The organism is Herminiimonas sp. (assembly GCF_030645555.1).
Taxonomy (GTDB): domain Bacteria; phylum Pseudomonadota; class Gammaproteobacteria; order Burkholderiales; family Burkholderiaceae_D; genus Oxalicibacterium.
Window position 1 is genome coordinate 1 of sequence record NZ_JAUSME010000026.1, and the last position, 42,152, is coordinate 42,152.

Here is a 42,152-nt window from a genome sequence, read left to right on the forward strand (position 1 = left end):
GCAAGTCATGACGACAGTTAATTACTGAAGATGATCTGCGCGATGATGCCGGTTGTGATGGCGATCAGGACGTAATCCGGTCCTGTCTGTACCCAATGATAACCGCGCGGTGGTGCGCTCAGGCGATGACCGCGCCAGTCATTGACGACATATTGGCGGTGGCGATATTCGCTGGAAATGCGCTCGCCCTTGTAGAAATTATGTTGCGGGCCGGCGCCGCGCCCGTTATGTCGCCCATTGTCATGGCCGCGCGCATGGTTGTCGCGTTGATTGTATCGCTTGCCATGGTCGTCATCGCGATCGGATCTGTCATGCTGGCCATGCGAATTGCGATCCCTGTCATTTCCATGGCCATGGCCTTGTGCGTAAGCCGAGCTACCTGCCGTCAGGCTGATAGCCATGATCGTTGCAATGATGATTTTTTTATTCATGTGTACTCCTGGGGGGGGAATTGCGCTGCGTGTTGCCATTCCTTGATGCATCCATTACATGCGGAATCGAGGTTCAAGGCCAGAGCGATTTGGTAAGGCCTGTTACCAGATGTATCCGGTACATAGCTTGCATGGTCTGACCGGGACGAGATGGAGGGAGGGTTTTTTGTTATCGCCTTTCAGGGGGCCTGGCTGGCGCCGCTGCTAATTCACATCTGTTAATTCACATCGATTTCTATCCGGTTGCGACCGCTTTCCTTGGCACGGTACAGCGCCATGTCGCTGCGTGACAGCGATGCATCGGTATTGTCATCTGCCGCATTCATGATGGCAATGCCTATGCTCACGGTGACAGCAATTGTGCTTGTGCCGAAAACGAATGGCGTTTCCGCGATTTGTTTGCGCACACGTTGTGCAAAGACACTGGCTTCGTCGAGGCCGGCATCGGATAGCACCACGGCAAACTCTTCACCACCGACCCGGCCCACAGTATCGTTCTTGCGCAACGCATTGCGCAGTATCACTGCAAAGTGTTTCAGCACAAGGTCGCCTATCGCATGGCCGTGACTGTCATTGATGAGCTTGAAGTGATCAAGATCGCACATCAGGACGGCTGCACGTGCACCGCCGATGCGCTGGATGCGCGCCAGCTCTTCTTCCATGCGTGTCATGAAATAGCGTCGATTGGGTAACTGCGTCAGGAAGTCGATGGTGGCAAATCCCTGCAATTCAATTTCTATCTGTTTGCGCTCGGTCACATCGGTGATGAAGCCATGCCACAGCGTACTGCCATCCGGCAGGCGCTGCGGTTTCGCATCGCCCTGGCGCCAGCGCAAACCTTGTTTGGGCAATATGACGCGGTACTCGAGATGCCATGGTGTCAGGCTGGCCGCAGACGCATCCAGTGAAGCGCAGTAATCTGCGTAGTCATCCGGATGGATGATCCGGTGTACCAGGGTAACGTCATCGGCGACCTGCTCTGGTGCGAGTTCGTAAATATCGCGGATGCCTTCGCTGGCATAAGAAAAACAGGCACTGCCATTAGGCCGGGAACGATACTGGTAAACGAGGCCGGGAACTTCATTCGTCAGCGAGGTGATCAAGTCCACGCTCTGCTGCAGCTTGTCGGACAAGGCCCGCATCGCCGTGATGTCGGTCGTCGTGCCTATCATGCGTAGCGGCTTGCCGGCCGCGTCGCGGCTGACTACCCTGCCGCGGCTTGAGATGTATTTATAGCTGCCATCCTTGCAGCGTATCCTGTGTTCGACTGCATAGCTTGCTGTCTTTTGATCGAAGTGCGCCTGCATCGTCGCCTGCACATGTGCAAGATCATCGGGATGAACCCGCGAATAGCTGTGTTCTATCTGATTGGTGATTTCGGTATCTACGTAGCCAAGCATGGCTTTCCAGCCGGATGAATAGTGGATTTCGCCGGTAGCGATATTCCTGTCCCAGATTCCGGTGCCGCTGCCTTCTATGGCCTGCGCCATGATGGTTTCATTCTGAAGCAGGGCGTTCTCAGCTTTCCTGATCCTGGCTTCGGCGTCGTGACCTTGCACGGCTATCGATGCCAGCACTGCCGCATCGGTCATCGTCTGTCGATACAGACTGCTGTCCTGCTCCGCTGTCCTGGTATGGACAATGAAAAATCCCGGCACGCTGTTGGTGCCGGAGTGTAGCGGCGTGATTGCGGATACATGCAAGCCATATCGCAGGGCGGTGTCGCGCAGGCCGGAAAGCAAGCGACTGTCTTCGATATTACCGGCGTCCATCTGCCCCATGTCGTCGGCAGCCATGCCATCGATTGCGCGACAGTAGTCTGGATGCAGACTGGGGGCGGCGCCTACGCGCAGGTGCTGGCCATCTTCCAGCAAGAGTATGGCGATTGCCAATTCCGGATTTTTTTCTTCGATCTCATGGGCTATGCAAGTTAGCGTCTCGGCCAGAGCTGCGCCTTGTGCAATATGTGTCAGCACGCTTGGAGAAAAATTAACATTCATGGCGGTTGCAGCAGAAGCTCAATGGTTGTGCGCGCATGTACGCATGTGCGGGAACGCAGGGCAATTATTTCCCGTGCTCTGTGCCTTGCAAAAATCCGGGAGGGTCGACAACATTTGTTTTTTCAGCGGAAAAAGCAGCAAGAAAATCATGGCTCCAAGTGTATGCTGATTATGCCTGCAAGACATATTTTAAATGTGTAATTTCAGATGCTGCATGGTCCTTGCCGATTAAATTGATGGAGTATCAAGCGCGGTGATTTTCCTTTGCATGAAAAATATTTTGCAAGGCGCTGCGCACATCAGGATAGGTAAATTCAAAACCGTTCGCTTGCAGTCGGGCCGGCGTCACGCGTTGCCCCTCCAGCAGCAGATCCGCCTGCTCGCCCAATAGCAGCCGCATCAGGATGGCAGGAGTCGGGAAAAAACATGGGCGATGCAGCAGCTGAGCCGCGGTCTTGCTGAAGACTGCCTGCGTGACGATCTCTGGCGCGGTGAAATTGTATGCCTCGATGGAGCCCTGCGCATCGCTTCGAGTATCGTTAGCCTGCGGTTCAGTTGGCATGGTCCACAGATGCGCGATGGCGCGCAGCAAATCGTCTACATGTATCCACGATAGCGCTTGCCGGCCATCACCCAGCGGGCCGCCCAACCCCAGTCTGATTGGCAACATCATCATCGGCAATGCGCCTTCCGTGCCGAGCACCAGTCCGAAGCGCATGCATTTCACCTGCACGCCATGCCGGCTGGCTGCATGCGCAGCCGCCTCCCATTCCTGGCAAAGTTCGGACATGAATATCGCTTGCGGCGCGTCTGCTTCAGTCAGCAAGGCAGTATCTGCCCGCGCCTGTATCCCGTAATAACCGATGGCCGATGCCGACAGCAAGAGCCGGGGTTTGTGGGCGGCCTGCGCGACCCAGCTCACCAGCTTTTGTGTCGTGCCTGTGCGGCTCAGTCGCAATACGCGTTTGCGCGCAGCGCTCCAGCGCCATCCCAGTATGCGTGCGCCGGCCAGGTTGATGATGACATCCACGCGTTGCGTTGCCGGCAACTCATCCAGGCTGGCGATGCAGGTAACGCTGTCATCAAACTGGTGCGCAGTTTTTTCCGGATGCCGGGTCAACACGATGACGTGTTGACCATCTTCCACCAGTGCCTTTACCAGCAGTGTGCCTATAAAGCCGCTGGCGCCTGTTACCAGCACATATTCCTGTAGGTTACTAAAGTGGATGCGGGATGTCATCTGAGTCTCCGTTTTCGCTTGATTATCGGTGTCATTGTGGATGAAACAGCTTGAAACGCGTAGCGGATGCTGGCTGGTGGAAAAACAAAATTAAATTAAAAAGTAACAATTAAAGACAAACAAGAGTATGTTGGGGCGAAAATGAAGCTTTGGTCTGCATCCGACAGAATCAAGCGATATTACAGGGTACGGTTAATTCCTATATGACAGACGCAAAGCAAGCTGAAGCTGTACCTTCGTCATCTGCGAAAAGCGATGATGACATATCGTTTCCCCATTCCAAGGAAGCCAATCAATTCCGCCAGACGATCGCTGATCTTTTACTGCGGATAGATAGCGAAGCAGAGCAACTTCGCAACAAGACTGCCGATCTTTTGACGCAGGTCGATGAACTTCATGAAGCAACGCAAAGCAAGCGCGTACTTGAGGCGCTGGTCGTGCAGTTGCGCGAAGCTAACGAGAATCTGGTATTGGCGGCGTTTGGTGCGCAAGAAAAGCAGGCGAAGGCCGAGTTCGCCAATCACCGACAGGAAGAATTTTTGTCGATGCTGGCGCATGAATTGCGCAATCCGCTCGCACCGATTGCAATGGCGGCAGATTTGCTGGGGAAAATTACAACGGCTCATCCACTGCTGCCCAAGCTGTATGGCATCATCAGTCGCCAGGTCGGTCACATGTCGCATCTGGTCGATGACTTGCTGGATGCCTCGCGCGTCAGCACCGGCAACATTACGCTGCAAAAGCGTTCGCTGCTGCTGTCGGAAATCATAGAAAGTGCGGTTGAAACCAGCCAGCCATTCATAGACAAGCGCAACCAGCAGTTAAGCATCAATCTTCCAGAAGAACCTGTCGTCCTTGGTGGCGATCTGGTCAGGCTGGCGCAGGCTTTTGCCAACCTGCTCATCAATGCGACCAAATTTACGCCGGAAGAAGAACATATTGATATCTCTGCACAAATACTTGCAGATACCGTCAAGATATCGATCAAGGATAACGGGGTCGGCATAGCACTGGATATCCAGCCTTTCATTTTCGATCTGTTTCGGCAAGGGACGCACTCACTGGATCGTTCGCAAGGCGGGCTGGGCATAGGGCTTTCGCTGGTGCGCACGGTAGTGGAAATGCATGGCGGTACGGTCAGCGTCTTTAGTGCCGGCGTTGGATGTGGCAGCGAATTCATTGTCGAGTTGCCGCTTTCCAACGGGCTCTTGCTCGACGATAGCGACGCACCATCAAGCACCGCCTCGGTTTATGGACGCCGCATATTGTTGATCGAAGACAATGTCAGCGCCAACGAGATCATGAGTGATTTGCTGACGATGGAAGGCCATACGGTAAGCTCTGCCTTTGACGGCACCTGCGGGCTGGCCATGGCGCGCGACAATATTTATGACATCATCGTTTGCGATATCGGCTTGCCTGGTATCGATGGCTATGAAGTATTAAAACAGTTGCGTCTGGATACCGCCAAACCTGTGCCCCTGTGCATAGCCATCAGTGGTTATAGCCAGAAGGAAAATCGTATCAACGCTGAACGCGTGGGTTTCGATCATTACCTGGTAAAGCCGGTAGCCATCGCCAATCTGGTGAGCCTCATTTCACCGAAACCTCTGCATTAGGGTTCTGTTTGCTCGTCTCCAATGCAAACCTGTGTTTGTGTCGGGTCGAGCCTGATGGATTAACGCCCCTTCATTATTGTCGTTGTAACGCGCTCACTTTCAATCTATGACAACAATCGGCCCACAACGGGATCAAATGATAAGAAATGCCGTCATGCGACGGCCCGAGGCAATCGCTGACGTTTCTGTCGACCTGTGGGAGAAGCTCGCTTGCGGGCTTATTTCCATCATAGGCGAGGGCGGTTTCCAATCTCTCTACAAAAGAAGTCTGCACCTCACCAGTGCGACTTTTCCATGGATGGAAAGCCATCCATCCTCACTGCAAAAAGATACCGGATTTGCAGATCTGAAAATTTGTCTTGCAGAACAAGACCCTACCGTAGCCGGCGAAGCCAGTACTGCTTTGCTGATTACTTTCATCGACATACTGGCCTTGTTAATCGGCGAGCTTTTGATGTCCAGCATTTTACGTTTGGCCTGGGGTGATGACGCTTTGGATACAGTTGTGAAGGAACTTCCATAATGAGTAACAAAGTAACCATACGCCGTTTGGCGACAGGCGTGCCTGGTCTGGACGATCTGCTGGGCGGCGGCCTGCCGGAATTTTCTTTCAATCTGCTGGCGGGTACGCCGGGCAGTGGCAAGACAACGCTGGCGCACCAGATCATGTTTTCGCTGGCCAATCCGGATTGCCGCGCGCTGTTCTTCACTGTGCTGGGTGAATCGCCATTGAAGATGCTGCGCTATCAGCAGCAATTTCCGTTCTTCGATATCAGCAAGATCAATCACTCGATCAAGTTCGTCAACCTGGCGGCAGATTTGCTCGATGGCGATTTTGAGCGCGTGCTGGAGCGCATCGCGCAGGAAGTGGCGGCATTTTCGCCCAGCCTGGTCTTTGTCGACTCCTTCCGCTCGGTCGTGCAATCGGCCAAGACCAAGACACCTGGCGTATCCGGTCTGGAGCATTTCGTGCAGCAGCTGGGCATGCAGATGACGAGCTGGCAGGCGACGACATTCCTGATCGGTGAATATCTGACGCCCGAGGCGGAATCCAGCCCGGTCTTTACTGTCGCCGACGGCATCATCTGGATGTCGCAACTCGTGCATCGTGACGCGATGGTGCGCAAGATACAGGTCGTCAAGATGCGCGGTCAGGCGCAGAGTCCGGGCGTACACACGTTCCGTATCAACGATGACGGCGTCGAGGTATTCCCGCGGGCGCTGATCACGGCCAGCGCAGCAGGAGCGGTACAGATTACCGGAGATACCCGTCTGTCCATGGGCGTGCCTGCACTCGATGAGATGATGGGCGGTGGTTTGCCGGCTGGATATTCATTGCTGCTGGTGGGGCCTTCAGGCTCGGGAAAAACCGTGCTGGCGACGCAATTCCTTGCAGAAGGCGTGCGCGCGGGCGAGCCTGGCGTCATCGCGGCATTTGAAAAGAGCCCTAACCAACTCCTCAGCCACAAGCTGACCAAGCTGGTGCAAGGCGGCCATGTCGGCGTAATCAATACGCGCACGCTGGATTTGTCTATCGATGAAATCCTGCACGATCTGATCGCGATGATTACCCGCATGAAGGCTAAGCGTGTGGTGATTGATTCCCTGTCCGGCTTCGAGCTCGCACTGGCATCGGTATTCCGTGAAGATTTCCGTGAAGCGTTGTACCGGATGGTTGCGGTATTGACCGGCATGGGCGTGACCGTATTGATGACGGCCGAACTGGAAGATCAATATACCGTTCTGCGATTCAGTTCGTATGGCAATGCCTTCCTCGCGGATGCGATCGTCATGCAACGCTATGTCGAAATTGACGGCCAGTTCAAACGCGTGATTTCGGTCGTGAAAATTCGTTCCAGCGCGCATAGCAAAGACATACGTTTCTTCGAGATTGCGGCCGACAAGCTCACAATTGGTGAGCCGCTGACGCACTACCAGGGGATGCTGTCCGGCCACCCGACCACGACATCGCAGTTTCCGGATGAATAAAACAGCAAGCGGGAAATGAATTTGCCGGTGCATCTGCCGGCGCGCAGTCAGCGCATCAGATAGTCGAGTACAACGCCGCCGAAGATGGCGGCGCCCAGCCAGTTGTTGTGGCGGAATGCGGCAAAGCAGCCTGCGCGTTCGCGCGTGCGGATCAGCGTGTAGTGATAGATCGCGCAGCCGGCAGCAATCAGCATCCCGATCGCAAACCAGGTACGCAAACCGTATTGCCAGCCGACGATGAAAATCAGGCTCAGGCTCACCGCATAGCAGAGCATGATGGCGGCCACATCGTAGCGGCCAAAGGTGATCGCTGAAGTGCGCATGCCTATCTTCAAATCATCTTCACGATCGACCATTGCATACGCGGTATCGTAGGCCACCGCCCAGAATACATTCGCGAGCAGCAGCCACCATGCCGCAGCTGGGACCGTATTTTGCACGGCGGCAAATCCCATCGGGATGCCGAAGCCGAAGGCGATGCCCAGATAGGCTTGCGGGATCGCAAAGAAGCGTTTGAAGTAAGGATAGCTGGCCGCGATGATGACGGCAGCGACAGACAATTGTTTGGTCAGCGTATTGAGCGGCCAGATCAGGGCAAACGCAATCAGCGTCAGCGTCAGCGCGACCAGCAAGGCCTCGCGTGGGCGGATTTTTCCGCTGGTGATGGGCCGGTCCACGGTGCGTTGCACATGCCTGTCGAAATCGCGATCGGCGTAATCATTGATTGCGCAACCGGCCGAGCGCATCAATACGGTACCCAGCGTAAAAATCGCCACCAGCATCCAGTCCGGCTTGCCGTCGGACGCCAGCCACAATGCCCACAGCGTAGGCCACAGCAGCAAGAGTATGCCTATCGGTTTGTCGAGGCGGACCAGTCGGAAATACAGTTGGAGGCGGTTCATCTGGCAGCGTTGATTCGGCGTAAGGTGCAAGGAAATTTCAGGGTTCAGGCTTGAATTTCAAGCTGAATGTCAGGTTTGAATTAAAGTTTCAATATCAGGCTTCAAACAAGGGCTCGTCAGGCAGCATCGTCACGCCCGACAAATCGCAGGACAGCAGCGCCTGCCGCACGGCCTCTATGGCTGCGCCACGCGTGAAGCTCTTGCGCCATGCAATGACGACGCGTCGCGAGGGTGCCGGCTGGGCAAACGGGATGTAACGCAACATGCCGTCGGTGGTGTGGATGTCCGGTACCGATGCTTGCGGCAAGACTGTGATGCCGATGCCGGAGGCGACCATGTGGCGTATCGTTTCCAGCGATGAACCTTCGAAGGTGCGGGCGATGCCGTCGCCGGTGGTGGAGAAGCGCGACATTTCAGGGCAGACTTCGAGCACCTGATCGCGGAAGCAATGGCCGTTGCCGAGCAAGAGCATGGTTTCCGATTTCAAGTCATCGGTCGTGACGCTGCTGCGCTCTGCCCATGCATGATGTTTGGGTACGGCGACCACGAACGGCTCATCGTAGACCGGTTGCACCAGCAAGCCCTGATCGGGGAAGGGCAGCGCGACGATGGCTGCGTCCAGTTCGCCCTGGCGCAGCAGTTCTAGCAGCTTGACGGTAAAATTTTCCTGCAACACCAGCGGCATTTGCGGCACTTGATCGATCATTGCCTTTACCAGCGATGGCAGCAGGTAAGGCGCGATCGTGTAGATGATGCCGAGGCGGAACGGGCCGACCAGCGGATCCTTGTTTTGCTTGGCGATTTCCTTGATGGCGGCAGTCTGCTCCAGCACGCGTTCAGCCTGCGCCACGATTTGCACGCCCAGCGGCGTCATCGACACTTCGTTGCCGCCGCGCTCGAACAATATGACGCCGAGTTCATCTTCGAGTTTCTTGATGGCGACGGACAAGGTCGGTTGCGCGACGAAGCAGGCTTCGGCCGCGTGACCAAAATGCTTTTCGCGCGCGACGGCGACTATGTATTTGAGTTCGGTAAGCGTCATGAGTGTGTCTTGGTTGATGCAGTGGGCTGGTGGAGAACTGCGAAGTTCTCATTCTATACCTTCAGAAAATCTTCACGTGCGCCCAGCCAGCGCGCCAGATGTGCCTCGACCGTAGCCGGATCGTCGCGCAACAAGGCTTGCGCCACATCGCGCGCGCGATCGACCAGCCACTGATCGGTTTCCAGGTCGGCAAAGCGCAGCATCGCCTGGCCGGACTGGCGTGCGCCGAGGAATTCGCCGGGCCCGCGTATCTCCAGGTCCTTGCGCGCAATTTCAAAACCGTCAGTCGATTCACGCATGATGCGCAGCCGCTGTTTGGCGACTTGTCCCAGCGGGCCCTGATAGAGCAGCAGGCACACGCTGGCAGTCACGCCACGGCCGACACGGCCGCGCAATTGATGCAGTTGCGACAGGCCGAAGCGTTCCGCATGCTCGATCACCATCAGCGAGGCATTCGGCACATCAACGCCGACTTCGATCACGGTGGTCGCCACCAGCACATGGATATCGCCACGCGTAAAGGCATCCATCACTTCCTGTTTCTCGGCCGGTTTCATGCGGCCGTGCACCAGGCCGACGTGCAAGTCCGGCAGCGCAGCCGCCAGCGTCAGATGGGTGTCGGTCGCGGTTTGCAGTTGCAGGGCTTCCGATTCCTCTATCAAGGGACAGACCCAGTACACTTGCCGTCCTTCGAGCGCGGCGGCATGCACGCGTTCTATCACTTCATCGCGGCGGTTCTGGTCGATCACGCGCGTGACGATAGGTGTGCGGCCCGGCGGCAATTCATCGATGACCGAGACTTCAAGGTCGGCGTAATACGTCATCGCCAGCGTACGCGGGATAGGCGTGGCCGACATCATCAATTGGTGCGGGATGGTTTGCTTGCTGGATGGCGCGTTGCTGTCCATGCCCTTGTTGCGCAAGACCAGACGCTGGCTGACGCCGAAGCGATGCTGCTCGTCGACGATGACCAGGCCCAGTCTGGAAAACTGCACGTCTTCCTGGATCAGTGCATGCGTGCCTATGACCAGTTGCGCTGCGCCGGATTCTATACGCGCCTTGGCTGCCAGTTTTTCCTTCTTCTTCAGGCTGCCGGTCAGCCATGCCACGTTGACGCCCAGCGGCTCCATCCAGCCGGCGATCTTGCGGAAATGCTGATCGGCCAGGATTTCGGTAGGGGCCATCAACACGGCCTGGAAGCCGCTGTCGATTGCCTGCGCGGCAGCGATGGCGGCCACCACCGTCTTGCCGCTGCCTACATCGCCTTGCAACAGGCGCTGCATCGGAAATGACTGTTTCAGGTCGGCGCGGATTTCCGTCAGTACGCGCTGCTGCGCATTGGTCAGTGAAAACGGCAATTGCTGGATGAAAGCCTGGGACAAGGCGCCGACTTTCGGCAAGACCGCCGCACCTTTTTCGCGTCGTGCGATTTGGGCGCGTTTCATCGACAATTGCTGCGCCAGCAATTCATCGAACTTCATCCTTACCCAGGCTGCATGCGAGCGATCGGCCAACGCGCTTTCGTCGATATCGGGCGGCGGATTGTGCAGCATCCTTACTGCCGGCTCGAACGGCATCAACTCCAGTGAGGTACGCAATTGTTCGGACAAGGTATCGCGCCATGCCATGCGGCCCATCGCATCGGCTATCGTCTTGCGCAACAGCGTCTGCGACAGGCCTTCGCCGGCTGGGTACACGGGCGTCAGCGCGGATGGCAGCGGTGCCCCCTCAATCACCATTTTGTACGCTGGATGCACCATCTCGGCGCCGAAAAATCCATGTCGCACTTCGCCGCGCGCACGCACGCGATTGCCTTCAGCCATCTGCTTGACCTGGCTGCCGTAAAAATTCAGGAAGCGCATCACCAGCTGGCCGGATTCGTCGGCAATCGTGACGACCAGCTGGCGGCGCGGACGGAAGGCGACTTCGCATGAAGTCACCACGCCTTCGACCTGTACCGGACGACCAAAGATGAAGCCGGCTTCGCTGATGTTCTTGATTTCGGTTTCATCTTCATAGCGCAGCGGCAGATGCAGCACCTTGTCGATGTCGGAGCGCAGCCCAAGTTTGATCAGCTTGTCATCGATTTTTGCCGCGCGCGTAGTCGTCGCAGATGTGGTCGCGCCTGCAGCGGATTTCGCAGTGGATTTGGTGGCGGCAGCAGGCTTTTTCTTTGGTGCGGGCATATCGGGCCGAAAATGGGGCGGCAGGGCGTAAAATAGCGGGTTTTGCATCGTCCGGATGCACAAATAATGTAGTGTTTGCGATGGCAACATGGTTTGCAGCGCGCATCGCATCTAGTGTGGCTTATCCGGCAAGCTTTGCAACCATAGCAGTTCTACCGCGCGTTTGCATGCAAACAACTATAAATTTGCATGCTATCGAGCGACAAAAATATCTTCAGACCACTGGCCGCATGTATACCCTTTCCGATTTCGATTTCGTACTACCGCAAGATTTGATTGCACAACTGCCGCTGGCGCAGCGCAGCGCATCGCGCCTGCTGCATGTGGCAGGCGACCAAATGATAGATCGCGCCTTTGCCGACATCGTCGATTTGTTGAACCCCGGCGATTTGCTGGTGTTCAATGACACGCGCGTACTGAAGGCGCGCTTCTTTGGCGTCAAGGAAACCGGCGGCAAGGTCGAAGTTCTGGTCGAGCGCGTGATCGATGCCCGCCATGTGCATGCGCAAATCCGCGCCTCGAAGTCGCCTGTGGCCGGCATGAAGATACGCCTGGCCGATGCCTTCGATGTGATAGTCGGTGAACGCGCTGGCGAATTCTACGAGCTGGAATTTCCGGATGATGTATTCGAATTGATAGAGGCGCACGGTCGCCTGCCGCTGCCGCCGTATATAGAACATGCAGCCGATGCCTTTGATGAAACGCGCTATCAAACCGTGTACGCGAAAACGCCAGGCGCAGTCGCCGCGCCGACCGCCGGCTTGCATTTCGATCAGGCGCTGCTGGATACCCTGAAGGCCAGGGGCGTGCAGTTTGCCTATGTGACGCTGCACGTAGGCGCCGGCACCTTCCAGCCGGTGCGTACTGAAAATCTGGCCGAGCATGCGATGCATAGCGAGTGGTACACGATTTCGCAGCAGGCGGTAGATGCTGTGCAAGCTACCCAGGCGGCCGGCGGCAACATCGTCGCCGTCGGCACCACCAGCATGCGGGCGCTGGAATCGGCGTCGCAAAGCGGCGTGCTGGAAGCCGGCAGCGCCGATACGCGGCTCTTTATCACTCCGGGGTATACCTTCAAGACTGTGACGCGCCTGATCACTAATTTCCATTTGCCGAAATCCACGCTCTTGATGCTGGTGTCGGCATTTGCCGGCTACGACGCGATACGCGCCGCCTACCAACACGCCATTACACAACGCTACCGTTTCTTCAGTTACGGCGATGCGATGTTTTTAACCAGAATGCCACCATGCTGAATTTCAAATTACTCAAAACTGATGGCCATGCACGTCGCGGCCAGCTGACGGTCAATCACGGCGTCATCGAAACGCCCATCTTCATGCCGGTCGGCACTTACGGTTCGGTCAAGGCGATGTCGCCGCTGGAACTGAAGGAAATCGATGCGCAAATCATCCTCGGCAATACCTTCCACCTGTGGCTGCGCCCGGGTAATGAGGTCATCGCCAAGTTCGGCGGTTTGCATGACTTCATGGGCTGGGACAAACCTATCCTGACTGATTCCGGCGGCTTCCAGGTATTTTCGCTGGGCGAGATGCGCAAGATCACCGAAGAAGGCGTACATTTTTCATCGCCGATCAATGGCGACAAGCTGTTCCTGTCGCCGGAAGTGTCGATGCAAATCCAGCGCGTGCTGAATTCCGACATCGTGATGCAGTTCGATGAATGCACGCCATATGAAATCGATGGCCGTCCGGCCACCGCCGACGAAGCCGCGAAGTCCATGCGCATGTCGCTGCGTTGGGCTAAACGCTCGCTCGATGAATTCAACCGCGAAGAAAATCCGAATGCGCTGTTCGGCATCGTGCAGGGCGGCATGTTCGAGCATTTGCGCGATGAATCGCTGGCCGGGCTGGAAGAAATCAATTTCCACGGCGTGGCGATCGGCGGTCTGTCGGTAGGTGAACCCAAGGAAGACATGCTGCGCGTGCTGCAGCACGTCGGTCCGCGCCTGCCTGCCAACAAGCCGCATTATTTGATGGGCGTCGGTACCCCGGAAGATTTGGTGCAAGGCGTGGCGAATGGCATCGATATGTTCGACTGCGTGATGCCGACGCGCAATGCGCGCAATGGCTGGCTATTTACGCGTTTTGGCGATATCAAGATCAAGAATGCACGTTACAAGGATGACAAGCAGCCGCTGGATGAAACCTGTGGCTGTTACGCCTGCCGCAATTTTTCGCGGGCTTATTTGCATCATTTGCACCGTACCGGCGAGATTCTGGGCGCCAGGCTCAATACGATCCACAATTTGCACTACTATCTGGACCTGATGCGCGAGATGCGGGAAGCGATCAGCGAAGGGCGTTTTCAGCTCTTTGTGCGGCAATTCCACGCCGATCGCGGACGCGGCGCCTAGCCGTTTTTTCATGAAAAATCATGGTGCACCGGAAACAAATTTTCCAGTGCTAAAATGACCGACCATTTCTTATAACAACCTGGAGTATTCCCGTGTTTATTTCCAACGCATATGCACAAGCAGCTGCCACAACCGGCGGCGGCATCATGGGCAGCCTGACCCAGTTCGCGCCTATCGTCCTGATGTTCATCGTGCTGTATTTCCTGATGATACGTCCACAGATGAAACGCCAGAAAGAGCACAAGGCCATGATAGAAGCGGTCACACGCGGCGATGAAGTCGTGACAGCCGGCGGCGTACTTGGCAAAATCACCAAGGTATCCGACGTCTATGTGTCGATCGAAGTACAGGACGGCACCGAACTGATCGTGCAAAAAAGTGCAGTCACGACTTTGCTGCCTAAAGGTACGATCAAGTCGCTGTAATGGGTTAAACGCCCCACCTCCGCTGGCCGGATGTGGGGTCGATTTTTGTCTGACGTTCCACCCGAACCCTGAATCAATATGAATCGCTATCCCCTCTGGAAGTACATTACGATCACCGTCGCCTTGTTGCTGGGCGTGCTGTACACCATACCGAATTTCTTTGGTGAGTCACCAGCGGTGCAAATCAGTAGCGCCAAGGCCACTGTCAAGGTGAGCAGCTCCCTGCTGACGCAGGTTGAGCAAGTGCTGCAAAAAGAGGGCATCCAGTCCGATGGCATGGCGTATGAAACGCTGGGCTCGCAAGGCACCGTGCGCGTCCGTTTCCCGAATACCGATGTCCAGTTCAAGGCCAAGGGTGTACTGGAAAAAGGCTTGAACCTCGATCCTGCCGATCCGACTTACCTGGTCGCATTCAACCTGTTACCAAACACGCCAGCCTGGCTGCAAAGTCTGCACGCAGCGCCCATGTACCTCGGCCTCGATTTGCGCGGCGGCGTGCATTTCCTGATGCAGGTCGATACCAAGGCAGTGATGAACAAGCGCGTGCTGGGTTTGCAAGCCAGTGCACGCAGCATCCTGCGCGACAAGAACGTGCGCCATGCCGGTATTGCGCGTAATGGCGACAATGTGGAAATCCTGTTTCGCGATGCGGAGACCCGTGCCAAGGCGCGCACCGTGCTGGGTGACGAATTGCGAGAACTGGCGCTGACCGATGCCGGCAATGGTGAAGAGTTGAAGCTGGTCGGCAGCCTGCAGCCGACTGCATTGAAGCAAACCGTGGAAGACGCGGTCCAGCAAAACATCACCACCCTGTCGAAGCGCGTCAATGAGCTGGGCGTTGCCGAGCCCCTGATCCAGCGTCAGGGTGCAGACCGCATCGTGGTGCAGTTGCCTGGCGTGCAGGACGTTTCGCGGGCAAAAGATATCATCGGTAAAACCGCCACACTGGAAGTACGCCTGGTCGATGAAACGGTGACTCGCGGCACTGAGGAATCGGCTGCGATCCCGTTTGGTTCCGAGCTGTTCAAGGTCGGCAAGAATGCGCCGGTCGTGCTGTACAAGGACCCCATCATCACTGGTGAATACATTTCCAGTGCCTCGGCCAGTTTTGATTCGAACCAGCAGCCTTCGGTCAGCATCGATCTGAATGGCGATGGCGGCCGCCGCATGCGCGAAGCGACCCGCTCGCGCGTTGGCAAGGCGATGGCTATCGTGCTGTTCGAGAAAAACAAGGGTGAAGTGCTGACGGTTGCAACGATACGCGACGAACTGGGTGCACGCTTCCAGATCACCGGCATGGGTTCATCTGAAGCCGCCAGCGATCTGGCCCTGCTGTTGCGCGCCGGTTCGCTGGCTGCGCCGATGGAAATCATAGAAGAACGCACGATCGGGCCGCAACTCGGCGCGGAAAACATCAGCAAGGGCTTCCACGCCACGCTGTACGGTTTCCTGGCGATTGCCGTCTTCATGGTGGTCTATTACCGGATGTTCGGCTTCTTCAGCGTGTTTGCGCTGGGCGTCAACGTGATGCTGCTGATCGCCTTGCTGTCGATGCTGCAGGCGACGCTGACCTTGCCGGGTATCGCCGCCATTGCGTTGACGCTCGGTATGGCGATTGATGCCAACGTGCTCATCAATGAACGCATACGCGAAGAGCTGCGTGCCGGCCATGCGCCGCACACGGCGATTGCGATGGGCTTCGAACGCGCATGGGCCACGATTCTCGATTCCAACGTGACGACGCTGATTGCCGGCCTGGCGCTGCTGATTTTCGGCTCCGGTGCGGTGCGCGGTTTTGCGGTGGTGCATTGCCTGGGCATCATCACCTCGATATTTTCTTCAGTGTTTGTCTCGCGCGGTTTCGTCAACCTCTGGTACGGACGCAAGAAAAAATTGACGACGGTATCGATAGGCCAGGTCTGGAAACCGGCCGACTGAGAACGTATCTGTGGTGCGCCTATGCTGGCGCACCATGCTGTACCCGATAGTTTGTATTTAGACAGGCCGCCGGCATGACGCGTTATCGCGACAACATGCAGCGGTCGCAATGAGAGGAAAGTGATGGAGTTTTTCCGCATCAAAAAAGATATCCCGTTCATGCGCCACGCGTTGATTTTCAACGTGATTTCGGCCCTGACCTTTGTCGCTGCCGTGTTCTTCCTGGTGCAAAAGGGTTTGCATCTGTCGATTGAATTTACCGGCGGTACGGTGATGGAAGTCGCATATCCAAAACCGGCCAACATCGAAGGCGTGCGCGAAAAAATTGCCGAGCTGGGTTACACCGACATGCAGGTACAGAGCTTCGGTACTGCGCAAGATGTGTTGATACGCCTGCCGGTGCAAAAGAATGTCGATTCGGCACAGTTGAGCGAGCGCGTGATCGGTGCGCTGAAGGCGCAAGACAATACGGTGGTCTTGAAACGGGTCGAATTCGTCGGCCCGCAAGTCGGCGAAGAGCTCACGCATGACGGCTTGATGGCGCTCGGCATGCTGGTGCTCGGCATCATGATTTACCTGGCCTTCCGTTTCGAGTGGAAATATGCAGTCTCGGCCATACTCGCCAACTTGCATGACGTCGTGATCATCCTGGGTTTCTTTGCCTTCTTCCAGTGGGAATTCTCGCTGACGGTACTGGCAGCAGTGCTGGCTGTGCTCGGTTATTCGGTCAATGAATCGGTGGTCGTGTTCGACCGCGTGCGCGAAACCTTCCGCGATCGCAAGCACGGCAAGATGGCGGTGGCCGATGTGATGAACCACGCGATCACCAGCACGATTTCACGCACGATGATCACGCACGGTTCGACCCAGTTGATGGTGTTGTCGATGCTCTTCCTCGGCGGCCCGACGCTGCATTACTTTGCGCTCGCGCTGACGATCGGTATCTGCTTCGGCATCTACTCTTCGGTATTCGTGGCGGCGGCTCTGGCGATGTGGCTGGGCGTCAAGCGTGAAGACTTGATCAAGCCAATCAAGGAAAAAGATGAGCATGACGGCGCGGTAGTCTGAGCCGGTTTCATCCAATAAAAAAGCCAGCATAAGCTGGCTTTTTTATTGACTGCATGGGATATGCGAACAATCGCTGCGCTATGCTTCCCGGCACTTGCTCAGATGCGCGTGCAGTTTTGCCAATTCCTTTTCCAGCGCTGCAAAATCGTCGTCGCCATATTCGACGAACGGGCGTTTGCAGAATTCTATGTGCGGCGCAAAGACGCGTGTGAATTCGCTTTCGCCCAGCGCCGTCAGCCGCACTACCGTGCTGCGCCTGTCTTCCAGCTGCGTGTTGCGGGTGACCAAACCCTTGGCTTCCAGCCGGTCGACCACGCCGGTCAGCGTGCCCTTGGTGATCAGCGTCTTTTCACCCAGTTCCTTGAAAGTCATGCCGGGCGTATTGCCGAGCGTTGCAATGATGTCGAACTGCGAAGGCGTCAGCCCGGCGCTGCGCGACTTGGTGCCTGCCATGTGCTCGAATGCCTGATAGCACTTGGCCAGCAGGCGGATGCTGCGTAGATATCGTTCAGCCATAAGAATGTTCAGTCTTCATAATAAAAAAGCCGACGTAGTATAACGTCGGCTTTCGTGACGCTGGATTTACTTAGTCTGCCTTGACTGCTTCGACCTGGATCGCCAGCTTGACCTCAGGCGAGAAGCCGTAGTTCATGCCATAGGTCAGACCGAAATCAGCGCGGTTGAATGTAGCCGATACGTCAGCGCCACACACTTCGCGTTTCAACATTGGATGTTGTATGCATTTGAATTTGTTGATCGCCAGAGTCACAGGTTTTGTGACGCCGAGCAAGGTCAATTCGCCATCAACTGAAACCGGTTTGTCGCCATCGAACTTGATCGATTTGCTTTTGTAAATGGAGGTCGGAAATTTCTCGACGTTGAACATGTCTTTACCTTTTGCATGTTCATTCATTTTGGTATGACCGAAATCGATCGAATTTGCATCGATGACGATATCCAGCGAGCCGGTTTTTGCTGCGCGATCCAACACCACGGTGCCGCTGGTTTTCTCAAACTTGCCGCGCCAGAAAGAGATGCCCATGTGATCAGCTTCAAAGCTTGGATAGGTGTGGCCAGGATCGATAGTGTAGGTTTGTGCAAACGCCGAAGTCGCGCTGGCAGCCAGCAAACAGATCAGTGCAATTTTTGATTTCATTTAATAACTCCTTGGTTGTTTATCGTAAATGGTGCTGCGTTGTGTTGCGGTTTTACTGCTATTGCGCCGTAACGACGCGGAACTTGATCGTGACTTCATCGGCCACCATGCTGGTGTCTTTCCATTCACCTTCACCGATGTTGTAGCTCAGGCGCTTGATGGGCAAGGCGCCTTCAAATATCTGATTTGCGCCTTCTTTCTTCACCGTCAAAGGAAAGCTGACATCGCTGGTCTTGCCCTTGATCGTCAGCTTGCCGGTGACATCCAGCTTGCCTGCAGCTCCGGCCTTGATCTGGCTGGAAACGAAGCTGGCTTTCGGGAACTGGGCTGCATTGAACCATTCCTTCTTCATTACTTCCTTGTTGTATTCAGGGTCGCCCAGATCGAAGCCGGCGATATCGATGTCTACAGTCGCCTTGGACGTTTCCGGCTTGGTTGCATCGTAATTAATCTGCGCATTGAATTTCCTGAATTTTGCATCGACCGGCACATTCAATTGCTTGAAGGTGATCGTGACACTGCTTTTTGCGGCATCGGTTTTCAATGCAGTGGCGGCGATGGCCGGCAGCGCGAGGCAAATAACAGCGGCAGCCAGCCAGCGACGGGTCTGGCCTGGAGTAGAACGTGAAAACATGGATGATCCTTTCAAAAAAGTGAATTCAAGGCAGCATGCGTTGCATGCTGCGATCGCGGTCTATGAATTGATGCTTGAGTGCGCCCAGCACATGCAGGACAAAAACGACCAGCAGGGTGACATTGCAGGCGTAATGGACTTGCTTGAGCAAGATCTTCAGTTCCTGGTCGGGCGCGATGAAGACAGGCAGGGGCAGGATACCGAGATACACGACAGGTACGCCGGCAGCCAGGCTGTAAAAATAGCCGGACAGCGGGACGGCAAAGATCAGCAGATACAGCAAGCCGTGCGCGATGTTCGCGGCTTTTTTCTGCCAGTCGGCCATGCTGCCAGGATACGGTGGTGCCGGATGCGTTAAGCGCCACAGCACGCGCAGGCAGGCGAGGCCGAACACGGTCACGCCTAGCCATTTATGCCAGGAAAAATACTTGAGCTTGGTCGGCGTCAGGCCGGGGATGTCGACCATCGTCAGCCCGAGCAGGAAGGTGGCGATGATCAGGATCGCCATCAGCCAGTGCAGCACAATGGCGATGATCGAATAGCGGCTGGCATTTTTTAACATGATTTCATTTTGGCAATAAGTTCAAACTAGGACTAATATACCAAAATAAATAGAAGTCTGCTGGCGGCCAGTTTTGGGCTGGCGCCAGCGCGCTTCTATCGGGTGCTGCCTGGATTTCTTTTTAGATTTCTTTGGCGAGCTTGGTCGCGTAGCCGATGTAGTTGGCCGGCGTCATCGCCAGCAACAGGTCCTTGGCTTCTTGCGGGATCGCCAGCGTGACGATGAATTCCTGCAGCGCGGCTTTCGAAATCCCTTTGCCGCGCGTCAAATCCTTCAACTGCTCATACGGATTTTCTATGCCGTAGCGGCGCATCACGGTTTGTACCGGTTCGGCCAGTACTTCCCAGGTTTCATCCAGATCCTGCGCGATGCGGGCCGGATTGACTTCGAGTTTGTTCAAGCCGCGCAGGCAGCTGTCGTAGGCCAGCAAGGCATAGCCGAAGCCGACGCCGATGTTGCGCAGGACGGTGGAATCGGTCAAGTCACGCTGCCAGCGCGAGACTGGCAATTTTTCCGCCATGTGTTTGAGTACCGCATTGGCCATGCCCAGATTGCCTTCGGAATTCTCGAAGTCGATAGGATTGACCTTGTGCGGCATCGTCGATGAACCGATTTCGCCCGCCTTCGTCGATTGCTTGAAATAGCCGAGCGAAATGTAACCCCAGATATCGCGGTTCAAATCCAGCAGGATGGTGTTGGTGCGTGCTATCGCATCGAACAGTTCAGCCATGTAATCGTGCGGCTCGATCTGTATCGTGTAGGGATTGAAGGTCAGGCCCAGACGGTTTTCAATCACGTCTTTTGAAAATGCCTGCCAGTCGGTATTTGGATAGGCGGACAGATGCGCATTGAAGTTGCCGACTGCGCCATTCATCTTGCCGAGGATTTGCACATCGGCGATGCGTTCGAGTGCGCGCTTCAGGCGCGCGACGACGTTGGCCATTTCCTTGCCTAAAGTAGTCGGGCTGGCCGGCTGGCCATGCGTGCGCGACATCATCGGCACGGCAGCGTTATCGTGTGCAAGTTGCGTCAGCTTGGCTACCAGTGCTTGCAGTGCCGGCAACAATACGCTGTCGCGTGCGGCTTTCAGCATCATGCCGTGCGAAGTATTGTTGATGTCTTCCGAGGTGCAGGCAAAGTGGATGAATTCGGTGGCGGCAACCAGTTCCGGCACGTCCTTGACTTGTTCCTTGAGCCAGTACTCGACGGCTTTAACGTCGTGATTGGTGACGGCTTCTATGTCCTTGATGCGTTGTGCATCGGCCTCTGTGAAGTCGCTCGTCAATTTGTTCAGCAAGGCATTGGCGCTGGCTGAAAATGGTTTGATTTCCGCAAAACCAGCCGACGACAAGGCTTGCAGCCAGGAGATTTCCACTTTCACGCGGTGATGCATGAAGCCGGCTTCGGACAGGATAGGGCGCAGTTTATCGGTTTTGGCGGCGTAGCGGCCGTCCAGTGGCGAGAGAGCGGAGAGCGTGGTAAGAGGCATGATGAGGGGCGACAAGCGCAATGACGTGAATGAAAAAGCTGCCGAAAATACAAAACCGGCACAAATGTGGAATGCGACATTTTACCACCCGCCGGGGCGATGAAAGCCGCTGGCCGGATAAGCGGCGAAAGCCGGGGTCTGGTTTGGGCCGATGTTATAATCGCGTTCCAAATTTCGACTTAAAGCATCTATGAAACTGATTGGTTCTCTCGCCAGCCCTTATGTGCGCAAAGTACGTGTAGTGATGCTGGAAAAAAAGATCGAGTACGATTTTGTTCTTGAGAATGTGTGGGCGCCCGACACTATGATTCAGGAATCCAATCCGCTGGGAAAAGTGCCATGCCTGATCATGGAAGACGGCGGCGCGATGTTCGATTCGCGCGTGATCGTTGAATATCTGGATACGCTGACGCCGGTCGGCAAGCTGATACCGCCGAATGGCCGCGAACGCGCCGAAGTCAAATCCTGGGAAGCGCTGGCCGATGGTGTGGCCGATGCGGCGATGCTGCTGCGCCTTGAACATACCCTGCGTCCTGCCGAGCAGCGTAGCCCAGACTGGATCGCCCGCCAGAAGTCGAAAATCGATGCCGGCTTGAAGGCGATGTCGGTGGGTTTGAAAGATACCGCATTTTGTGCCGGCAATCAGTACACGCTGGCCGATGTGGCGGTCGGTTGCACGCTCGACTGGCTATCCTTCCGTTTCCCGGAAATCAAATGGCGGGATGAATATCCGAACCTGGAAAGACTGCTGGAGAAATTGTCCGAGCGGCCATCGTTCAAGGAAACGCAGCCTAAATAAGCTGCGGAGCAAATAAAAAGGGACGCTGTGTGCGTCCCTTTTTTACGTCCGCCTGGCCAGTATGCGCCAGGGAAATTGCTGGAATTATTCGCCCGCCATTTGCGTTTGCAGATAATTCTGTATACCGACTTTACCTATCAGGTCGAGTTGCGTTTCCAGCCAGTCTATGTGTTCTTCAGTATCGTCGAGTATGTGCTGGAACAATTCGCGCGAGACATAATCGCCGCTTGCTTCGCATGCGGCTATGCCTTCTTTCACGGTTTTTTGCGCGGCGACTTCCAGCTTCAAATCACAACCCAGCATTTCCTCTGTATTCTCGCCTATCATCAACTTGTGCAGTAACTGCACATTAGGCAAGCCATCCAGCATCAGGATGCGGTCTATCAGTTTGTCGGCGTGTTTCATTTCGCCGATTGATTCTTCGTATTCCTTTTTCGCAATCTTTTCTAAGCCCCAGTGCTTGTACATGCGTGCATGCAGGAAGTACTGATTGATGGCGCTGAGTTCGTTGGTGAGCTGCGCATTGAGCAGCTTGATGATTTTGTTGTCACCTTTCATGGGGGCCTCGTCAGTGATGTGGGTATGGCTGGTCTGGTGGGCGTCGTTCAAGAGCAGACGCGTCCGGCCAGCAGCGAGCGTTCATGATAGCGCAGCTATGCTAATAAGCAACTTGAAAAATCAGGCAAATAAAAACGCGCTGCGGCTGGTTGCCGGAGCGCGTTTCGTTTACAAGGCTGGCCGCCATCATGCGCGGCTGGCGCAGAACATTACTTCTTGCCGGACGCTTCGGTAACAAAGCCCATTTTGCTCAAGCCGCCGGATTGCGCGGCGGCCATCACTTGCGCCACTTTTTCATACTGCGTGGTGCGCTCTGCGCGTAAATGCAATTCGGGCTGCGGCGTGGTTTTGGCGGCATCGGCTATGCGCGATTGCAATTGCGACTCATCCAGCAATTCGCTATTCCAGTAAACCTTGCCTTCGGCATCGATGGACAGATTGATCGTTTGCGGCTTGACTTCATTCGGCTGGTTGGCAGCGCGCGGCAAATCGATCTTCACGCTGTGATTCATCACCGGGATGGTCATGATGAAGATGATCAGCAATACCAGCATCACGTCGACCAGCGGCGTGGTGTTGATCTCGGGATTGAAGTCGTCGTCCGCATCGGACAAGGAACCCATAGACATCATGCACCTCCAACAACAACCAGTTTGGAGCCGCTGGCGCCAGGTGTATTGGTGTCGTTGGCGCGCGCGCCGGTGACGAACAATGCGTGCAGGTCGAAGCCGAATTTATTCATCTTGGCGATCAGGCTTTTATTCCCGCGCACCAGCGCGTTGTAGCCGAAGGTGGCCGGTATCGCCACTGCCAGACCGAGGGCCGTCATGATCAACGCTTCGCCCACCGGTCCGGCAACCTTGTCTATGCTGGCCTGGCCCGAAGTGCCGATTGCGACCAGTGCGTGATAGATGCCCCATACGGTGCCGAACAGGCCAACGAATGGTGCGGTCGAGCCTACCGATGCCAGCACGGCCATGCCGGTTTGCAGTTTGGCCGAAGTTTCATCGATGGCCTGGCGCAGCGACAGGGTGACCCAGTCGCTGACGGACAATTGATCGTGCAAATGGCCTTTGTGTGCTTCATGGTGACGCATGGCGGCAGCGCCTGCTTCGGCAATCGCCGCAAACGGGTTTTCGGAGCCCAGTGTTGCGGTGCCTTCGGACAGGCTGGTTGCATCCCAGAATTCATGGCCGGCGGCGCGCGCGGCGCGGCGATATTGCAGCAATTGCAGTGCCTTGGTGGCGATGACATACCACGATGCGATCGACATCGACACCAGCAGGATAGCTACACCCTTGGTGACGAAATCACCTTGCGACCACAAACTTTCCAAACCGTACGGACTGACTTCCATGATGATTCCTTCTTATTTACTTAAGGTGAAATTGATAGGCACGATGGCATAGGCTGGAGTTGGTTTCCCATCCTCCAGATAAGGCTTGAACAATGCGCGCATCACGGCATCCCGTGCTGCATCGTCCATGCGCAAAGAGCCCGATGATTTTTGCACTTCAACTTTTTCGGCGCGGCCTTTTTCATTGATCAGCACGCGCAGCGTGACGGTTCCTTCATTGCCCATGCGCGCATCCAGCGGCGGATATACCGGACGCGGTGCATTGATGTAGGAAACGCCGGAAATTGTTTTGGGCGTGGCAGCAGCGGTTGAGGCGGCAGGTGCTGATGGCGCGGCAGCTGCCGGTGGTTCTTTCGATTCCTGTGCCGGTGCGGCTGTTTCAGTAATCGCCTGCGGCGATGGCGCTGCCGTCACGACCGGGCGCGGCGTCGGTTGTGTAATCTGTTTTTTCACCACCGGCACGGTTTTCGGTTCGGCGGCCTGCGGCCTCGGTTGTGGTGCAGGTTCTTCTGTAATGAAGCTGGCAAATATCTCTGTCGGCAAGGCCTTGGCGACTTGATGCACCAGACCGCTGCGCAACGCATAAAACAGTCCGATATGCAGCGCGATGATCGCGATCAGCGGGCCGTATCGTTTGAGCATTTGTGACAGGAGCGGCGGTAAAAGCGGAGCTGACGACGGAATCGATGTTGCATTCATAAATTGCTTATGCGGCCAATGCGTTAGGGTGGAACATTATAGGTCGAGTTGGGCGTGCATCGGCAAGGCACTCGCGCAACACTTGTTTTGCACAGGAATGGCATTTGCCGCAGCAAGTGCCGACTTCGTACTCTTCGCGCAATTCTGACATCGAGGTGACGCCGTCATCGACAGCCTGGCGAATTTTCCGTTCAGAAACATTGTTGCAAACACAAACGATCATCGATGTCCCTTGCCACTTTCTTTGTAGGTGAAAAACAAAAAAACGGTAGTACTTTTTTAGTATCCGATACCGCCTGCCGGTTTATTCGGCGGCTATCTTCAATTCATCCGCGGTCCGGCAACCAGGCGTGTGAACAACTTGAACTTCTCCGGCTTGGGCATGGCCCGTTCCACCACCGCCGCCCACTGTTCCGATAACTGCAGGCAGGTCGCGCGCAATACCGGTGCCAGCTCGGGTAAATCTGCCAGCGCCTTCAAATGCCGCTCTATGACCGAGGCCAGTTTGATACACGAGTTACTTTCCTGGGTATTCGCGGTGTAATGCGACATCAAATGCAGCACGGCGGACACCAGCAACTCTGGTTGTGCCGGCGCTGCGTTTGGCTCTTGCAATGCCTGATCCATTTTTTCGCTTGCCATCAAACTCTCCTGGTCGGTCGCTTGGTTAGGCGGGCTGGCGTAGCGGTTTGCCGTTACGCGGGCTGGCTCGGTTGCATTGCTGCTGTTACTCATGCGTGTTACTCGCGTATGTTACTTATGCGGTCAAAATCAATTTGTTCAATTGCGTCAAACGCAGGCGGTAAATGCGGCCCTCGTGGGCGATTTCCACTTCGCGCATTTGTTGAAACAGATCGCGACTATTGATGCGTGTTACCGGCTGCCCGGTTGCCGCCTGATTGCGTGCGGAAAGGGAAGCATTTTCTTGCGCGTCACGTTGTGTCAGGATCGTCATGATCAGCCTCGCATCTAAATGAGAACAATTCGTGTTTAGATTATTAGCTATTTAAATGGGGATTGCAAGTTTTTTCGTGCGGATTGGGTTTGGTAATGACTAAAAAGCCGGGATGGCTGACGATCAGGGCGATGAAAGTTGACGGGCAGCTATTTTTAGCTGCCCGTATCACTGCTTTGTTGCGTATGGGGAAGGCTTAGTGGATAGGATGAAACGATCTTGCCTGTGCGATAGGCCAGTAGGTGCTGAACACTTCAGGCAATGCTGCGAGCGCTTTTGCGTCGCCTAGTAACTGGCCGGGAACGAGATAGGGCAGCAAGGCCGAGGCGAGTTTGACTTGATTGGCGGATACGCGACGCACCAAATGATGCGGTTTCAATTCCGATGGATGGCTCAGTCCTGCTGCGGCGATCAATTCTGCCAGCGCCTTCAAGGTGCTCTGATGGAAATTCGCCACGCGCTCAGCCTTGTCCGGCACCACCAGCGCGCGCTGGCGCAGCGTATCCTGCGTGGCGACGCCGGTCGGGCAGCGATCGGTGTGGCAGTTTTGCGATTGTATGCAGCCGAGCGCGAACATGAAGCCGCGCGCCGAGTTGCACCAGTCTGCGCCGAGCGCCAGTGTGCGTGTGATATCGAAGGCGCTGATGATTTTGCCGGAAGCGCCTATCTTGACCTGGTCGCGCAAGTTGGCGCCGACCAGCGTGTCGTGCACCAGCAGCAGGGCTTCCTGCAAGGGCACGCCGACGTGATCGGAAAATTCAACCGGTGCCGCACCAGTGCCGCCTTCACCGCCGTCGACGACTATGAAATCGGGCGTGATGCCGGTTTGCAGCATTGCCTTGACGATGCCGAAGAATTCCCATGGATGGCCGATCGCCAGCTTGAAGCCGGTCGGTTTTCCACCCGACAGGGTGCGCAATTGATCGATGAACTGCAGCAGACTGATCGGCGTATCGAAGGCGGAATGCGAAGAGGGAGAAATGCAATCGATACCGACCGGTACGCCGCGCGCCGTGGCTATTTCTATCGATACCTTGGCGCCCGGCAGCATGCCGCCATGACCCGGCTTTGCGCCTTGCGACAGTTTGACCTCTATCATCTTGACCTGCGGCAGTTGCGCATTGATGGCAAATTTTTCCGCCGAAAAGCTGCCATCGTCATTGCGGCAACCGAAATAGCCGGAGCCGATTTCCCACACCAGATCGCCGCCGGCCTCATGTGCATTGTCGGGCCGATGATAGCGGCTGATGCTGCCTTCGCCCGTGTCGTGCATGAAGCCGCCTTTTTGCGCGCCCTGGTTCAAGGCGCGTATCGCATTGGCTGACAGTGCGCCAAAACTCATCGCGGAAATATTGAATACGCTGGCTGAATAAGGCTGCGCCCGCTGCGCGCCTATCGTGATACGGAAATCGTGCGACGCTACTTTGGCCGGCACGATAGAGTGATTGATCCACTCATAATCGTTTTGATAGACATCCAGTTGCGTGCCGAATGGCCGTTTGTCTACCGCCTGCTTGGCGCGTTGATAAACCAGTGAACGCTGGTTGCGTGAAAACGGATTCGGTGCATCATCGTCTTCGAGAAAATACTGGCGCATTTCCGGCCGCACCGATTCGAGCAGGTAGCGAAAATGCGCGAGGATAGGATAGTTGCGCAGCAAGGCGCGCTTGGTCTGGCTGAGATCGGCTATGCCGACAGCCGTCAATGCGCCAGACAGAATCACCAGCCACCAGCCGGTATCCAGCAATAGCGCCAGTGGTAATGACAGTGCAAAAACAAAGCCGGCAATCACCAGTGCCAGATAACGTACAGGGAAATCGCGCATTTCTTCTCCAGGCCAAATCCTTACTGCAGGGCGTATGTTCGCGGCACAGTGTACAACGGCGCGAGGAAATTTCCCTATCGGCAACTTGATCGGCAAGCAAAGTTTCGCCTGACAGTCATCAAGCGGGCGCGGCGCATGCAGTTTTATGGCGGGATAACAGTGCTCGTGTCAGCTTGCGGATGCGATGGAAGATGCAGTGATGATGCCGCCACCCAGGCATACATCGCCTTGATACAGGACCGCGGACTGTCCCGGCGTGACGGCCCATTGCGGTGTGTCAAAGCTGAGCGAGAAGCCATCGGCATGCGTGTGCTGCGTGCATGCGACATCGGCTTGCCGGTAGCGGGTTTTGGCAGACAGGTGTTCTTCAGTCGGCGGGCTGCCGGCTACCCAGCTCATTTGGCCAGCACTCAATTCCGACGACAGCAGCCATGGATGATCATGGCCTTGCACTATATAGAGTGTGTTGCTCGCGATGTCTTTGCGCGCAACATACCAGGGCTCGCTATTGCCGTCGGTATTCTTGTGCGTCTTCATGCCGCCCAGGCCTATGCCTTTGCGCTGGCCCAGCGTGTAGAAACTCAAGCCTACATGTTCGCCGACGATGACGCCTTCCGGGGTTTTCATCGGGCCGGGCTGGTAGGACAGGTAGCGATTCAGGAAATCGCGGAACGGGCGCTCGCCTATGAAGCAGATGCCGGTCGAATCCTTCTTGGCCGCGTTCGGCAACTTCAGTTGTTCAGCGATTTTGCGCACTTCAGTCTTGCGGATTTCGCCTAGCGGGAACAGGGTTTTCGACAGTTGCACCTGATTCAGTCTGTGCAGGAAATAACTTTGATCCTTGCTGGCATCGACTGCCTTCAGCAACTCGACCTGGCCGGCGTTTGCGCCGGACGTGACCTGACGCACACGCGCATAGTGGCCGGTCGCGATCATGTCGGCGCCTAGCAGCATCGCGTGGTCGAGGAAAGCCTTGAACTTGATTTCGGCATTGCACAGCACATCGGGATTGGGTGTGCGGCCAGCCTGGTATTCGCGCAGGAATTCGGCAAATACGCGATCCTTGTATTCCGCTGCAAAATTGACGGCTTCGATGTCGACGCCGACCACATCGGCCACGCTGACGGCATCTATCCAGTCCTGGCGGGTCGAGCAGTATTCGGAATCGTCGTCATCTTCCCAGTTTTTCATGAACAGGCCGATCACTTCATAGCCTTGTTCCTTCAGCAGCCAGGCGGAAACCGACGAATCGACGCCGCCAGACATGCCGATGACGACACGCTTTTTAGTTGTGTCTTTATTCACCGAAGACCTCGTAGACCGATGGATGCGTGGCCAGCAGCGATAGCGGCGCGCGCTTGCCGGCCAGATAGTCGTCTACGCGTTGCAATACGGAAGGGCTGCGGTGTTTTTCCTGGCAGGCGACCAACTCGTCGTAGCTCATCCAGACCGCGCGTATGATGCCGACGTCCAGCGGCTGATCGTGCCTGGCGCCGACTTCGCCGCAAAAGGTGAAGCTCAAATAGGTGACGTCATGCCCGGTGCGGGCCGAAAGGTAGCGCGACATATACATGCCCACCAGCGCGGTGGGCGTGAAGTCATGTGCGGTTTCTTCCAGGGTTTCGCGCACTACGGCTTGTTCCAGCGACTCTTGCGGATCCAGATGGCCGGCCGGCTGGTTAAAGCGTATGCCGTCGCTGGTTTCTTCTTCGACCAGCAAGAATTGGCCATCGCGCTCGATGACTGCTGCAACAGTGACAGATGGTTTCCAGATGTAGGGCATATGGGCTCTCGGAATAGGCCGCTATTCTAGCGCGCACGGCAGAAAGTTGCCGGCAATGTTTCCCCAGCAGAAAATGTTGTAAAAAATGAGTAAGGTCAAGATTGCGCATTTTTGCCTTTGCTAAGGTGGGCATTTAGCTTTATGCTTATCGGTTCGTTGCTCTAACGGAAGCCGACGAAAAGCGCGCCTACCCTGGTTAAGCCGGATAGCGCGATCGCCCGATGGATCGGCGCGAATTCTTCTGCAGCTGTAAAAACATCAGATACAGGGATGATAGTTATCCTGCTTTAGACCGGTGGAAGCCGCTGGTCCAGGGAAAATACATAAATAATTGATTTGCCTTCGCCGCGTTTAGGCGTTGAGGCAAAGGTTTGAACACGGAATGGAAGAAACATGCAACGTATTATGCTCAGGGCTAAGATTCACCGCGCAAAGGTGACTCAGGCTGACTTGCACTATGAAGGTTCGTGTGGGATAGACGCGGATTTGCTGGATGCTGCCGACATCAAGGTCGGTGAAAGAATTGAGCTGTACAACATCAATAATGGCGAGCGCTTTTCCACTTATGCAATTCAAGGCGTAAGGGGCAGCGGCGAAATCTCGTTGAACGGAGCAGCTGCGCGCCGTGCGCACCTCGGCGACTTGATGATCATTTGCACCTATGGTCCGATGAGCGATGAAGAAATCGCGACCTATGTCCCGAAGATTGTTTTTGTTGATGAAGACAATCATTTCGCCGGAATGAAGAATTAATAATCACCAGCGTTATCGCTAGATAATCCCGGTCGCGCCATTCAGTGCCGCTTGAGCCGGGTTTATTCGTGTGCGTTATGAAGGTGGTATCCAGGAATTTAAACAAACTAAGAGAGATGCATTATGTCTTTAGTTATAGGAGTGCCGCGGGAGTCATTCCCCGGGGAAAAACGGGTGGCGACTGTGCCAGAAGTCGTTGAAAAGCTGATCAAACTCGGCTTTTCCGTCAGCGTAGAATCCGGCGCCGGTGACGACGCCAACTTCAGCGACGATACTTACCGCGCCGCCGGTGCACAGATCGTGCAAGGCGCTGCCAACTTGTGGTCCGCGTCCGATATCGTCTTCAAGGTGCGTGCTCCAAGTGCCGAGGAAATCGGTCTGATTCGCGAAGGTAGCACCCTGATCGGCTTCATTTGGCCGGCACAGAATCCTGAATTGATGCAGCAGCTTGCCGCCAAGCGCGTCACCGTTTTGGCGCTGGACTCGCTGCCGCGCACGCTGTCGCGCGCGCAGAAGATGGATGCTTTGACCTCTACCGCCGGTGTCAGCGGCTATCGCGCCGTCATCGAGGCTGCCAATGCTTTCGGTCGTTTCTTCAACGGCCAGATCACGGCTGCAGGCAAGGTTCCTCCGGCCAAGGTCTTTATCGCAGGTGCTGGCGTGGCCGGTTTGGCTGCGATCGGTACGGCTGCCAGCCTAGGCGCCATCGTTCGTGCCAACGATACTCGTGCAGAAGTGGCCGATCAAGTGGTATCGCTGGGTGGCGAATTCGTGAAGGTCGATTATGACGAAGAAGGTTCGGGCGGCGGTGGCTATGCCAAGGTCATGTCCGAAGGTTTCCAGGCTGCGCAGCGTGAGATGTACGCCCAGCAGGCCAAGGAATGCGACATCATCATCACCACCGCGCTGATCCCGGGCAAGCCGGCTCCAAAACTGATTACTGCCGAAATGGTTCAGTCCATGAAACCCGGCAGCGTGATCGTCGATATGGCGGCCGAGCAGGGCGGCAACTGCGAACTGACCGAACCCGGCAAGGTCGTGGTGAAGCACGGCGTGACCATCGTCGGTTACACCGACTTGCCGAGCCGTCTGCCTAAGCAGGCGAGTACGCTGTACTCAACCAACCTGCTGCGTCTGACCGAAGAGCTGTGCAAGGACGCCGAAGGTAAAAAGACGACTGACGGCACCATCAACGTCAATATGGAAGACGAAGCCATTCGTGGGCTGACAGTCATCAAGGAAGGCAACATCACCTGGCCGCCTCCGCCGCCGAAACAAGTGGCTGCTCCGGCTGCTAAACCAGCTGTTGCGCCAGCGCCAGCGCATGGTCATGGTCCTAGCGGCAAAGTGTCTTCGCCTACGCGCGTAGCGACCATGTTTGCGTTCGCTGCACTGTTGTTTGGCGTGATTGGTTACGGTGCGCCAACTGCGTTCCTCGGTCACTTGACCGTGTTCGTATTGGGTTGCTTCATTGGTTACATGGTGGTCTGGAATGTGACACCGGCATTGCATACGCCTCTGATGAGCGTTACCAACTCCATTTCGTCGATCATCGTGATCGGCGCGCTGGTACAGGTAGCGCCACCACTGGTTGATGGCATCACGCGTCCCGAGCTGCTGATCAAGTGCCTCGCTGCTGCTGCTATCGCTTTGACCGCAATCAACATGTTCGGCGGCTTTGCTGTTACCCGTCGCATGCTTGATATGTTCCGCAAGAATTAAGGAGACCACTATGTCTGCAAATCTGGCCACTGTCTCCTACATTGGAGCAACCATACTTTTTATCCTCAGCCTGGGTGGCTTGTCGCATCCAGAAACTTCACGCCGCGGTAATCTCTACGGCATGATCGGCATGGGCATCGCTGTCCTTGCCACCATTTTTGGACCACGTGTATCGCCGGAAGGCTATGCCTGGATCATCGCCGCGCTTGTCGTCGGTGGTTCTATCGGTCTGTACGCCGCCAAGAAGGTCAAAATGACCGAAATGCCGGAACTGGTCGCATTGATGCACAGTTTCGTTGGTCTGGCCGCAGCTCTGGTCGGTTTCGCCAGCTATATCGATCCGTCGGTACATCTGGAAGGTGCCGAAAAAGCGATACATCAAGTTGAAATCTACGTCGGTATCTTTATCGGTGCAGTGACCTTCTCTGGTTCCTTGATCGCATTTGGCAAACTGAACGGAAAAATTGGTGGCAAGCCGTTGCTGTTGCCTGGCCGTCACGTCATCAACCTGATTGGTCTGTTGCTGGTGATCTGGTTTGGTCGTGAATTCGTTAATGCGCCTGACGTCGCCAGCGGCATGACTCCGCTGATCATCATGACTGTGATTGCCCTGCTGTTTGGCGTACACATGGTGATGGCTATCGGCGGTGCGGATATGCCGGTCGTTGTGTCGATGTTGAACAGCTACTCCGGCTGGGCTGCTTCGGCTACCGGTTTCATGCTCGGCAATGACTTGCTGATCGTGACCGGTGCGCTGGTTGGCTCCTCCGGTGCGATTCTGTCGTACATCATGTGCCAGGCAATGAACCGTAACTTCTTCAGCGTGATCGCTGGTGGTTTTGGTGGCGGTGCTCCTAAAGCAGTTGGCGCTGCTGGCGATAAAGAGCCTGTCGGTGAAGCGACTCCGATCAGTGCACAAGAGACTGCGGAACTGCTGCGCGAAGCCAAGAGCGTCGTCATCGTGCCGGGTTACGGCATGGCAGTGGCGCAAGCTCAGCACACGGTCAACGAAATCACCAAGTTCCTGCGTGCCAAGGGCACCAAGGTGCGTTTCGCGATCCATCCGGTGGCAGGCCGTATGCCTGGCCACATGAACGTGCTGCTGGCTGAAGCCAAGGTGCCTTACGACATCGTGCTGGAAATGGATGAAATCAACGAAGACTTCCCGTCTACTGACGTGGTCATGGTGATAGGCGCCAACGATATCGTGAACCCGGATGCGCAGGAAGATCCGAACAGCCCGATCGCCGGTATGCCGGTGCTTGAGGTTTGGAAGGCAGAAACGTCGATCGTCATGAAGCGTTCTATGGCTTCCGGTTATGCTGGTGTCGACAATCCGCTCTTCTACAAAGAAAACAATCGCATGTTGTTTGGCGATGCTAAGAAGATGCTGGACGAAGTCTTGGCAACTCTCAAAGGCTAAGCTGAAAAGTAGTTTGAAAAAAGCCCGCGCAAGCGGGCTTTTTTATTGGGCTTCAGCGTAGCGCTGGCCACCGCGGAAGGGTGAGAAAGTGAACGCTTACCTGCTCCAGTAGCCAGGCTGGCTGTACATCGATTTCAAATGCCAGATGAACAGGCGTACCTTGGCCGGGACATTTCTTTGTTGGGGGTAGACCGCCATGATGTCGTATTCGGGCAGCGCATAGTCGTCCAGCACCGTTTCCAGCGTGCCATTTTCCAGCTGGCTCTGGATTTCCCACATCGAGCGCCATGCGATGCCCAGCCCTTCAGTCATCCAGCGATGCAGCAGTTCACCGTCGTTGCAATCCAGGCTGCCATTGGCGCGCACTGAAACCGTTTTGCCGCGATGATTGAAATACCAGCCGCGCTGCTGGCCACCTTGCAGATTGAAGGCGAGGCAATTATGCTTGGCAAGGTCGTCCAGTGTTTTGGGTTTGCCGTGTTTCTTGAAGTATTCAGGTGTGCCGCAGACTACGCGTTTGTTCGAGGCGAGTTTGATGGCGACGAAGTTGGGGTCGATGGCGCCGCCGATACGTATGCCCATGTCGTAACCTTCCTGCACCAGATCGACCACGCGGTCGGTCAGATTGAACGACATTTTCAGGTCCGGATGCTGCAGCAGGAATTCAGGGGCGTAAGGTGCGACGTGCCGGCGGCCGAATGAGGCAGGGGCAGAAACGATCAAGTGGCCAGTCACTTTATGCCGGCCGACAGAGATTGCACTTTCGGCAAGTTCGAGTTCGGTAAGCAGTTTCCGGCAATGCTCCAGATAGACCGAGCCTTCTTCAGTCAGGGCCAGGCGGCGGGTGGAGCGATGCAGCAAGCGCACGCCGAGGCGCTTTTCCAGCGTGTCTATGCGTCGGCCGACCATGACGGGCGTGACTTGCAGGGCCAGGGCGGCAGCCGCGAAGCTGCTGTGGTCTACCGCCATGACGAAGGCTTCGATCTGTTTCAGCTTGTCCATTCGATACCTGGAGTATTTAATTGGTTAAGTAATTATTCTATTCTCAAATTATTGCATACCAATTAATATACTCTTCAGGAAAATTTCATTTCAACGGAGGTATGTGATGGCAAAGATGACAGCAGCCCAGGCAGCAGTTTGGGTAATGCAAAAAGAAGGTATTGATCAGGCGTTCGGCGTTCCAGGCGCAGCAATCAACCCATTTTACTCGGCCATGCAAAAGCAGGGCACGATCAAACACATCCTGGCTCGCCACGTAGAAGGCGCGACCCACATGGCTGAGGGTTACACCCGCGCCAAATCCGGCAATATCGGTGTTGCCCTCGCTACCTCGGGTCCTGGCGGCACAGACATGATCACCGGTCTGTACTCGGCAATTGCGGATTCGATTCCTATCCTGTGTATCACTGGTCAAGCGCCACGTGCACGTTTGCACAAAGAAGATTTCCAGGCTGTAGATATCGAAACGATCTCGAAGCCAGTAACCAAATGGTCGGTCATGGTTCGCGAGCCAGCATTGGTTCCACAAGTGTTCCAGCAGGCATTCCACATCATGCGTTCAGGCCGTCCAGGCCCAGTGCTGATCGATTTGCCGTTCGACGTGCAAGTTGCTGAAATCGAATTCGATCCAGATCTGTACGAGCCATTGCCGGTTTATCGCCCAACCGCGACCCGCAAACAAATCGTAGCTGCGATCAATATGTTGAATGCAGCTGAACGTCCATTGCTGATTTCCGGCGGCGGCGTGATCAATTCGAACGCAACACCGTTGATGCTCGAATTCGCTGAACTGGTTAACGTTCCTGTCGTTCCAACGCTGATGGGCTGGGGAACGGTACCTGATGATCATCCACTGATGGTCGGTATGGTTGGTCTGCAAACTTCGCACCGTTACGGTAACGCGACGATGCTGGCTTCGGACTTCGCATTCGGTATCGGTAACCGTTGGGCTAACCGTTTCACCGGTTCGATCGACGTTTTCACCAAAGACCGTAAATTCGTGCACATCGATATCGAACCGACACAAATCGGTCGCGTGTTTGGTCCTGACCTCGGCATCACTTCCGACGCTGGCGCAGCACTGAAATTGATGATCGAAGTAGCGAAAGAATTGAAAGCTGCCGGCAAACTGAAAAACCGTGATGCATGGTTGGCCGAGTGCCAAGAGCGCAAACGCACGATGTTGCGTAAAACGGATTTCGATGTAACGCCTATAAAACCACAACGCGTTTACCAGGAAATGAACGCAGTGTTCGGCAAAACAGCGCGCTATGTTTCGAACATCGGTTTGTCGCAAATCGCTGCGGGTCAATTCCTGCACGTCTACAAAGAACGTAACTGGATCAACTGCGGTCAAGCAGGTCCATTGGGCTGGACTATCCCAGCTGCTCTGGGTGTCCGGGCTGCAGATCCAACCAGCGAAATCGTTGCTATCACAGGCGATTACGACTTCCAGTTCCTGATCGAAGAATTGGCAGCCGGCGCGCAGTTCAATCTGCCATACATCCACGTGTTGGTTAACAACTCGTACCTGGGTCTGATCCGTCAGGCACAACGCATGTTCACGATGGACTACTGCGTTTCGCTGGCGTTCGACAACATCAACTCGACCGAAAACGCTTCGTACGGTGTTGATCACGTTAAAGTGACTGAAGGTCTCGGCTGTAAAGCAATTCGCGTCTACAACCCAGACGATATCCAACCTGCGCTGCGTAAAGCACAAGAGTGGATCAAGGAATTCAAGGTGCCAGTCGTTGTTGAAATCATCCTTGAGCGCGTAACCAACATCGCAATGGGTACTGAAATCAACGCGATCAACGAATTCGAAGAAATCCTCGACGTTAAAGGTGCTTAAGATGACGAAACTTGCTGCTAATCTGACTATGCTGTTCAACGAGGTGCCATTCATGGACCGCTTTGAACAAGCTGCAAAGAACGGCTTCAAAGGCGTTGAATTTTTGTTTCCCTACGATTTCCCGGCGGCTGATGTCGCTGCGAAATTGAAAGAAAACAATCTGGAAATGGTCTTGCACAATCTGCCGGCCGGTAACTGGGCTGGTGGCGAGCGCGGTATTGCTTGCCATCCTGATCGTGTTGAAGAATTCAAAGCCGGTGTCGACAAGGCAATTGAATACGTCAAGGTGCTGGGTACCAAACAGGTCAACTGCCTGAGCGGTATCGTGCCAGCCGGCGTGTCGCGCGAACAGGCAGAAGCAACTCTGGTTGCCAACCTGAAATATGCTGCCGACAAGTTGAAGGCAGCGGGCATTCCGTTGTTGATCGAAGCGATCAACACGTTTGATATCCCGGGTTTCTTCCTGACCAACACCAAGCAAGCGCTGGATATCATCGCCAAAGTGGGCTCCGACAACCTGTTCTTCCAGTACGACATCTATCACATGCAACGCATGGAAGGTGAGCTGGCGAACACGGTCAAGGCTAACCTGGCGATCATCCCGCACATACAGCTGGCGGATAATCCAGGTCGCTTCGAACCAGGCACAGGTGAAATCAACTACACCTTCCTGTTCAAGTTCCTCGATGAAATCGGCTATAAAGGCTGGATCGGTTGCGAATACAAACCGAAGGCCGGCACGGTCGAAGGTTTGGGCTGGCGCGCTGCGCACGGCGTCTGATGTAACGCATGGCTATTGAGCGGTCCGATTCAGGACCGCTCAATATTTTTACAGCGTCTCGTACTACACATTCATTAAAAAATTTCAGGAGTCATCATCATGGCAAAAGTCGGATTTATTGGTTTGGGCATCATGGGTTCCCCAATGGCACTCAACCTGCAAAAAGGCGGCCACAAGCTGTATTTGCACGATCAAAAAACACCAGCACCAGAACTGATCGACGGCGGTGCAACCCTGTGCACATCCGGCGCTGAAGTCGCCAAGCGCGCAGACATCATCATCGTCATGGTGCCGGATACCCCGCACGTGGAAGCTGTCCTGTTTGCTGAAAACGGTGTTGCAAGCGGTTTGACCGCCGGCAAAATCGTCGTCGACATGAGCTCGATCTCGCCTATCGCGACCAAAGGCTTTGCGAAAAAAATCAACGACCTGAGCTGCGAATACCTGGATGCACCTGTATCCGGCGGCGAAGTCGGCGCCAAGGCTGCATCGCTGACCATCATGGTCGGTGGCTCTGAAGCTGCATTTGAAACCGTCAAGCCATTGTTTGAACTGATGGGCAAGAACATCACTCTGGTCGGCGGTAACGGCGACGGTCAAACCACCAAAGTGGCGAACCAGATCATCGTTGCATTGAACATCCAGGCTGTTTCCGAAGCACTGTTGTTCGCTTCGAAAGCTGGCGCAGATCCTGCCAAAGTGCGTCAAGCGCTGATGGGCGGCTTCGCCAACTCGCGCATCCTGGAAGTACACGGCGAGCGCATGATCAAGCGTACGTTCAACCCAGGCTTCCGCATCGAACTGCATCAAAAAGATTTGAACCTTGCATTGCAAGGCGCTAAATCGATGGGTATCTCGCTGCCTAATACAGCGGCTACGCAAGAACTGATGAACGCATGCGCAGCCAATGGCATGAGCGGTCTGGATCACTCGGCACTGTGCCGCGCGATTGAAATCATGTCGAACCACGAAATCGCCAAGGCGTAATTGGTCTGACGTAGTTTGTACTGCTGCCGGCATTGTGCGTGTGTGCAATGCCGGTTTGATTCAAAAATTTTAAAAAGTATTTTTGCCTCATGTCGATAGATCCACGCCAGTTTTTAAATGATCTGTATGCCACCGCAGTAGAAGCGGTAAGCGCACAGAAGTGCATGCCCGCCTATTTGCCCAAGCAATCCATCAAGGGTCGTACTCTGGTGATCGGCGCCGGCAAAGGTGCTGCGGCAATGGCCAAGGTGGTTGAAGATACCTGGCCGGGAAAAGTGGAAGGCTTGATCGTGACGCGTTATGGTCATGGCGCCGACTGCAAGCAAATTGAAATTGTCGAAGCCGCCCATCCAGTGCCGGACGAAGCTGGCCGCCGTGCCGCTGGCCGCATGCTGGAGTTGGTAAAAGGCTTGACTGAAGACGATCTGGTGTTGTGCCTGATTACTGGTGGTGGCTCCGCATTGCTGAGCCTGCCGGGCGAGGGCATCACGCTGGAACAGAAACAGGCGATGAACAAGGCGCTGCTCAAAAGCGGCGCAACGATTTCCGAAATGAACTGCGTGCGCAAGCACCTGTCAGCGATCAAGGGCGGCCGTCTGGGCCTGGCCTGCGCACCGGCACGCGTGGTGACGCTGCTGATTTCCGATGTGCCGGGCGACGATCCTGGCGTCATCGCCAGCGGTCCTACGCTGCCTGATCCCACTACCTGCGCGGAATCGCTGGCGATTTTGAAAAAATACAAAATCGAGATTCCAGGCAATATCCTGCAACATCTGGAATCCGGAGCCGGCGAAACACCGAAGCCGGGCGACGTGCGTTTTGCGCGCAATGAACATCATGTGATCGCCACTGCGCAACATGCGCTGGAAGCCGCCGCTGCCAAGGCGCGTGCCGCCGGCATCACGCCGTATATTCTGTCGAATGACCTGGAAGGCGAGTCGCGCGATGTGGGCTCGGTGCATGCCGCGCTGGCAAAACAGGTGGCCAAGTATGGCCAACCGTTCGCCAAGCCTTGCGTGATCCTGTCCGGTGGTGAAACCACGGTCACCGTGCAAGGCAAAGGCCGCGGCGGGCGGAATGCAGAATTCCTGCTGAGTCTTGCCGCTGCGCTCAATGGCGAGCCGAATATTTATGCACTTGCATGCGATACCGATGGCATAGACGGTTCCGAAGACAACGCTGGCGCGATTTACCAGCCTGATTCGATCGCCCGTGCCGCCAGTGCCGGACATAGCGCAAAGGCGATGCTGGAAAACAATGACGGCTATGGATTTTTCAGCGCGGTGGGCGATTTGATCGTCAGTGGTCCTACGCGCACCAATGTGAATGATTTCCGGGCAATTCTGATTTTGTAATCTTACGCGGCTGCATTTTTATAAAAACAACAGCCGCATCATTTTTCGCAATATTTTATTTCTCACTTAAAAAGAAGATATCTCATGAGACGTATCCGTAAAGCAAAAATCGTCGCCACTCTGGGCCCTGCCAGTAACGATCTGGAAACCATCACCGAACTGTTCGACGCCGGCGTTGACATGTTCCGTTTCAACTTCAGCCATGGTTCACACGCAGACCATCGCGCGCGCCACGAAATCGTGCGCAACCTGGAAAAGAAAACCGGTCGCCCGATTTCTATCCTGGCTGACCTGCAAGGTCCGAAGATCCGTCTCGGTACCTTTGCCGGCGACTCGGCCATGCTGAAGGTTGGCGATCAGTTCGTGCTCGACCGTGATGAAACACCGGGCGATGCATCGCGCGTCTACCTGCCGCATCCGGAATTGTTCGCTGCAGTCGCTGCAGGTCAAAACCTGTTGCTCGACGATGGCAAGATCCGCTTGAGCATAGAAAGCAACAAAGACAATCGTATCGTTACCCGCATCGCAGTCGGCGGCAAGATTTCGAACCGCAAAGGCGTCAACGTGCCGGATGCGATCCTGCCGATCCCTGCTATGACCGCCAAAGACCGTGTCGATCTGGATTTCGCCCTGTCGCTGGGTGTGGATTGGGTTGCACTGTCGTTCGTGCAGCAAGTTTCCGACATCACAGAAGCGCGCGAAATCATCGGCGACCGTGCCGGCATCATGTCGAAAATCGAAAAGCCGGCTGCGATGCTGGATATCGACGGCATCTGCAACGCATCCGACTCCGTGATGGTCGCCCGTGGCGATCTGGGTGTTGAATTGCCAGCCGAGCAAGTGCCACGTGCGCAAAAGGAAATCCTCAAAGCTTCGCGCAAATACGGCAAGCCTGTCATCATCGCCACGCAAATGCTGGAATCGATGACCGAATCGCCTGTGCCTACCCGCGCAGAAACTTCCGACGTCGCCAGCGCGATTTACGAAGGTGCTGATGCTGTGATGCTGTCAGCCGAATCGGCCAGCGGCAAATTCCCGGTCAAGGCAGTGGCAATGATGGATCGCATCATCAAGGAAGTCGAAAGCGATCCAGCCTACCGCGCCCTGCTCGATGCGCAACAAGTGCCACCGTTGCCGACCGCAGAAGATGCCATCTGCGCCGCCTTGCGCGACGTGACCAAGATCGTCAATGCAGTTGCTACCGTCACCTACACTACATCGGGTCACACCACGATGCGTGCGGCGCGCGAGCGGCCAACTGCACCTATCCTGAGCATCACGCCCAACATCAACACGGCGCGCCGCCTGTCGCTGGTATGGGGCATCCATTCCACTGTCGGCAGCGATGTCGGTTCGGTTGAGGAGATGGTCAAAGTGGCAGTCAGCGCAGCGCTGCGTGAAGGCTTCGCCAAGGTCGGCGAAAGCATCACCGTGTCGGCCGGCTTGCCATTCGGCGAATCAGGCACTACCAATCTGTTGCATATCGCAACGGTGAAGTAAGTTTGCATGGCTCTGGATAGCGGCGCAGCTTGCCCTTATCTAGAGCTGAGATGAATGGTTTGCAGCAAGGCAAGTTTATCTGCAAGCCATTCATGTCATCTGCAAAAGATTGACCCGGGTCAATGTGAGTTGACTATGTAATTCATAGACTCGCGTTGTAATATGTTTTGCCGTATTTTATTTTTCCGTATTTTTTGTCACTGTTTGTATTGAAGTAAAAGCTAGGGGTCCTAGGCCGGGTGCGCAAGCATCTTGCCGGGTGAGAAAAACCCTTGAACCTGATCTGGATAATGCCAGCGAAGGGAAGCTACCGAGCTCGGTCATTGCATCTGTATTCACGCAACTGCACCGTCCCTCGAAACCTCCTGAGCTGGCTCCAAGCCACTGTAGTTAGCCAAGGAGCCAAAATGAATGCCAATCCGAAATTTCTGTCCGCTACCGCCACGGTAGATGAAGCGGCAGTCCAACCCTTACCGAATTCCACCAAAGTCTATATCCAGGGTTCGCGTCCTGATATCCAGGTGCCGATGCGCAGAATCACGCAATCCGATACCGCCGCGTCTTTCGGCTTTGAAAAAAATCCGGCTATTTATGTCTACGATACCTCGGGCCCGTACACCGATCCTGCCGCCAGGATCGATATCCGTTCCGGCCTGGCTACGCCGCGCCTGCCGTGGATACTGGAGCGCAACGATACGGAAGAACTGGCCGGCCCGACTTCAGAGTACGGTATAGAGCGCCTGAACGATCCACAACTGGCGGAACTGCGCTTCAATCTACATCGCAAGCCACGTCGCGCAGTCGCCGGCAAGAACGTCAGCCAGATGCATTACGCGAGACTGGGCATCATCACGCCGGAAATGGAATATGTCGCGATCCGTGAAAACATGAATCGCCGCGCGTATCTGGACGAACTGAAACAGTCCGGACCTAAAGGTGAAAAACTCGCCGAGCTGATGGGTCGTCAACATCCGGGCCAATCCTTCGGTGCCTCGATACCGCAGGAAATCACAGCCGAATTCGTACGCAGTGAAATCGCCCGCGGTCGCGCGATCATTCCGGCCAACATCAACCATCCGGAAATCGAGCCGATGATCATAGGCCGCAATTTCCTGGTCAAGATCAATGCCAACATAGGCAACTCGGCAGTGACTTCTTCGATCGGTGAAGAAGTCGAAAAAATGACATGGGCGATCCGCTGGGGCGGCGACAATGTGATGGATCTGTCGACCGGCAAGCACATCCATGAAACGCGCGAATGGATCATCCGTAATTCGCCGGTGCCTATCGGTACCGTGCCGATTTACCAGGCGCTGGAAAAGGTCAATGGCAAGGCTGAAGACTTGACCTGGGAAATTTTCCGCGACACGCTGATCGAGCAAGCTGAGCAGGGCGTCGATTACTTCACGATACATGCCGGCGTGTTGCTGCGCTATGTGCCTATGACGGCCAAGCGCCTGACCGGCATCGTCTCGCGTGGCGGCTCCATCATGGCGAAATGGTGCCTCGCGCATCACAAGGAATCCTTCCTGTACGAGCACTTCGAGGACATTTGCGAAATCATGAAAGCCTACGACGTGTCGTTCAGCCTCGGCGACGGCTTGCGTCCTGGTTCTATTTACGATGCCAACGATGAAGCGCAACTCGGCGAACTGAAAACGCTGGGCGAACTGACGCAGATCGCATGGAAACATGACGTGCAAGTGATGATAGAAGGCCCGGGCCATGTGCCTATGCACC

At 55.4% G+C, this 42,152-nt stretch carries 40 protein-coding genes and 1 riboswitch; of the genes, 18 read left to right on the forward strand and 22 right to left on the reverse strand.

The window, feature by feature from the left end; translation table 11 throughout:
- Positions 1 to 17 precede the first annotated feature (17 nt).
- From Q7T06_RS00895 to Q7T06_RS00905, 3 genes are all read right to left on the reverse strand, one after another.
- On the reverse strand, positions 18 to 431 hold the full coding sequence (locus tag Q7T06_RS00895; RefSeq protein ID WP_304778566.1) for an RcnB family protein: 414 nt from the start codon (positions 429 to 431) through the stop codon (positions 18 to 20).
- 218 nt (positions 432 to 649) lie between these two features.
- On the reverse strand, positions 650 to 2,431 hold the full coding sequence (locus tag Q7T06_RS00900) for a sensor domain-containing diguanylate cyclase (protein WP_304778569.1): 1,782 nt from the start codon (positions 2,429 to 2,431) through the stop codon (positions 650 to 652).
- A 244-nt stretch (positions 2,432 to 2,675) separates the two neighbouring features.
- Positions 2,676 to 3,671, reverse strand: coding sequence for a TIGR01777 family oxidoreductase (locus Q7T06_RS00905; RefSeq protein ID WP_304778572.1), 996 nt, complete (start codon positions 3,669 to 3,671; stop codon positions 2,676 to 2,678).
- Between the two features lie 203 nt (positions 3,672 to 3,874).
- On the opposite strand from Q7T06_RS00905, the gene Q7T06_RS00910 reads away from it, so the two are divergent.
- The 3 genes from Q7T06_RS00910 to Q7T06_RS00920 all read left to right on the forward strand — a co-directional run bounded on the left by Q7T06_RS00910 (position 3,875) and on the right by Q7T06_RS00920 (position 7,279).
- The gene (locus Q7T06_RS00910; RefSeq protein WP_304778574.1) at positions 3,875 to 5,290 is read left to right on the forward strand and encodes a hybrid sensor histidine kinase/response regulator; all 1,416 of its coding nucleotides are present in this window, start codon (positions 3,875 to 3,877) and stop codon (positions 5,288 to 5,290) included.
- Between the two features lie 106 nt (positions 5,291 to 5,396).
- On the forward strand, positions 5,397 to 5,813 hold the full coding sequence (locus tag Q7T06_RS00915; protein ID WP_304778577.1) for a hypothetical protein: 417 nt from the start codon (positions 5,397 to 5,399) through the stop codon (positions 5,811 to 5,813).
- Positions 5,813 to 7,279, forward strand: a complete 1,467-nt coding sequence (locus Q7T06_RS00920; RefSeq protein ID WP_304778580.1) for an ATPase domain-containing protein — start codon at positions 5,813 to 5,815, stop codon at positions 7,277 to 7,279. The genes Q7T06_RS00915 and Q7T06_RS00920 overlap by 1 nt, the downstream gene beginning before the upstream one ends.
- Before the next feature lie 47 nt (positions 7,280 to 7,326).
- Here the strand turns inward: Q7T06_RS00920 and ubiA are convergent, their stop codons facing one another.
- The 3 genes from ubiA to recG form a co-directional block, all read right to left on the reverse strand.
- Positions 7,327 to 8,181 (reverse strand): 4-hydroxybenzoate octaprenyltransferase, encoded by an 855-nt coding sequence (gene ubiA, locus Q7T06_RS00925; RefSeq protein ID WP_304778583.1) that lies wholly within the window; start codon positions 8,179 to 8,181, stop codon positions 7,327 to 7,329.
- Between the two features lie 94 nt (positions 8,182 to 8,275).
- A complete protein-coding gene (locus Q7T06_RS00930; protein ID WP_304778586.1) occupies positions 8,276 to 9,223 on the reverse strand; it encodes a hydrogen peroxide-inducible genes activator in 948 nt (315 codons plus the stop codon).
- A 53-nt stretch (positions 9,224 to 9,276) separates the two neighbouring features.
- A complete protein-coding gene (recG, locus tag Q7T06_RS00935; protein ID WP_370652325.1) occupies positions 9,277 to 11,457 on the reverse strand; it encodes an ATP-dependent DNA helicase RecG in 2,181 nt (726 codons plus the stop codon).
- Between the two features lie 182 nt (positions 11,458 to 11,639).
- Between recG and queA the strand changes: the two genes are divergently transcribed.
- The 5 genes from queA to secF all read left to right on the forward strand — a co-directional run bounded on the left by queA (position 11,640) and on the right by secF (position 17,217).
- Complete coding sequence (gene queA / locus Q7T06_RS00940; protein WP_304778589.1) at positions 11,640 to 12,665, forward strand: tRNA preQ1(34) S-adenosylmethionine ribosyltransferase-isomerase QueA; 1,026 nt, start codon at positions 11,640 to 11,642, stop codon at positions 12,663 to 12,665.
- A complete protein-coding gene (tgt, locus tag Q7T06_RS00945) occupies positions 12,659 to 13,786 on the forward strand; it encodes a tRNA guanosine(34) transglycosylase Tgt (RefSeq protein ID WP_304778594.1) in 1,128 nt (375 codons plus the stop codon). The genes queA and tgt overlap by 7 nt, the downstream gene beginning before the upstream one ends.
- Positions 13,787 to 13,932: 146 nt before the next feature.
- On the forward strand, positions 13,933 to 14,211 hold the full coding sequence (gene yajC / locus Q7T06_RS00950) for a preprotein translocase subunit YajC (RefSeq protein ID WP_304778706.1): 279 nt from the start codon (positions 13,933 to 13,935) through the stop codon (positions 14,209 to 14,211).
- Between the two features lie 78 nt (positions 14,212 to 14,289).
- Positions 14,290 to 16,149 (forward strand): protein translocase subunit SecD, encoded by a 1,860-nt coding sequence (gene secD / locus Q7T06_RS00955; protein ID WP_304778597.1) that lies wholly within the window; start codon positions 14,290 to 14,292, stop codon positions 16,147 to 16,149.
- 123 nt (positions 16,150 to 16,272) lie between these two features.
- On the forward strand, positions 16,273 to 17,217 hold the full coding sequence (gene secF / locus Q7T06_RS00960; protein ID WP_304778709.1) for a protein translocase subunit SecF: 945 nt from the start codon (positions 16,273 to 16,275) through the stop codon (positions 17,215 to 17,217).
- Between the two features lie 78 nt (positions 17,218 to 17,295).
- Here secF and Q7T06_RS00965 read toward each other — a convergent pair whose 3' ends face one another.
- From Q7T06_RS00965 to purB, 5 genes are all read right to left on the reverse strand, one after another.
- Positions 17,296 to 17,733 carry a MarR family winged helix-turn-helix transcriptional regulator gene (locus Q7T06_RS00965; protein WP_304778600.1) on the reverse strand — a complete coding sequence of 146 codons (438 nt, stop codon included), beginning with the start codon at positions 17,731 to 17,733 and terminating at the stop codon, positions 17,296 to 17,298.
- Between the two features lie 70 nt (positions 17,734 to 17,803).
- Positions 17,804 to 18,373: a YceI family protein gene (locus Q7T06_RS00970; protein ID WP_304778606.1), complete on the reverse strand. Its 570-nt coding sequence runs from the start codon at positions 18,371 to 18,373 to the stop codon at positions 17,804 to 17,806.
- Positions 18,374 to 18,431: 58 nt separating this feature from the next.
- Positions 18,432 to 19,007: a YceI family protein gene (locus Q7T06_RS00975; RefSeq protein WP_304778613.1), complete on the reverse strand. Its 576-nt coding sequence runs from the start codon at positions 19,005 to 19,007 to the stop codon at positions 18,432 to 18,434.
- Between the two features lie 25 nt (positions 19,008 to 19,032).
- The gene (locus Q7T06_RS00980; protein WP_304778621.1) at positions 19,033 to 19,569 is read right to left on the reverse strand and encodes a cytochrome b; all 537 of its coding nucleotides are present in this window, start codon (positions 19,567 to 19,569) and stop codon (positions 19,033 to 19,035) included.
- 121 nt (positions 19,570 to 19,690) lie between these two features.
- On the reverse strand, positions 19,691 to 21,058 hold the full coding sequence (gene purB / locus Q7T06_RS00985) for an adenylosuccinate lyase (protein WP_304778626.1): 1,368 nt from the start codon (positions 21,056 to 21,058) through the stop codon (positions 19,691 to 19,693).
- 190 nt (positions 21,059 to 21,248) lie between these two features.
- On the opposite strand from purB, the gene Q7T06_RS00990 reads away from it, so the two are divergent.
- Positions 21,249 to 21,857, forward strand: coding sequence for a glutathione S-transferase N-terminal domain-containing protein (locus tag Q7T06_RS00990; RefSeq protein ID WP_304778633.1), 609 nt, complete (start codon positions 21,249 to 21,251; stop codon positions 21,855 to 21,857).
- 84 nt (positions 21,858 to 21,941) lie between these two features.
- On the opposite strand, the gene bfr is transcribed toward Q7T06_RS00990, so the two are convergent.
- The 10 genes from bfr to Q7T06_RS01040 form a co-directional block, all read right to left on the reverse strand.
- Positions 21,942 to 22,415 (reverse strand): bacterioferritin, encoded by a 474-nt coding sequence (bfr, locus tag Q7T06_RS00995; protein WP_304778639.1) that lies wholly within the window; start codon positions 22,413 to 22,415, stop codon positions 21,942 to 21,944.
- Between the two features lie 209 nt (positions 22,416 to 22,624).
- Entirely contained in the window at positions 22,625 to 23,044 is a 420-nt protein-coding gene (locus Q7T06_RS01000) for a biopolymer transporter ExbD (RefSeq protein ID WP_304778643.1), read from the reverse strand.
- Positions 23,044 to 23,772, reverse strand: coding sequence for a MotA/TolQ/ExbB proton channel family protein (locus Q7T06_RS01005; protein ID WP_304778647.1), 729 nt, complete (start codon positions 23,770 to 23,772; stop codon positions 23,044 to 23,046). Before Q7T06_RS01005 ends, Q7T06_RS01000 begins: the two co-directional genes overlap by 1 nt.
- Positions 23,773 to 23,784: 12 nt before the next feature.
- A complete protein-coding gene (locus tag Q7T06_RS01010) occupies positions 23,785 to 24,471 on the reverse strand; it encodes an energy transducer TonB (RefSeq protein WP_304778650.1) in 687 nt (228 codons plus the stop codon).
- Positions 24,472 to 24,478: 7 nt separating this feature from the next.
- On the reverse strand, positions 24,479 to 24,694 hold the full coding sequence (locus Q7T06_RS01015; RefSeq protein WP_304778653.1) for a bacterioferritin-associated ferredoxin: 216 nt from the start codon (positions 24,692 to 24,694) through the stop codon (positions 24,479 to 24,481).
- Between the two features lie 98 nt (positions 24,695 to 24,792).
- A complete protein-coding gene (locus Q7T06_RS01020; protein WP_304778658.1) occupies positions 24,793 to 25,113 on the reverse strand; it encodes a hypothetical protein in 321 nt (106 codons plus the stop codon).
- Positions 25,114 to 25,228: 115 nt separating this feature from the next.
- The gene (gene hemP / locus Q7T06_RS01025) at positions 25,229 to 25,426 is read right to left on the reverse strand and encodes a hemin uptake protein HemP (RefSeq protein ID WP_304778661.1); all 198 of its coding nucleotides are present in this window, start codon (positions 25,424 to 25,426) and stop codon (positions 25,229 to 25,231) included.
- A gap of 196 nt (positions 25,427 to 25,622) precedes the next feature.
- Positions 25,623 to 27,251, reverse strand: coding sequence for an FMN-binding glutamate synthase family protein (locus Q7T06_RS01030; protein ID WP_304778664.1), 1,629 nt, complete (start codon positions 27,249 to 27,251; stop codon positions 25,623 to 25,625).
- 168 nt (positions 27,252 to 27,419) lie between these two features.
- Positions 27,420 to 28,556 carry a tRNA 2-thiouridine(34) synthase MnmA gene (mnmA, locus tag Q7T06_RS01035; protein ID WP_304778667.1) on the reverse strand — a complete coding sequence of 379 codons (1,137 nt, stop codon included), beginning with the start codon at positions 28,554 to 28,556 and terminating at the stop codon, positions 27,420 to 27,422.
- The gene (locus tag Q7T06_RS01040) at positions 28,549 to 29,034 is read right to left on the reverse strand and encodes an NUDIX hydrolase (RefSeq protein WP_304778670.1); all 486 of its coding nucleotides are present in this window, start codon (positions 29,032 to 29,034) and stop codon (positions 28,549 to 28,551) included. The genes mnmA and Q7T06_RS01040 overlap by 8 nt, the downstream gene beginning before the upstream one ends.
- A 393-nt stretch (positions 29,035 to 29,427) precedes the next feature.
- On the opposite strand from Q7T06_RS01040, the gene panD reads away from it, so the two are divergent.
- The 3 genes from panD to pntB all read left to right on the forward strand — a co-directional run bounded on the left by panD (position 29,428) and on the right by pntB (position 32,932).
- Positions 29,428 to 29,787: an aspartate 1-decarboxylase gene (gene panD / locus Q7T06_RS01045; RefSeq protein ID WP_304778674.1), complete on the forward strand. Its 360-nt coding sequence runs from the start codon at positions 29,428 to 29,430 to the stop codon at positions 29,785 to 29,787.
- Positions 29,788 to 29,910: 123 nt separating this feature from the next.
- Positions 29,911 to 31,509, forward strand: coding sequence for a Re/Si-specific NAD(P)(+) transhydrogenase subunit alpha (locus tag Q7T06_RS01050; RefSeq protein WP_304778676.1), 1,599 nt, complete (start codon positions 29,911 to 29,913; stop codon positions 31,507 to 31,509).
- 10 nt (positions 31,510 to 31,519) lie between these two features.
- The gene (gene pntB / locus Q7T06_RS01055; RefSeq protein ID WP_304778678.1) at positions 31,520 to 32,932 is read left to right on the forward strand and encodes a Re/Si-specific NAD(P)(+) transhydrogenase subunit beta; all 1,413 of its coding nucleotides are present in this window, start codon (positions 31,520 to 31,522) and stop codon (positions 32,930 to 32,932) included.
- 96 nt (positions 32,933 to 33,028) lie between these two features.
- On the opposite strand, the gene Q7T06_RS01060 is transcribed toward pntB, so the two are convergent.
- Positions 33,029 to 33,934: a LysR family transcriptional regulator gene (locus Q7T06_RS01060; RefSeq protein WP_304778681.1), complete on the reverse strand. Its 906-nt coding sequence runs from the start codon at positions 33,932 to 33,934 to the stop codon at positions 33,029 to 33,031.
- Positions 33,935 to 34,040: 106 nt separating this feature from the next.
- Between Q7T06_RS01060 and gcl the strand changes: the two genes are divergently transcribed.
- From gcl to thiC, 6 genes are all read left to right on the forward strand, one after another.
- Positions 34,041 to 35,789, forward strand: coding sequence for a glyoxylate carboligase (gcl, locus tag Q7T06_RS01065; RefSeq protein WP_304778684.1), 1,749 nt, complete (start codon positions 34,041 to 34,043; stop codon positions 35,787 to 35,789).
- 1 nt (position 35,790) lies between these two features.
- Entirely contained in the window at positions 35,791 to 36,570 is a 780-nt protein-coding gene (hyi, locus tag Q7T06_RS01070; protein ID WP_304778687.1) for a hydroxypyruvate isomerase, read from the forward strand.
- Positions 36,571 to 36,669: 99 nt separating this feature from the next.
- Positions 36,670 to 37,557 (forward strand): 2-hydroxy-3-oxopropionate reductase, encoded by an 888-nt coding sequence (glxR, locus tag Q7T06_RS01075; RefSeq protein WP_304778690.1) that lies wholly within the window; start codon positions 36,670 to 36,672, stop codon positions 37,555 to 37,557.
- Between the two features lie 89 nt (positions 37,558 to 37,646).
- Positions 37,647 to 38,912 (forward strand): glycerate kinase, encoded by a 1,266-nt coding sequence (locus Q7T06_RS01080; RefSeq protein WP_304778693.1) that lies wholly within the window; start codon positions 37,647 to 37,649, stop codon positions 38,910 to 38,912.
- An 84-nt stretch (positions 38,913 to 38,996) separates the two neighbouring features.
- A complete protein-coding gene (gene pyk / locus Q7T06_RS01085) occupies positions 38,997 to 40,412 on the forward strand; it encodes a pyruvate kinase (protein ID WP_304778696.1) in 1,416 nt (471 codons plus the stop codon).
- A 213-nt stretch (positions 40,413 to 40,625) separates the two neighbouring features.
- Positions 40,626 to 40,734: riboswitch (TPP riboswitch) on the forward strand.
- Positions 40,735 to 40,819: 85 nt separating this feature from the next.
- A partial coding sequence (gene thiC, locus Q7T06_RS01090; RefSeq protein ID WP_304778700.1) for a phosphomethylpyrimidine synthase ThiC occupies positions 40,820 to 42,152 on the forward strand: 1,333 nt, incomplete at its 3' end.

Coding starts and splice junctions, on each gene's coding strand:
- Q7T06_RS01050 (WP_304778676.1), top strand. CDS start 29,911: ATGTCTTTAGTTATAGGAGTGCCGCGGGAGTCATTCCCCGGGGAAAAA.
- Q7T06_RS01010 (WP_304778650.1), bottom strand. CDS start 24,471: ATGAATGCAACATCGATTCCGTCGTCAGCTCCGCTTTTACCGCCGCTC.
- Q7T06_RS00915 (WP_304778577.1), top strand. CDS start 5,397: ATGACAACAATCGGCCCACAACGGGATCAAATGATAAGAAATGCCGTC.
- purB (WP_304778626.1), bottom strand. CDS start 21,058: ATGCCTCTTACCACGCTCTCCGCTCTCTCGCCACTGGACGGCCGCTAC.
- pyk (WP_304778696.1), top strand. CDS start 38,997: ATGAGACGTATCCGTAAAGCAAAAATCGTCGCCACTCTGGGCCCTGCC.
- pntB (WP_304778678.1), top strand. CDS start 31,520: ATGTCTGCAAATCTGGCCACTGTCTCCTACATTGGAGCAACCATACTT.
- Q7T06_RS01020 (WP_304778658.1), bottom strand. CDS start 25,113: ATGGCAAGCGAAAAAATGGATCAGGCATTGCAAGAGCCAAACGCAGCG.
- bfr (WP_304778639.1), bottom strand. CDS start 22,415: ATGAAAGGTGACAACAAAATCATCAAGCTGCTCAATGCGCAGCTCACC.
- Q7T06_RS00910 (WP_304778574.1), top strand. CDS start 3,875: ATGACAGACGCAAAGCAAGCTGAAGCTGTACCTTCGTCATCTGCGAAA.
- Q7T06_RS01030 (WP_304778664.1), bottom strand. CDS start 27,251: ATGCGCGATTTCCCTGTACGTTATCTGGCACTGGTGATTGCCGGCTTT.
- Q7T06_RS00900 (WP_304778569.1), bottom strand. CDS start 2,431: ATGAATGTTAATTTTTCTCCAAGCGTGCTGACACATATTGCACAAGGC.
- Q7T06_RS01080 (WP_304778693.1), top strand. CDS start 37,647: ATGTCGATAGATCCACGCCAGTTTTTAAATGATCTGTATGCCACCGCA.
- queA (WP_304778589.1), top strand. CDS start 11,640: ATGTATACCCTTTCCGATTTCGATTTCGTACTACCGCAAGATTTGATT.
- Q7T06_RS01000 (WP_304778643.1), bottom strand. CDS start 23,044: ATGTCTATGGGTTCCTTGTCCGATGCGGACGACGACTTCAATCCCGAG.
- recG (WP_370652325.1), bottom strand. CDS start 11,457: ATGCAAAACCCGCTATTTTACGCCCTGCCGCCCCATTTTCGGCCCGAT.
- Q7T06_RS00930 (WP_304778586.1), bottom strand. CDS start 9,223: ATGACGCTTACCGAACTCAAATACATAGTCGCCGTCGCGCGCGAAAAG.
- yajC (WP_304778706.1), top strand. CDS start 13,933: ATGGGCAGCCTGACCCAGTTCGCGCCTATCGTCCTGATGTTCATCGTG.
- Q7T06_RS00970 (WP_304778606.1), bottom strand. CDS start 18,373: ATGAAATCAAAAATTGCACTGATCTGTTTGCTGGCTGCCAGCGCGACT.
- Q7T06_RS01060 (WP_304778681.1), bottom strand. CDS start 33,934: ATGGACAAGCTGAAACAGATCGAAGCCTTCGTCATGGCGGTAGACCAC.
- hyi (WP_304778687.1), top strand. CDS start 35,791: ATGACGAAACTTGCTGCTAATCTGACTATGCTGTTCAACGAGGTGCCA.
- Q7T06_RS00990 (WP_304778633.1), top strand. CDS start 21,249: ATGAAACTGATTGGTTCTCTCGCCAGCCCTTATGTGCGCAAAGTACGT.
- Q7T06_RS01005 (WP_304778647.1), bottom strand. CDS start 23,772: ATGGAAGTCAGTCCGTACGGTTTGGAAAGTTTGTGGTCGCAAGGTGAT.
- Q7T06_RS00895 (WP_304778566.1), bottom strand. CDS start 431: ATGAATAAAAAAATCATCATTGCAACGATCATGGCTATCAGCCTGACG.
- Q7T06_RS00920 (WP_304778580.1), top strand. CDS start 5,813: ATGAGTAACAAAGTAACCATACGCCGTTTGGCGACAGGCGTGCCTGGT.
- Q7T06_RS00980 (WP_304778621.1), bottom strand. CDS start 19,569: ATGTTAAAAAATGCCAGCCGCTATTCGATCATCGCCATTGTGCTGCAC.
- panD (WP_304778674.1), top strand. CDS start 29,428: ATGCAACGTATTATGCTCAGGGCTAAGATTCACCGCGCAAAGGTGACT.
- glxR (WP_304778690.1), top strand. CDS start 36,670: ATGGCAAAAGTCGGATTTATTGGTTTGGGCATCATGGGTTCCCCAATG.
- Q7T06_RS01015 (WP_304778653.1), bottom strand. CDS start 24,694: ATGATCGTTTGTGTTTGCAACAATGTTTCTGAACGGAAAATTCGCCAG.
- gcl (WP_304778684.1), top strand. CDS start 34,041: ATGGCAAAGATGACAGCAGCCCAGGCAGCAGTTTGGGTAATGCAAAAA.
- Q7T06_RS00965 (WP_304778600.1), bottom strand. CDS start 17,733: ATGGCTGAACGATATCTACGCAGCATCCGCCTGCTGGCCAAGTGCTAT.
- Q7T06_RS00905 (WP_304778572.1), bottom strand. CDS start 3,671: ATGACATCCCGCATCCACTTTAGTAACCTACAGGAATATGTGCTGGTA.
- ubiA (WP_304778583.1), bottom strand. CDS start 8,181: ATGAACCGCCTCCAACTGTATTTCCGACTGGTCCGCCTCGACAAACCG.
- Q7T06_RS00975 (WP_304778613.1), bottom strand. CDS start 19,007: ATGTTTTCACGTTCTACTCCAGGCCAGACCCGTCGCTGGCTGGCTGCC.
- tgt (WP_304778594.1), top strand. CDS start 12,659: ATGCTGAATTTCAAATTACTCAAAACTGATGGCCATGCACGTCGCGGC.
- secF (WP_304778709.1), top strand. CDS start 16,273: ATGGAGTTTTTCCGCATCAAAAAAGATATCCCGTTCATGCGCCACGCG.
- Q7T06_RS01040 (WP_304778670.1), bottom strand. CDS start 29,034: ATGCCCTACATCTGGAAACCATCTGTCACTGTTGCAGCAGTCATCGAG.
- secD (WP_304778597.1), top strand. CDS start 14,290: ATGAATCGCTATCCCCTCTGGAAGTACATTACGATCACCGTCGCCTTG.
- hemP (WP_304778661.1), bottom strand. CDS start 25,426: ATGACGATCCTGACACAACGTGACGCGCAAGAAAATGCTTCCCTTTCC.